The sequence below is a fragment of the Streptomyces sp. SID13666 genome (assembly GCF_010548325.1).
GTDB lineage: Bacteria > Actinomycetota > Actinomycetes > Streptomycetales > Streptomycetaceae > Actinacidiphila > Actinacidiphila fildesensis.
Map to the genome: position 1 here is coordinate 284,299 of NZ_JAAGLX010000002.1, position 55,474 is coordinate 339,772.

General features: G+C 71.3%; 56 protein-coding genes (2 of these 56 running past the window's edge). 21 read left to right on the forward strand and 35 right to left on the reverse strand.

What is annotated here, in order from left to right:
* The 5 genes from G3I60_RS06130 to G3I60_RS06150 form a co-directional block, all read right to left on the reverse strand.
* Positions 1 to 421, reverse strand: the 5' portion of a protein-coding gene (locus G3I60_RS06130; protein ID WP_164293910.1) for an ABATE domain-containing protein. It extends 233 nt beyond the left edge of the window; only the first 421 of its 654 coding nucleotides appear in the window; the start codon lies at positions 419 to 421; the stop codon falls past the left edge of the window.
* Positions 422 to 553: 132 nt separating this feature from the next.
* Positions 554 to 1,396: an amidohydrolase gene (locus G3I60_RS06135; RefSeq protein WP_164293911.1), complete on the reverse strand. Its 843-nt coding sequence runs from the start codon at positions 1,394 to 1,396 to the stop codon at positions 554 to 556.
* Between the two features lie 5 nt (positions 1,397 to 1,401).
* Positions 1,402 to 1,713, reverse strand: coding sequence for an L-rhamnose mutarotase (locus tag G3I60_RS06140; RefSeq protein WP_138355658.1), 312 nt, complete (start codon positions 1,711 to 1,713; stop codon positions 1,402 to 1,404).
* A 100-nt stretch (positions 1,714 to 1,813) separates the two neighbouring features.
* Complete coding sequence (locus G3I60_RS06145) at positions 1,814 to 3,151, reverse strand: enolase C-terminal domain-like protein (RefSeq protein WP_164293912.1); 1,338 nt, start codon at positions 3,149 to 3,151, stop codon at positions 1,814 to 1,816.
* A gap of 11 nt (positions 3,152 to 3,162) precedes the next feature.
* Entirely contained in the window at positions 3,163 to 4,014 is an 852-nt protein-coding gene (locus G3I60_RS06150; protein WP_164293913.1) for a fumarylacetoacetate hydrolase family protein, read from the reverse strand.
* A gap of 340 nt (positions 4,015 to 4,354) precedes the next feature.
* Here G3I60_RS06150 and G3I60_RS06155 point away from each other — a divergent pair, with 340 nt between their 5' ends.
* Entirely contained in the window at positions 4,355 to 4,762 is a 408-nt protein-coding gene (locus G3I60_RS06155) for a hypothetical protein (RefSeq protein ID WP_239069567.1), read from the forward strand.
* Positions 4,763 to 4,950: 188 nt separating this feature from the next.
* Here G3I60_RS06155 and G3I60_RS06160 read toward each other — a convergent pair whose 3' ends face one another.
* The gene (locus G3I60_RS06160) at positions 4,951 to 5,148 is read right to left on the reverse strand and encodes a hypothetical protein (RefSeq protein ID WP_138355655.1); all 198 of its coding nucleotides are present in this window, start codon (positions 5,146 to 5,148) and stop codon (positions 4,951 to 4,953) included.
* 114 nt (positions 5,149 to 5,262) lie between these two features.
* Positions 5,263 to 5,844: a hypothetical protein gene (locus tag G3I60_RS06165; protein WP_164293914.1), complete on the reverse strand. Its 582-nt coding sequence runs from the start codon at positions 5,842 to 5,844 to the stop codon at positions 5,263 to 5,265.
* Positions 5,845 to 6,071: 227 nt separating this feature from the next.
* Here G3I60_RS06165 and G3I60_RS46710 point away from each other — a divergent pair, with 227 nt between their 5' ends.
* Complete coding sequence (locus G3I60_RS46710) at positions 6,072 to 6,671, forward strand: N-acetyltransferase (RefSeq protein ID WP_138355653.1); 600 nt, start codon at positions 6,072 to 6,074, stop codon at positions 6,669 to 6,671.
* Between the two features lie 36 nt (positions 6,672 to 6,707).
* On the opposite strand, the gene G3I60_RS06175 is transcribed toward G3I60_RS46710, so the two are convergent.
* Positions 6,708 to 7,439: a YoaK family protein gene (locus G3I60_RS06175; RefSeq protein ID WP_164606763.1), complete on the reverse strand. Its 732-nt coding sequence runs from the start codon at positions 7,437 to 7,439 to the stop codon at positions 6,708 to 6,710.
* Between the two features lie 121 nt (positions 7,440 to 7,560).
* Between G3I60_RS06175 and G3I60_RS06180 the strand changes: the two genes are divergently transcribed.
* The 3 genes from G3I60_RS06180 (at position 7,561) to G3I60_RS06190 (ending at position 9,845) form a co-directional block, all read left to right on the forward strand.
* Positions 7,561 to 8,520, forward strand: coding sequence for a DUF1152 domain-containing protein (locus tag G3I60_RS06180; protein WP_164293916.1), 960 nt, complete (start codon positions 7,561 to 7,563; stop codon positions 8,518 to 8,520).
* A 181-nt stretch (positions 8,521 to 8,701) separates the two neighbouring features.
* Positions 8,702 to 9,244 (forward strand): DoxX family protein, encoded by a 543-nt coding sequence (locus tag G3I60_RS06185; RefSeq protein WP_164293917.1) that lies wholly within the window; start codon positions 8,702 to 8,704, stop codon positions 9,242 to 9,244.
* Positions 9,245 to 9,344: 100 nt separating this feature from the next.
* The gene (locus G3I60_RS06190) at positions 9,345 to 9,845 is read left to right on the forward strand and encodes a levansucrase (RefSeq protein WP_138355649.1); all 501 of its coding nucleotides are present in this window, start codon (positions 9,345 to 9,347) and stop codon (positions 9,843 to 9,845) included.
* Here the strand turns inward: G3I60_RS06190 and G3I60_RS06195 are convergent.
* The 10 genes from G3I60_RS06195 to G3I60_RS06240 form a co-directional block, all read right to left on the reverse strand.
* Positions 9,829 to 11,379: an HAD-IA family hydrolase gene (locus G3I60_RS06195; RefSeq protein ID WP_164293918.1), complete on the reverse strand. Its 1,551-nt coding sequence runs from the start codon at positions 11,377 to 11,379 to the stop codon at positions 9,829 to 9,831. The two genes, G3I60_RS06190 and G3I60_RS06195, sit on opposite strands and share 17 nt — an antisense overlap.
* 54 nt (positions 11,380 to 11,433) lie before the next feature.
* Complete coding sequence (locus G3I60_RS06200) at positions 11,434 to 12,420, reverse strand: hydroxyacid dehydrogenase (RefSeq protein ID WP_164293919.1); 987 nt, start codon at positions 12,418 to 12,420, stop codon at positions 11,434 to 11,436.
* Between the two features lie 23 nt (positions 12,421 to 12,443).
* The gene (locus G3I60_RS06205; RefSeq protein WP_239069595.1) at positions 12,444 to 13,214 is read right to left on the reverse strand and encodes a carbohydrate ABC transporter permease; all 771 of its coding nucleotides are present in this window, start codon (positions 13,212 to 13,214) and stop codon (positions 12,444 to 12,446) included.
* Between the two features lie 182 nt (positions 13,215 to 13,396).
* On the reverse strand, positions 13,397 to 14,323 hold the full coding sequence (locus G3I60_RS06210; protein ID WP_269288327.1) for a carbohydrate ABC transporter permease: 927 nt from the start codon (positions 14,321 to 14,323) through the stop codon (positions 13,397 to 13,399).
* Between the two features lie 120 nt (positions 14,324 to 14,443).
* Complete coding sequence (locus G3I60_RS06215) at positions 14,444 to 15,772, reverse strand: sugar ABC transporter substrate-binding protein (protein WP_164293921.1); 1,329 nt, start codon at positions 15,770 to 15,772, stop codon at positions 14,444 to 14,446.
* A gap of 129 nt (positions 15,773 to 15,901) precedes the next feature.
* On the reverse strand, positions 15,902 to 17,038 hold the full coding sequence (locus G3I60_RS06220; RefSeq protein WP_164606765.1) for a substrate-binding domain-containing protein: 1,137 nt from the start codon (positions 17,036 to 17,038) through the stop codon (positions 15,902 to 15,904).
* A gap of 159 nt (positions 17,039 to 17,197) precedes the next feature.
* A complete protein-coding gene (locus G3I60_RS06225) occupies positions 17,198 to 17,773 on the reverse strand; it encodes a DUF5825 family protein (protein WP_232485138.1) in 576 nt (191 codons plus the stop codon).
* A gap of 178 nt (positions 17,774 to 17,951) precedes the next feature.
* A complete protein-coding gene (locus G3I60_RS06230; protein ID WP_164293923.1) occupies positions 17,952 to 19,859 on the reverse strand; it encodes a RiPP maturation radical SAM C-methyltransferase in 1,908 nt (635 codons plus the stop codon).
* 239 nt (positions 19,860 to 20,098) lie between these two features.
* On the reverse strand, positions 20,099 to 22,012 hold the full coding sequence (locus tag G3I60_RS06235) for an alpha/beta fold hydrolase (protein WP_164293924.1): 1,914 nt from the start codon (positions 22,010 to 22,012) through the stop codon (positions 20,099 to 20,101).
* Positions 22,009 to 23,340 (reverse strand): MFS transporter, encoded by a 1,332-nt coding sequence (locus G3I60_RS06240; RefSeq protein WP_164606767.1) that lies wholly within the window; start codon positions 23,338 to 23,340, stop codon positions 22,009 to 22,011. Before G3I60_RS06240 ends, G3I60_RS06235 begins: the two co-directional genes overlap by 4 nt.
* A gap of 478 nt (positions 23,341 to 23,818) precedes the next feature.
* Between G3I60_RS06240 and G3I60_RS06245 the strand changes: the two genes are divergently transcribed.
* Both G3I60_RS06245 and glpK read left to right on the forward strand, forming a co-directional pair.
* Positions 23,819 to 24,661 carry an MIP/aquaporin family protein gene (locus tag G3I60_RS06245; RefSeq protein ID WP_164293926.1) on the forward strand — a complete coding sequence of 281 codons (843 nt, stop codon included), beginning with the start codon at positions 23,819 to 23,821 and terminating at the stop codon, positions 24,659 to 24,661.
* A gap of 105 nt (positions 24,662 to 24,766) precedes the next feature.
* A complete protein-coding gene (glpK, locus tag G3I60_RS06250) occupies positions 24,767 to 26,281 on the forward strand; it encodes a glycerol kinase GlpK (RefSeq protein WP_164293927.1) in 1,515 nt (504 codons plus the stop codon).
* A gap of 33 nt (positions 26,282 to 26,314) precedes the next feature.
* Here glpK and G3I60_RS06255 read toward each other — a convergent pair whose 3' ends face one another.
* The 4 genes from G3I60_RS06255 to G3I60_RS06270 all read right to left on the reverse strand — a co-directional run bounded on the left by G3I60_RS06255 (position 26,315) and on the right by G3I60_RS06270 (position 29,480).
* The gene (locus G3I60_RS06255) at positions 26,315 to 27,541 is read right to left on the reverse strand and encodes an aromatic acid exporter family protein (protein ID WP_164606770.1); all 1,227 of its coding nucleotides are present in this window, start codon (positions 27,539 to 27,541) and stop codon (positions 26,315 to 26,317) included.
* 208 nt (positions 27,542 to 27,749) lie between these two features.
* Positions 27,750 to 28,007 (reverse strand): hypothetical protein, encoded by a 258-nt coding sequence (locus G3I60_RS06260; protein ID WP_164293929.1) that lies wholly within the window; start codon positions 28,005 to 28,007, stop codon positions 27,750 to 27,752.
* A gap of 106 nt (positions 28,008 to 28,113) precedes the next feature.
* Positions 28,114 to 28,635 (reverse strand): GNAT family N-acetyltransferase, encoded by a 522-nt coding sequence (locus G3I60_RS06265; RefSeq protein WP_164293930.1) that lies wholly within the window; start codon positions 28,633 to 28,635, stop codon positions 28,114 to 28,116.
* A 44-nt stretch (positions 28,636 to 28,679) separates the two neighbouring features.
* Entirely contained in the window at positions 28,680 to 29,480 is an 801-nt protein-coding gene (locus G3I60_RS06270) for a putative protein N(5)-glutamine methyltransferase (RefSeq protein ID WP_244809633.1), read from the reverse strand.
* A 202-nt stretch (positions 29,481 to 29,682) separates the two neighbouring features.
* Between G3I60_RS06270 and G3I60_RS46285 the strand changes: the two genes are divergently transcribed.
* The gene (locus tag G3I60_RS46285) at positions 29,683 to 29,805 is read left to right on the forward strand and encodes a hypothetical protein (protein WP_275405913.1); all 123 of its coding nucleotides are present in this window, start codon (positions 29,683 to 29,685) and stop codon (positions 29,803 to 29,805) included.
* A 7-nt stretch (positions 29,806 to 29,812) separates the two neighbouring features.
* Here the strand turns inward: G3I60_RS46285 and G3I60_RS06275 are convergent, their stop codons facing one another.
* Positions 29,813 to 30,514 (reverse strand): phosphatase PAP2 family protein, encoded by a 702-nt coding sequence (locus G3I60_RS06275; RefSeq protein ID WP_164293931.1) that lies wholly within the window; start codon positions 30,512 to 30,514, stop codon positions 29,813 to 29,815.
* A 257-nt stretch (positions 30,515 to 30,771) separates the two neighbouring features.
* Between G3I60_RS06275 and G3I60_RS06280 the strand changes: the two genes are divergently transcribed.
* The 3 genes from G3I60_RS06280 to G3I60_RS06290 all read left to right on the forward strand — a co-directional run bounded on the left by G3I60_RS06280 (position 30,772) and on the right by G3I60_RS06290 (position 36,789).
* The gene (locus G3I60_RS06280; protein ID WP_164293932.1) at positions 30,772 to 31,089 is read left to right on the forward strand and encodes a hypothetical protein; all 318 of its coding nucleotides are present in this window, start codon (positions 30,772 to 30,774) and stop codon (positions 31,087 to 31,089) included.
* Between the two features lie 72 nt (positions 31,090 to 31,161).
* Positions 31,162 to 35,877, forward strand: a complete 4,716-nt coding sequence (locus tag G3I60_RS06285) for a HEAT repeat domain-containing protein (RefSeq protein ID WP_164293933.1) — start codon at positions 31,162 to 31,164, stop codon at positions 35,875 to 35,877.
* Between the two features lie 129 nt (positions 35,878 to 36,006).
* Positions 36,007 to 36,789: a glucosamine-6-phosphate deaminase gene (locus G3I60_RS06290; protein WP_138355631.1), complete on the forward strand. Its 783-nt coding sequence runs from the start codon at positions 36,007 to 36,009 to the stop codon at positions 36,787 to 36,789.
* A gap of 64 nt (positions 36,790 to 36,853) precedes the next feature.
* Here the strand turns inward: G3I60_RS06290 and G3I60_RS06295 are convergent, their stop codons facing one another.
* On the reverse strand, positions 36,854 to 37,264 hold the full coding sequence (locus G3I60_RS06295) for a VOC family protein (protein WP_138355630.1): 411 nt from the start codon (positions 37,262 to 37,264) through the stop codon (positions 36,854 to 36,856).
* 94 nt (positions 37,265 to 37,358) lie between these two features.
* Positions 37,359 to 37,751 (reverse strand): helix-turn-helix domain-containing protein, encoded by a 393-nt coding sequence (locus G3I60_RS06300; RefSeq protein WP_187145145.1) that lies wholly within the window; start codon positions 37,749 to 37,751, stop codon positions 37,359 to 37,361.
* A gap of 223 nt (positions 37,752 to 37,974) precedes the next feature.
* Here G3I60_RS06300 and G3I60_RS46290 point away from each other — a divergent pair, with 223 nt between their 5' ends.
* On the forward strand, positions 37,975 to 38,565 hold the full coding sequence (locus G3I60_RS46290; RefSeq protein ID WP_343241022.1) for a DNA-3-methyladenine glycosylase I: 591 nt from the start codon (positions 37,975 to 37,977) through the stop codon (positions 38,563 to 38,565).
* Here the strand turns inward: G3I60_RS46290 and G3I60_RS06310 are convergent.
* Positions 38,562 to 38,711 (reverse strand): hypothetical protein, encoded by a 150-nt coding sequence (locus tag G3I60_RS06310; RefSeq protein ID WP_164293935.1) that lies wholly within the window; start codon positions 38,709 to 38,711, stop codon positions 38,562 to 38,564. The genes G3I60_RS46290 and G3I60_RS06310 overlap by 4 nt on opposite strands.
* A 247-nt stretch (positions 38,712 to 38,958) precedes the next feature.
* On the opposite strand from G3I60_RS06310, the gene G3I60_RS06315 reads away from it, so the two are divergent.
* Positions 38,959 to 39,348 carry an STAS domain-containing protein gene (locus G3I60_RS06315; RefSeq protein ID WP_164293936.1) on the forward strand — a complete coding sequence of 130 codons (390 nt, stop codon included), beginning with the start codon at positions 38,959 to 38,961 and terminating at the stop codon, positions 39,346 to 39,348.
* Here G3I60_RS06315 and G3I60_RS06320 read toward each other — a convergent pair.
* Positions 39,323 to 40,552, reverse strand: coding sequence for a phosphatidylserine/phosphatidylglycerophosphate/cardiolipin synthase family protein (locus G3I60_RS06320; protein WP_138355628.1), 1,230 nt, complete (start codon positions 40,550 to 40,552; stop codon positions 39,323 to 39,325). The genes G3I60_RS06315 and G3I60_RS06320 overlap by 26 nt on opposite strands.
* A 208-nt stretch (positions 40,553 to 40,760) precedes the next feature.
* Between G3I60_RS06320 and G3I60_RS06325 the strand changes: the two genes are divergently transcribed.
* Positions 40,761 to 41,156, forward strand: coding sequence for a TOBE domain-containing protein (locus G3I60_RS06325; protein WP_164293937.1), 396 nt, complete (start codon positions 40,761 to 40,763; stop codon positions 41,154 to 41,156).
* Between the two features lie 94 nt (positions 41,157 to 41,250).
* Positions 41,251 to 41,934: a hypothetical protein gene (locus G3I60_RS06330; protein WP_164293938.1), complete on the forward strand. Its 684-nt coding sequence runs from the start codon at positions 41,251 to 41,253 to the stop codon at positions 41,932 to 41,934.
* A 33-nt stretch (positions 41,935 to 41,967) separates the two neighbouring features.
* Here G3I60_RS06330 and G3I60_RS06335 read toward each other — a convergent pair whose 3' ends face one another.
* Positions 41,968 to 42,222: a hypothetical protein gene (locus tag G3I60_RS06335; RefSeq protein ID WP_164606772.1), complete on the reverse strand. Its 255-nt coding sequence runs from the start codon at positions 42,220 to 42,222 to the stop codon at positions 41,968 to 41,970.
* 132 nt (positions 42,223 to 42,354) lie between these two features.
* On the reverse strand, positions 42,355 to 43,395 hold the full coding sequence (locus tag G3I60_RS06340; RefSeq protein WP_343241023.1) for a DJ-1/PfpI family protein: 1,041 nt from the start codon (positions 43,393 to 43,395) through the stop codon (positions 42,355 to 42,357).
* A gap of 141 nt (positions 43,396 to 43,536) precedes the next feature.
* On the opposite strand from G3I60_RS06340, the gene G3I60_RS06345 reads away from it, so the two are divergent.
* On the forward strand, positions 43,537 to 44,184 hold the full coding sequence (locus tag G3I60_RS06345) for an HD domain-containing protein (RefSeq protein ID WP_164293940.1): 648 nt from the start codon (positions 43,537 to 43,539) through the stop codon (positions 44,182 to 44,184).
* Between the two features lie 136 nt (positions 44,185 to 44,320).
* Here the strand turns inward: G3I60_RS06345 and G3I60_RS06350 are convergent, their stop codons facing one another.
* Positions 44,321 to 44,833: a hypothetical protein gene (locus G3I60_RS06350; RefSeq protein ID WP_164293941.1), complete on the reverse strand. Its 513-nt coding sequence runs from the start codon at positions 44,831 to 44,833 to the stop codon at positions 44,321 to 44,323.
* Positions 44,834 to 44,899: 66 nt separating this feature from the next.
* Here G3I60_RS06350 and G3I60_RS06355 point away from each other — a divergent pair, with 66 nt between their 5' ends.
* Positions 44,900 to 45,517, forward strand: coding sequence for a PadR family transcriptional regulator (locus tag G3I60_RS06355; RefSeq protein ID WP_164293942.1), 618 nt, complete (start codon positions 44,900 to 44,902; stop codon positions 45,515 to 45,517).
* A 17-nt stretch (positions 45,518 to 45,534) separates the two neighbouring features.
* On the opposite strand, the gene G3I60_RS06360 is transcribed toward G3I60_RS06355, so the two are convergent.
* Complete coding sequence (locus G3I60_RS06360; RefSeq protein ID WP_138355621.1) at positions 45,535 to 46,068, reverse strand: GNAT family N-acetyltransferase; 534 nt, start codon at positions 46,066 to 46,068, stop codon at positions 45,535 to 45,537.
* A gap of 172 nt (positions 46,069 to 46,240) precedes the next feature.
* Between G3I60_RS06360 and G3I60_RS06365 the strand changes: the two genes are divergently transcribed.
* Positions 46,241 to 46,591 (forward strand): hypothetical protein, encoded by a 351-nt coding sequence (locus G3I60_RS06365; protein ID WP_164293943.1) that lies wholly within the window; start codon positions 46,241 to 46,243, stop codon positions 46,589 to 46,591.
* 87 nt (positions 46,592 to 46,678) lie between these two features.
* Here the strand turns inward: G3I60_RS06365 and G3I60_RS06370 are convergent, their stop codons facing one another.
* A complete protein-coding gene (locus G3I60_RS06370; protein ID WP_164293944.1) occupies positions 46,679 to 47,665 on the reverse strand; it encodes an aldo/keto reductase in 987 nt (328 codons plus the stop codon).
* A 95-nt stretch (positions 47,666 to 47,760) separates the two neighbouring features.
* Entirely contained in the window at positions 47,761 to 48,330 is a 570-nt protein-coding gene (locus tag G3I60_RS06375) for a sugar O-acetyltransferase (protein WP_138355618.1), read from the reverse strand.
* A gap of 212 nt (positions 48,331 to 48,542) precedes the next feature.
* Here G3I60_RS06375 and G3I60_RS06380 point away from each other — a divergent pair, with 212 nt between their 5' ends.
* On the forward strand, positions 48,543 to 50,528 hold the full coding sequence (locus G3I60_RS06380; protein ID WP_164293945.1) for a protein kinase: 1,986 nt from the start codon (positions 48,543 to 48,545) through the stop codon (positions 50,526 to 50,528).
* 52 nt (positions 50,529 to 50,580) lie between these two features.
* Here G3I60_RS06380 and G3I60_RS06385 read toward each other — a convergent pair whose 3' ends face one another.
* Complete coding sequence (locus G3I60_RS06385) at positions 50,581 to 51,003, reverse strand: STAS domain-containing protein (protein ID WP_164293946.1); 423 nt, start codon at positions 51,001 to 51,003, stop codon at positions 50,581 to 50,583.
* Positions 51,004 to 51,521: 518 nt separating this feature from the next.
* Between G3I60_RS06385 and G3I60_RS06390 the strand changes: the two genes are divergently transcribed.
* Entirely contained in the window at positions 51,522 to 52,007 is a 486-nt protein-coding gene (locus tag G3I60_RS06390) for a hypothetical protein (protein ID WP_164293947.1), read from the forward strand.
* A 111-nt stretch (positions 52,008 to 52,118) separates the two neighbouring features.
* On the opposite strand, the gene valS is transcribed toward G3I60_RS06390, so the two are convergent.
* Complete coding sequence (valS, locus tag G3I60_RS06395) at positions 52,119 to 54,692, reverse strand: valine--tRNA ligase (RefSeq protein ID WP_164606774.1); 2,574 nt, start codon at positions 54,690 to 54,692, stop codon at positions 52,119 to 52,121.
* A gap of 209 nt (positions 54,693 to 54,901) precedes the next feature.
* Here valS and G3I60_RS06400 point away from each other — a divergent pair, with 209 nt between their 5' ends.
* A protein-coding gene (locus G3I60_RS06400; protein WP_138355614.1) for a chaplin crosses the window boundary here: on the forward strand, positions 54,902 to 55,474 show its 5' portion. Its footprint extends 105 nt past the window's final position; only the first 573 of its 678 coding nucleotides appear in the window; it begins with the start codon at positions 54,902 to 54,904; its stop codon lies beyond the right edge, outside the window.

A 55,474-nucleotide genomic window follows, 5' to 3' on the forward strand; every position in this document is an offset into this window, starting at 1 on the left:
TGGCTGTGGTGAGGGACGGCGTTCCCCCTTCGGGCCACACCAGCCGCGACCACTCGGGCGCGTAGGCGCAGGCCTGGTTGACCGCCTCCACCGCCGCCGCGAGATCGGGAGCCGCCGAGTCCGCCGCCGGGCGGGGGTCCTCGGTGACGACGGCCGCCAGCCGCCGCAGCGCGTCACGCAGTTGCTGATACCGGTCCACGAGCGGCGCCGGCAGCGACGGCCCGGAAGCCGCGGCCGGTTCGTCCAGGGCGAGCGCGGGCTCGAAGCGCGGGGCCACGGCTCGCAGCCATCGCGCCAGGTCGTCGGTGTCGGCCAGCGCGTCATGGAGACCGTCCCGGTCGGCCCAGACGGTGTTCATCAGCTCGACCGGCAGCGGCTCACCGAGCAGCGGCGCGCCGGGCTGCGGATCCGAGGTGTCCATGGTCCCGACTGTAAGCCTCTTCCTAATGGTTTTCCAAGCCGTCAGCCATTTGGAAGGGCGGGTGGCCGATTGCGGGTCCACTCCTGGTCCCGATTCTGGTCCCGCTCCTGGCCCACTCCTGGTTCGCTTCCGTCACAGGCCGTAGACGCGGGTGGCGGTGCCGGAGAAGACCGCCTCGCGCTCGGCCGGGCCGAGGGAGCCGGCCAGCTCCCGTGCGGTGGCGACGACCTGGGCGTACGAGCCGGCCAGCCGGCAGACCGGCCAGTCCGATCCGAACATCAGCCGGTCCGGGCCGAACGCGTCGAGCACCGTGTCCGCGTACGGTGCGAGACCGGAGGTCGTCCAGCTGTCCCAGTCGGCCTCGGTGATCATCCCGGAGAGTTTGCAGACGGTGTTGGGCAGCGTGGCCAGCTGCCGCACGGTATCGGCCCAGGGTCGGAGTTCGCCGCTCGCGATCGGCGGCTTGCCGAGATGGTCGAGGACGAAGGTGAGCTCGGGCCGCAGCTCGGCGGCCGTGTACGCGGCGGGCAGCTGGTGCGGAAGGATCACCAGCTCGTAGACGAGTTCCGCCGCGGCGACGGCCGCCAGCCCGCGCAGCACGTCCTGGCGCAGCAGCCACCGCGGATCCGGCTCGCTCTGCACCTGGTGCCGGATGCCGACGAGCCGGTCGCCTCCCGGCAGTTCCCGCAGGGCGGCGAGGGTGTCGGCGATACCCGGGTGGGTCAGGTCGGCCCAGCCCACCACACCGGCGACCAGGTTGTCGCCGTTCACGAGAGCCAGCAGTTCCGGCGTCTCCTCCGGGACGGTGACCGTCTGGACCACGACGGTCGCTTCGACTCCGGCGGCACGCGCCTCGGGCTCCAGGTCCGCCAGGGCGAAGTTCCGGCGCAGCGGGGCCAGCGCGTCACCCGTGATCCAGTCCTGGTCGCGGACCGCCAGGTCCCACAGATGGTGATGGGAATCGACGATGCGCATCCGGGTCACAGCTCCCACACCACGGGCAGCGACGCGTCGGAGCCGCCCGCCGAGTAGTCGTGCGCGATCTCCGTCAGCTCACCCATCCGGGCCTGCCAGGCAACGTTGACCGGGAGCTTGGCCAGTTCGGCGATCATCGCCGCGTAGTCCTCGACCTCCAGGACATGGAAGAGGTCGGTGCCACTGCGCCAGATCGTCCATGAGGTGGCACCGGCCGCGCGGATCGCGGTGACCAGTTCCTCCGGCACCTGCCGGTGCGCGGCCTCGTACTCCTCGATGCGGTCCTCGCGGACCTTCGTGTGCAGCGCGACTCTCATGGCGGGTCTCCCTCCGTGCCTGTTCGTGGTCAGGCCTGATCCTGCTGGGGCCCGTTCCGTGTCTCTTCCCGGCTGTGTCTGTTCCCGACGGAAAGGTCACTCATGCCGCGGTCTCCCGACCGACGAGATCGGCGGCCCAGAAGGATCCGTCCGGATAGGTGTACTCCTCGATCGACGTGGCAAGCATCTCGGCGGAGAATCCGGGTGCCAGCGGCGCGGCATAGTGCCCGCGCCGCATGACGACCGGGTTCTCGAAGTGCCCGTGCAGATGGTCGACGTACTCGATGACCCGGTCCTCGGTCGTACCGGACAGCGCGACGTAGTCGAACATCGAAAGGTGCTGCACCAACTCGCAGAGTCCGACCCCGCCGGCGTGTGGGCACACCGGGATCCCGAACTTCGCCGCGAGCAGCAGGATCGCGAGATTCTCGTTGACGCCGCCGACCCGGGCAGCGTCGATCTGCAGGATGTCGATCGCCTCCGCCTGCAGCAGCTGCTTGAAGACGATGCGGTTCTGGACGTGCTCCCCGGTGGCGACCTTGACCGGCGCCACCGCGCCGCGCACCGCCGCGTGGCCGAGGATGTCGTCGGGGCTGGTGGGCTCCTCGACCCAGTACGGGTCGAACTCGGTCAGCGCCTTCGTCCACTCGATGGCCTCGCCCACGTTCCACCGCTGGTTCGCGTCGATGGCGATCCGGAAGTCGGGACCGACGGCGGCACGGGCGGCCCGCAGCCGCCGGATGTCGTCACCGAGGTTGGCGCCGACCTTCAGCTTGATCTGGCTGAAACCGTCGGCGACGGCCTGCCGCGCGAGCCGCGTCAGCTTCTCGTCGGAGTAGCCGAGCCAGCCGGGCGAGGTGGTGTATCCGGGGTAGCCGCGTCGCAGCAGGTCCGCCTCACGCGCGGCCCGGTCCGGCGCGGCCCGGCGCAGCAGGCCGAGCGCCTCCTCACGGGTGAGGACATCGGCGATGTAGCGGAAATCGACCTGGGAGACGAGCCACTCTGGGTCGGCGTCGGACAGCAGCTTCCACAGCGGCTTGTCCGCGCGCTTCGCGGCGAGGTCCCACACCGCGTTGACGACGGCGCCGATCGCCATATGCATGACGCCCTTCTCCGGGCCGAGCCAGCGCAGTTGGCTGTCCCCGATCAGGTCGCGGTTCAATGATCCCGGGTCGGCGCACAGGGCGTCGAGGGGCCGGCCGACGATGTGCCCGCGCAACGCGTCGATCGCGGCGACCTGCACGTCGTTGCCCCGCCCGATGGTGAAGGTGAACCCGTGGCCCTCCAGCCCGTCACCGGCGTCGGTGCGCAGGATCAGGTACGCGGCGGAGTAGTCGGGATCCGGGTTCATCGCGTCCGAGCCGTCCAGCTCACGCGAGGTGGGGAACCGGATGTCGTACGTGTCGACCGCGGTGATCCGGGCGGTGGTCGGCGTCATGAACGGGCCTCTCACGCTTGGGCGAACGTCTGACGCTGCGCGCCGAGACCGTCGATGGCGAGTTCCACGGTGTCGCCGGGGCGCAGGTACGGGGTCCCCGGCAGGCCGAGGGCGACCCCCGCCGGAGTGCCGGTGTTGATGACGTCGCCGGGCTCCAGGACCATGTACTGACTCAGGTACCAGACGAGATACGCCACGTCGAAGATCATGTCGCCGGTCGCGCTGTTCTGCCGCTGCGTGCCGTTGACCGACAGCCGCAGGCCGAGCTTCTGCGGGTCGCCGGCCTCGTCCGGCGTCACCAGACAGGGACCCAGCGGATTGAACGTCTCGCAGGACTTGCCGAGGTCCCACTGCGGGGAGAACTCCAGCTGGAACTCGCGCTCCGAGACGTCGTTGCTGACCGCGTATCCGCCGACGGCGTCGAGAGCGTGCAGCGGCGATTCCAGATAGCGGGCCCGGCTGCCGATGACGACCGCGAGCTCGACCTCCCAGTCGGTCTTCGACGATCCGCGCGGGATCAGTACCTCGTCGTACGGCCCGACCACCGTGCCCGGATCCTTCATGAAGACCACGGGTCGCGGCGGGATGGCCGCGCCGGTCTCCTCGGCGTGACCGCGGTAGTTGAGGCCGACGCAGACCACCTTGCCGGGGCGCGCGACGGGGGCACCCACCCGCAGCCCCGTGACGTCCACGACGGGCAGGGTGCCCGCGGCGAGCGCGGTCCGGACCCGGTCAGGACCGCCGGAGGCGAGGAACGCCCCGTCGATGTCGGAGGTGAGCGCCGACAGGTCGAGCACCGCACCTTCGTCGGTGAGGACGCCCGGCCGCTCATGGCCGGAGGCGCCGAAGCGCAGCAGTTTCACGGAGCTTTTCTCTCTGATCGCCGGGGTGTGGAGCGCGGGCAGTGGAGAACCGGGGCCTGGAAGACATCCGATGTCTCGACTTTCGCTCGGACTCTACGTCGCCCTCGAACCCCAAGGCAAGTGGCCAATATCGCTTGTGCGATGCCATCTTGAACAAAAGGAAGCGCGGTTGTCTCCATTGAGGCAGGGGTGGGCTGGACTGAGACATCCCATGTCTCTAGAGTGGGGATTCCGGGCCGCGTGGGCGCTGGGAGCCCGGCCCGCGACGAGCGCCCCCGTGACCACCCCGCGCCGGCGGGTGGGCCGCTATCGGCGCGCTACTTCGGGGTAGCCCTTGGGTATGCCATCGGACGAGCCCGCACCGTTCCCGGACATCTGCGACCTCTGTGGCCAGCGCATCGGTGCGCAGGGCCGCCTCGATCTGGTGCCGGACTCCTCGGCGGTGCATGCCCGGGATCCGGGCAAGGACGGGAAGCGGCTGATCGTCGTCTGCTCGCCCGAGCACCTGACCGCACTGCGGGACGAGTACCGGAGGCGCCCGTTCGTGGCCGAGGAGTTGTGGGCGGGAAAGATCAGCCGCGCGCTGCAGGGCCGCCCCGAGGACCTCATCGGTCCTGACACCCTGTCGGCCGCCACGGGGCTGAGCGCGGAGGAGATCGACCGGGCGGTGATCTGGAAGATGGAACGGATCCGGCGCTGGTACGAGCAGCACGGCGACGGCGCGGAGGGTGATCCGGAACCCGGATGACCGGAACCAGGTGATCCGGGGCTCGGGCGGTCCGGGGCCCGGCGATCCGAGGCTCGGCGATCCGGAGCCCGGTGATCCGCGGAGCCCGCGCGAGAACAGTCCCTACCCGGACGACTCCAGGCCGCCACGCCGCCCGGCCCCTGACGGCCGGCCGATGCGTCAGGGGTTTCGGGGGCGGCGGCCCGGGATCAGGCGTCCGGCTGCGAGCCGTCGCCCAGTGGGCGCCTCACGGACGCCGGTTCCGCCGGAAGCTGCTCCTCCACCGCCGCTCTCGCCGCTTCCGCGGCCGCGCGTTCGGCGGGCGTCATCGCCCGTTGGGCCCGCCCCTCGTCCGGATCGGTGTCGGGGAGCGGTCCGGTGCCCAGCGGGCGGCGTTGAACTGTCATTGGTGCAGTCTCCTCCCCCTGAGCTCCGCACCGGACCCCGGCGCCCGGTCCCGGGCGGACGGACAACCGGCCACGGCTCGGGGAAACGCGTGGGGCTCCGGAGAAGGCCGGTCCTCAGTCCTCGGTCCGGGCGCGGCCGGAGGCGAAGGCGGCGTCGAGCCAGCGGCTCACGGCGAGCGCGGCGGCCGGGTCGGCCTGGACGATCCGGGACACCACGGACTCGTCCTCGCTGCCGGCTCCGTCCCGTACCCCGGTACGGGCCAGCGCGCGCAACAGGGTGTCCCTGGCGTCATCGGCGCCGGCTTCGCCGGTGTCCGTGCCGTCGGTGCCGTTGGTGTTGCCGTTGCCTTCGGTCCGCCGGGCCGCTGCCCGGTTGGCGTGCGCGGTCAGTTCGCCCTGCACGAACGGATCGGAGTCCGGGTCGTAGGGGCCGGCGTGCGTGGTGAGCAGATCGACGATGCGCTCCCACTCCTCGACCGCCGGGCTGATGGGACCGTCCTCGCCGTCCTCACCGTGCTCCCCGCCGTCCTCCTCGGACCGGGCCTTCTCCAGCGCTTCCTCGGCCTCGTGATGCACCATGCCCCGCGCGTCCCGGCGGACCGACGACCGGACGGCATGCGCCTCGTCGACAGAATCGGCGGTCTCCGAACCCGTGGTGCCGGGCGTGTGGGGGTGCGGGTGCTGATCGGCGGTCATCGGTCTGCCTCGCATTCATGGACTCAGGCGTACGTCGTCCCGCCCAGCGGCTGTGCGGCGGCCGCTACGGCGGCCCCGTTCCGAAACCGGAGTCTACGGAATCGGCACCGGCCCTCCCCCGCCGGCCCGGGGCGGACGGGGAAGTCGCCCTGGTCGATGACCGGTTGCCGACGGACGGCGGATAGGATCTGGGCCGGCCGCCAGAAGCCGACCATAGGAGTGCGCGCGTGACCGGGATATCCGTCCGACAGGCCGTCATCGCCGAGGAGGAGACCGTCGCCCGGCTCCTGGCGACCGTCTTCGACGAACTGCCGCTGCACAGTTGGCTGGTCCCCGTGCGCGAACGGCACCCGGCGATCTTCCCGCACTTCTTCCGGATACTCGTCGGACACGCGCTGCGCCACGGCACGGTCCATGTAACCGACGATCTGCGGGCCGCCGCGGTCTGGCTCCCGGAGCCCTCCCCCGCCATCGAGGGCTACGACGAGCTGCTGTCGGCCGCGTGCCAGGAGCACGTCGGGCGGTTCCACGAGCTCGATGAGGCCATGGAGCGCGCCCATCCCACCGATCTCGGCGACTACGAGCACCTGGCGTTCCTGGTCGTCCACCCGGACCTGCAGGGCAACGGCATCGGCTCGCTGCTGCTCCGGCTGCACCACGAGACGCTCGACCGGGCCGGCCGCCCGTCCTATCTGGAGGCGACCAGCCCCGCCAGCCGCAAGCTCTACCTGCGGCACGGCTACACCGATCTCGGCGAGCCACTGGCCCTGCCCTTCGACCCCGAGGCGATGTACCCGCTCTGGCGGCCGGTGCACGGCACGGAGTGACACCGCCTCCGCACGCGTAGCGGACGCGCAGTGGCGTCAGGCGGCGATCCAGGGCCGCGTGGAGCGGACCTGGAGAGCCGCCACCGCGACCATCGCCGCCAGTGTCAGAACGGCGATCAGCAGCGGCAGCGCCGGGTCGGAGTTGTGGATGAGCAGCCCGCCGGCCAGGGCTCCCAGGAACATCGCGATCGCCGACAGGGCACGGGTGCCGGTCTTGCCGGCGGTGCCTCCCGCGAGCCGCCCGTCGGCGGCGATACCGGTGATGGTCTGCGTCAGGACCGTGGTGGTGAGATCGGGGACGCCCAGCCGGCGGGCGGCGGCGTTCTGCCCGCCCATGGCCAGGCCGAGCAGAACGATGAGCAGATAGCGGGCGGCCGTGGACGGTGGATCGGCGGTCAGTTCGCTGCTGAGGTAGGCCGCCAGGACGAGGACGCCTTCGAGGGCGGTCGCCGCGAGCAGCAGTCGTGCGCGGTGGTCCGGAAAGCGGTTGGCGCTCCGCCCGCCGATCACCGCCCCCACGACGAAGGAGGCGAGCGACACCAGCGAGGCCATCAGGGAGAAACCCTCGGCACCGGCCAGTGAGAAGGCCATGAAGACGACGTTGCCCGTCATGTTGGCCACGAAGACATGTCCCAGCACCAGATAGCTGAAGGCGTCGACGAGCCCGGTGACGACGGTCAGCGCGAGGAGCAGCGGTGGCAGCGGCCCATGCCGGCGGTCGAGATCAGGGACCAGGGTCTTCCAGGCATCGCGCAGGACAGTGGCCACGGCGGCGGCTCCCTTCGGGTGATGCGGGGACGGCGTCCGGGCAGCGTCGGATCCGTCCTCCACGCCAAGGGATACACCACAGCACCTCCGGGTTCCGGCTACCCCGGTACGATCCCCTGCCATGTCCTCTTTTGCCGTACCGCCCCTTTTCGCACGCCTCGGACCGGCCCGCCGGGTGCTCATCGCCGGCGCGGGCGGTGGCTTCGATGTGTACGCTGGTCTGCCGCTGGCGCTGGCGCTCCGGGCCCAGGGCAAGGACGTCCACCTGGCGAACTTCTCGTTCAGCGATCTCCACGGGCTCGACTCCGAGGTGTGGCTCGCGCCGGACGTCGCCGAGATCGGGCCGGACACCGTGTCCGCCGCGGAGTACTTTCCCGAGCGGACGCTGGCGCGCTGGCTGCGGCGGCAGGGCATGCCGGAGATCGTGTACGCCTTCCCGTCGATCGGGGTGCAGCCGCTGCGGGCGGCTTACGAGGCGCTGGTCGGCCACCTCGCCGTGGATGCGATCGTGCTGGTCGACGGGGGCACGGACATCCTCATGCGCGGCGACGAGTCGGGGCTCGGCACGCCGGAGGAGGACATGGCGAGCCTCGCGGCCGTGCACGGACTCGAGGTACCGAACCGGCTCGTCGTGTGCCTGGGCTTCGGCATCGACGCGTACCACGGGGTGAACCACTCCCACGTGTTGGAGAACATCGCCGCTCTCGACCGCGACGGCGCGTATCTCGGGGCGCTGTCCGTCCCCCGGGACACCCCCGAGGGCGCCCTGTACCTGGACGCGGTGGCCCATGCCCAGGCGGAGACCGCCGTGCACCCGAGCATCGTCAACGGCTCGATCGCCGCGGCGGTACGAGGGGAGTTCGGCGATGTGCGGTTCACCGACCGCACCGGGCGTTCCGAACTCTTCATCAACCCCCTCATGACCCTGTACTTCTCGTTCGATCTGGACGGTGTCGCCCGCCGTTCCCGCTACCTCGACCGCATCGAGGACACCCAGCTCGTGCGTCAGATCAGCAGCCGAATAGCGGAGTTCCGCGACGACCTGCCCCGGCAGCGGCCGCCGCGTACGTTCCCGCACTGAGCCGTGCCCCCGCGCCCTTGGCGGTGGGGTGGCATGCCGTGGGCGTCAACACGCCGTTCCGCCATTCGGCTGTACCGCGGTCGGCGACACACGGGTGCCGCACGGGATTTAAGCCCGGCTTCAACCAATCTTCCTACTCTTCCCGCATCGGTACCTCCCTTTCTGCCGTAGGAGACCCCCCATGCGTTTCTCCACTTCACGGACGTCGGCCGCCCTCGCGCAGGAGCAGGTGCTGTCGCTGTTCCGGATCGTCGTCGGGTTGCTCTTCGCGTGCCATGGCGCCGCTTCGCTCTTCGGTGTCCTCGGTGGTGCGTTCGGCGGCGGGACCGTCGCTGCCGGTACGTGGCCCGGCTGGTACGCGGCGGTGATCCAGTTCGTCGGCGGCGGGCTGGTGATGCTCGGCCTCGGGACCCGGTACGCCGCGCTGATCTGCTCCGGCTCGATGGCCTACGCGTACTTCACCGAGCACCAGCAGCACGCCCTGTGGCCGATCCAGAACGGCGGCGAGCCGGCCGCGCTGTACGCCTGGACGTTTCTGCTGATCGTCGTCGCCGGCCCGGGCCGCTGGTCGCTCGACGCGCTGTTCGGGCGGATCGCCGCCAACAACACCGTGACGGCTGTCGCGCCCGCCGCGGCGGTCCTCGCCTCCGGCTCGCACGACGGCAACGACACCGGTTCCGTGACCCCCGCGCGGTCCGAGGTTCCCGCCTCGTCCTCCGTGTAACGGGCGGAGCCCGCCCGGTCGTACGGAGGGGCGGACCCGCTTCGGGTCCGTCCCTCCCGGGATCTTCACGGGGGCGGCGGTTCCGGGGACAATCGCGTCCATGAGCGAAGAGTCACCACGAAACTATCTGGCCGCGGTGGAAAGCCGGCTGACGGCCGACGGCTGCAACCCGCAGTGGCAGGACTGGTCCGGTGTCCGCGTGCTGGTCGGCCGGCGGTCCGACTTCCGGCTGCGCTGGATGGCCACCAATCTGCATGTGTTCACGATCGCCGCGGCCGTCCCCGAGATAACCGCGGCCACCATCGACACGTTCACCACGCAGACCCTGAGCTTCGCCAAGAAGAACAAGGGCGGCCTCCCCGTGGGGATGCAGACCGGGGTCGCCGTCTTCCCCGTCCTCGTCAGCGAGCGCGTCGATCCGGCCGCGATGGCGTGGGCGGAGGAGAAGCAGCGCAACCAGTTCGCCTGCTTCGCCCGGCCCGTCGTGGTCGACACCGCCCGGCACTACGTCGGACTCTTCCGCGGCAAGCCCGCTCTGGGCTGGATCTACTCGTCCCATCTCATCGAGAAGGGTGACCGCTACTTCAACCACCCTGCCTGAGGGGTCCTGACGCGTTCCCCGCGGCGACGAGCGTCCTCAGCCAGTCGAGGTCGATCCCTTCCAGGCTGCCGCGCACCGTCCGGCCGGGCGCCGCGGGGATGGGTGCGAGCGACGGCACCGCGAGCACGACGCAGCCCGCGGCCTCCGCCGAGGCCACCCCGACCGGGGTGTCCTCCACCGCGACGCAGGCGGCGGGCGGCACGCCGAGTGACCCGGCGGCGGCGAGATACGGATCGGGGGCCGGCTTCGTGGCGGGGGTCTCGCCCTCGGCGACGGTGACCTGGAAGCGGTACGCGCCCAGGGTTTTCAGTACGGCGTCCATGACACTTCGCGGCGACGCCGACACCAACCCGACCGGAACGCCCTCGCGTTCCAGCAGGTCGAGGAGTTCGACGGCACCGGGCCGTGCGACGGTCCGCTCCTGGACGGCGACGAGGAACCGGCGGTCGAGTTCGGCGGCGAGCCCGGCCGGCTCGCGGCCGGTGCCGGTGACGTCGTGCAGATGGGCGGCGGTGTCGTGGACGCTCCGGCCCAGGACGGCCGGCAGGTCCGCGTCACCGAGTTCGTGGCCGAGCTCCTGGGCGAGCGCCGCGACCGTCTGCCACCACAGGGATTCGGTGTCGACGAGGGTGCCGTCCATGTCGAACAGCACCGCGCGCGGCGCCGCGGTGAACGGACGTCCGTCGAGCGTCCAGTGCCGGTCGGCGGTCCGCCCCAGGGCCGCGTACACATGCGCCGCCACGTCCTCGTGGCGTACCCGGTCCGGGGTGCGGCCCGCAGTGACGTCCGGTCCTGAGCAGGCCACCCAGGCGGTGCGTTCCGCGCCCGACCGACCGCCGTGGCCGCCGGCCCGGACGTGGCCGTGGTCGGTCACCACGATCACCGTCCAGGTCTCGTCGTCGTAGCCGGCCCGGTGGCGAACGGCGGCCAGTATGCGGCCCAGCCGCTCGTCGGCCCGGACGACGGACCGCTCGTACTCCGCCCCGCAGCCCAGGAAGTGGGCGGTCTCGTCCGGGGCTCCGAGGTAGACGAACGAGGCCTCGGGGTCGTCGGTGCCGAGGACCCGCACGGCGTCCTCGGTGATCTGCTCGTCGCAGTCCTCCCACGCCTGGGGAGTGTCGGCGGCCGGGGCGCTGTAGCTCAGCCGGGACGGGTGCGCGAAGAGCGGCCCGCCGTTCGCGACGGTGACCAGCGGGTCCCAGCCGGCGGCGACATACGTGCGCCTGCCGTCCTGCCGGGCGAGGCGGGTGGCGAAGTCGGGAAAGACCCTGAGCCGGTTCCCGGAGAAGTCGTTGCTCCAGACCGCGTGCTTGTCGACGGTAACCCCGGTGGTGATCGTGGCCCAGCACGGCCCCGACATCGTGGGCGTGCCGTCGGCGACCTCGACGGCGGCCAGGAAGCCGGCGGCCGCGACCGCGTCGATGTGCGGGGTCGGGAGCGCGAGGAGGACGTCGTGACGGACACCGTCGATCCCGACGACCAGGACACGGCGCGCCTTCTCCGGCGTGGATGCGGGCTGGGACGGCTCGGACAACGGGGTTTCCTCTCGGGCGGAACGTACGTGGCCGGTGGTGGCGGACGAGACGGATCAGGCGGAGTGCACGAGTGCGGCGGCGTGCACCGGGTGCGCGAAGGGCAACCCCCGCGCGTACCGCTCCAGTTCATCGATGGCCGTGTCGGCGAGCCGCCGCAGTTCGCCGCCCAGCGAGCCGGCCATGTGCGGGGTCAGCAGGACGTTCGGCAGGTCGTAGAGCGGGGAGCCCGCCGGGAGGACGTCGGGGACGGTGATGTCCAGGACCGCGTGCAGGCGGCCGGAGACGAGTTCGGCCGTGAGCGCCTGGGTGTCGACGAGCGAACCGCGTGCGGTGTTGACGAGCGTGGCGCCGTCCCGCATCAGGGCGATCCTGGTGGCGTCGAACAGGTCCCGGGTCTCGGGCAGTTCGGGGGCGTGGATGGTGACCACGTCGCTGCGCCGCACCAGGTCGTCGAGCTCGACCGGGGTCGCGCCCAGAAGGGCCGCTTCCGACGGTTCGAGATACGGGTCGTGGACGAGGACGGTGAGATCGAACGGCCGCAGGAGTTCGATGACGCGGCGGCCGACGGCGGAAGCGCCGACCACGCCGATGGTGCGGCGGTAGTTGCCGACCGTCGGAAAATGTTCGAGCAACCGGACCCGGTCGCGGGTACGCCGGTAGGCCTCGGCGCCCGCCAGGACGCGCTTGTTGGCGAACAGGACGGCGGCGAGCGTGTACTCGGCGACCGGCAGCGCGTTGGCGGCCGCGGCCGTGGACACCGTGATGCCGCGCTCCCAGGCCGCCTCCGTCATATGGCCCTTGACGGAGCCGGCCGCGTGCACGACGGCGCGCAGCCGGGGCATCCCGGCGAGCGCCTGCCGCGTCAGGGGCGGGCAGCCCCAGCCGGTGAACAGCACTTCCGCTTCGCTCAGGGCCCTGGTCAGCGCGGTGTCACGGGGGCTGAAGTCGACGGCCAGCAGGCCGGTGTCGATCTGCACGGTGCGTTCCAGCCGGCGCAGCGCGGCCGGGTCGAGGACGGAGTCCCGGGTCTCGGCGCTCATGGCCAGGACGGTGCGGGGACGGTTCACTTGACGGCTCCGGCGGTGAGGCCGGAGCGCCAGAAGCGCTGCAGGCCGATGAAGACGGCGATCAGAGGCACTACGGCGACGAGGGCTCCGGTGATCGCCAGGCTGTAGTACTCGGGGTTGTTCACGACGACGGTGTTCCAGTTGTAGATGCCCAGGCCGACCGGGTAGAGGTGCTGGTCGTTGAGCATCATCAGCGGCAGGTAGAAGCTGTTCCAGCTGCCGGTGAACGAGAACAGGAAGATGGTCATGAAGCCCGGCGCCAGCATGGGCAGCGAGACGGTACGGAACGTCTTCAGCTCGCTCGCGCCGTCCATCCGGGCCGCTTCCAGCACCTCGTTCGGGATGTAGCCCTCGGAGAAGACCCGGGCCAGATAGACCCCGAACGGGTTGACCAGGGACGGGATCAGCACCGCCCAGTAGGTGTTGACCAGGCCGGCCTCGGAGGCGAGCAGGTACATGGGCAGCGAGATGACGGTGCCGGGTACGAGGATGCCCGCCAGGACGACACCGAAGAGCTTGTCCTTGCCCGCGAAGTGGTACTTGTCGAAGGCGTATCCGGCGGCCACGCAGATGAGGGTCGAGACGAGCGAGCCCACGAGCGAGTACAGCAGGCTGTTGAGCAGCCAGCGGCCGTAGATGCCGCCGTCGGCGGTGAACACGGCCCGGAGGTTGTCGAAGAGGTGGAACGCGCCGAGGGTGAAGCCGCCGGTGCCGAACAGATCGCCGTGGTTTTTGGTCGCCGCGATCAGCAGCCAGGCCAGCGGCATCAGGGTGTAGAGGGCGGCGACGGCGAGCAGGCCGTTGACTGCCGCCCGGGACAGCAGGGCGCCGGTGGGGCGCCGGCGCCGGGAGCGTCCGGTGGGGCGGTGGTCCGGCCCGGGTGCTTCGCGAACGGGGGTGGCCGGAAGCGTGCCGGGGACGGCCTGGCGGCCGTCGAGATCAAGGGTGTTCATGCCGTCTTCCCCCGGTTTCCGATCCTGGTGACGATGAAGGAGAGTGCGGCGGCGGCCAGGGCCAGCAGCAGCGAGGACGCGGCGGCCAGACCGTAGTCATGGCGTTCGAAGGCGGCTTTGAAGATGTACATCGTCGGTGACCAGGTCGAGCCGAGGGAGGAGGCCCGACTGGAGAGGATCTTGGGCTCGTTGAAGAGCTGGACCGCGCCGACGCAGGTGAACAGCAGTGTCAGCACCACGGACGAGCGGATCACCGGCACCTTGATCTGCCAGGCGATCCGCAGTTCGCCCGCCCCGTCGACCACCGCCGCCTCCAGCGTCTCGCGCGGGACGGCCTGCAGCGCGGCGTAGAAGATGACCATGTTGTAGCCGATCCACTGCCACACCGCGATATTGATCATCGAGGAGAGCGCGTGGTCGGCTGAGAAGAAGGCCCAGTTGCCGCCGAGGCTCTCGATCCAGCCGGTGACCGGGCTGAGGCCCGGCGTGTAGAGGTAGATCCAGATGATCGCCGCGATCATGCTGGGCACCGCGTGCGGCAGGAAGAGGGCGAGCTGCAGGAAGCGCTTCGCCCTGCTGAGGGCGGAGTCCAGGAGCAGCGCGAGGACGAGCGCGCCGCCGATCATCACCGGGATGTAGGCGACGCAGTACACGGCGATGTGCAGGAACGAGGTACGGAACGCCGGGTCGGACAGGGCTCTGGAGTAGTTGCCCAGGCCCGAGAAGACGCGTTCGGTGCCGCCGAAGCCGAGACCGGAGGAGCGTTCCTGGAACAGGCTCATCCACACCGCGTAGCCGATGGGCGCCACCATCACGAGGCCGAACAGGGCGAAGAACGGGACCAGGAGCACGGTCACGGCGCCGCGTTGGCCCGGTCGGGCGGCGGCGCGGCGGCGCGGGGTCCGGGCGAGTGGTACTGCCACGGGGGACTCCTTGGGAGCGGGGTCGTGGGGAGTGGGGCCCGCCGGGCACGTCAGCGCGTGCCCGGCGGGTGGCCGGAGACCGGACGACGGGGCCGGCGGGCGGTCCCGCCGGCCCGGCGGTCACTTGACCAGGTTCAGCCCGCGCTCCTTGATGCCCTTCTCGGCGGACGCCTGACCTGCCGTCAGTCCCTGAGTCAGGTTTCCCTTGGCCGCCGCGTCGGTGATGGCGGTGTTGGTCGCGATCTGCACGGGGCCGAACGTCCAGCCCGGGACGATGGTGTCGACCTGCGCACCGGCGATCTTGTAGACGTCGAAGCCCGCGTAGTAGGCCCCGCCCTTGAACGCCTTCGCGGCCACGTCACGCATCTCGACGTTGGCGGGCAGGGCGCTGCTCGGCGAGGTCAGCGAGCTGAGGCGGGCGGTGACGGCGGCGGCGTCCGTGGTGACCCACCGGGAGAACTCGGCCGCTTCCTTGACGTGCTTGCTGCCCTTCGGCACGGCGTACGTGGTGCCGCCGTAGCCGCCGCTGGCGGGCTTCCCGTCCCAGGTGGGCAGCGGGGCGATCCCCCACTTGCCGCTCAGCTTCGGCATCGCGACGGTCATGCCGCCCGCGCTCCAGGAGGCACCGAGGAAGCTGGCGACGGTGCCGGAGGTCCTGGCCTTGGTCTCGTCCTCGCTGCCGGCCGGGATGGAGTTGACGACGCCGCTGTCGACGAGTCCCTGCCAGTAGGAGGCGACCTTCTGGGACGCGGCGTCGTTGATGCCGACCTTCCAGGCGTCGCCCTCGGTGCTGAACCACTTGCCGCCGCCCTGCCAGGCGAGGGCCGCGAGCAGCACGGCGTCGTTGTCGGGCCAGGACGCGATGTGCACGTTCTTGTCGGCCTGCTGGAGCTTCTCGCCGGCGTTCTTGAACTCTGCCCAGGTCTTGGGGACGGCTATGCCGTACTTCTGGAACAGGTCCGTGCGGTAGTAGTACAGCTGGGGCGCGACGTCGTAGGGCACGGCCCAGGTCTTGCCGCCGAAGGTCACCAGGTCCTGGATGGAGGCCGGGAACTTCTGCTTGACGGTGTCGCCGGCCTGCTCGGTCAGGTCCTCGAGCAGTCCCTGGCTGGCGAACTCCGGAAGCTGGGTGTACTCGATCCCCGCCACGTCGGGGGCGTTGCCGGCCTTGACCGCGTTGGTGATCTTGGAGTATCCGTCCGGACCCCCGGCGATCTCCGAGTACCTGACCTGGATGTCCTTGTGGGTCTTGTTGAACGCGTCGACGGTCGCCTGGGCCCCCTTGGCCCACCCCCAGTACGTCAGGGTGACCGGCTTGGCGTCCGGCGCGGCGCCGCCGGCCGCGGCCTTGTCCCCACCGCAGGCGGTGGTGGCCAGCGCGAGGGAGGCCACAACGGCCGCGAGCGCGAGACGGGTCGTACGGGAGGTGGGCTGGGAGATGGGCTTCATTGCGCGTGCTCCTACGGTGACCCCGACAGATGAGGTGAATGCAGGCCATCATTTGCGCAACATCGATCGCCGTCAAGAGCGAATGAGTGATTCGATCGTCTAGATCGAATATCGATCAGATAACTGCGATCACTCGCTCAGCGTGCTACCGGCCGCCGCACCGCAGGACTGCCGTACCCGCAGCTCCGGCAGCAGCTCCACATGCCGGCGCGGCTGCGCCGGGGTCCCCTGGGAGTGCTCCGCGAGCCGGTCGAGCAGCAGGTCGGCGGCGAGCGCCCCGACCACGCGCTTCGGCGGGGCGACCGCCGTCAGCGGCAGATCCGCGAGACCCGCGACCTCGTCGTCGTACGCGATCAGGGCCAGGTCCTCGGGCACCCGCACACCGCGCGCCTGCAGCCGTGGGATGAGCACGATGGCGTCCGCGTCGCTGTGCACCAGCGCCGCCGTCACCCCGTGCTTGCCGACCGCGTCGCACAGGTACTCCAACGTCCGGTCGAACCGGTCGGACTCGTCGCGCGACGGCTCGAGTTCCAGCGGCGACCGGGGGGCCGGGTCGAGTCCCAGCGCCTCGACCGCGGCCGCGTGCCCGATGGCCAACTGCACGGCGGTCGGGCTCTCCTGGGCGGCCAGCGCGACCGTACGGTGCCCGAGCGAGGCCAGATGGCGCACGGCGAGCGCGGCGCCGTGCGCGTGGTCGGTACGCACCCGGTCCAGCGCCGCCGCCGGACTGCCGAGCGGCGCCCAGCGCTCCACCAGCACGGCGGGGACGCCCTGCTGCGCGATCCACTCCTCCTGGCCGGGCTCCGGCACGCCGTGCCCCCAGCTCGGGGTGAGCAGCAGCCCGTCGGCGCCTGTCGACAGCAGCCGCGCGGCCTGCGCGCGGTCCTCGTGCGGCAGGTACTGCGACAGGCCGATGACCAGGCGCGCGCCGCGGGCGGCGGCGGCCTCGCGGGCGCCGGCGACGACGGCCGCGAAGTAGTAGTCGGTGGTGGGCACGACCATGCCGATCACGGGCCCCTGGCCGCCGCCGGCCGGGGCGGCGGGAGCGCTCGGCGCGGCCCGGTCGGCGGCCTGCGGATCGTGCGGCCAGACGACCGATCCGTGCAGCCTGCGCACCCGCCCCTGCTCGGCCAGCGTCTCCACGTCCCGGCGTAGCGTGACGGAGGAGACGCCCAGCTCGGCGGCCAGGTCGGCGACCCGGATACTGCCCCGTTCGCGGACGAGCTTCAGCACCAGTTCATGACGCTGGTCGACGTGCATCCGCATTGGATTCCCCCTGGTCGCGGCAGCAATGGCCGGCCGTGTGCGATCCGCTCACGACACTGACCGCACTCTACGCCTCTATCATATCGATCGCTTTTCGATCGTTACGATCGATCGCCTGCGCAGGAGGCCGCCACGACACCAGCTGAAGGAGAGCGGAGCTCACACCACCATCGCTGTGTGGATCCAGCGCTGGATCCGGTACGGCAGCCACCACGCCAGCTCGCCGACCTCACCGATCAGCCGCTCCTCGCGGAAGTCGGCCAGCACGTCCGCGGGAAGCTCCGCGGCCGGTGCGCCGTGCTCCAGCAGGGTGATCGCCCGGTGGTAGTGCGGCTCCTCGGCGGTGAAGCGGTGCAGTTCGCCCCAGCGCCGGTCGCGGATCTGCACGAAGCCGGGACCGTTGCGCCAGATGCACTTGCACAGGTAGTGCCCGTCGCGCCATTGGCGCACCACCTCCTCGGGGTCCGGCGGACCCTCCACCTCCAGGGGCGGGTGCAGATGGTTCAGCGGCAGCCAGGCCTCCGGATCCGGTCCGGTGCGCAGCCGCCAGTCGACGTAGACGGCGCGGGCGGTCAGATCGCGGATGAGGCACAGAGTACGGACGGTGTCCGCGGCCGCGGTGGGGTCGGTCAGATCGACGACGCCCGGCAGTTCGACCCGGCGCGCGCCCTGGTCCCACAGCTGCCGGACCGCCGCCGATCCGCCGCCCTGGACCTCCAGCCGTCCCAGCAGCATGCCGGGAAGCTCGCAGGCGGCCGGATCGTGGTCGCGCCAGGCGGTGATCGTCAGCGTGGCCGGTGGCCGGGTGGTGTCGGTGGTGATGCTCAACGGAGTCTCCTTCGCGTGCGCGGACGCTGGTGCTGTTGTGTGCGGGGCCGGTGCCGATCCGGCCACGAGAAGGTGCCGGGGCCGGTCACACCAGGGCCGGGGGCTGTACCTGCCGGACCTGGTGGGCGTAGCGCATGAAGTCCAGCCGCAGCATGTCCTCGTTGACCGCCGGCGGCGCCACGTGGACGTACTGGCCACCGTCGGTGAACACCACTCCCAGCCGGCGCCATTCGAGCAGCAGCTCCGCGACCGACGCCTCGGTGACCGCCACCCCCGGGTTACGGGCGGCGATCTTGCGGGTGAGGGCGGCCGGCGCGTGCGGCTGCTCCAGCAGCCGGAACGCGGACACCTGGACGGGGTCGGCGAGTTCGAGGGTGGTCCAGTCGAAGGCCCGCCGGCGGTTGACCAGGATGACGCGGTCACCGAGGTCCGCGTGGGTGAGACGGCTGCTGCGGTAGTTCGTCTTCCAGGCGGCAAGGGCGTCGTTGAGCGGCTTGACCGTCTCGTCGCCCACGCCGCGCGGCGGCACGTCGAAGACGTACGCCAGATCGAGCATCTCCGATTCCGGCAGGTCGTACGTCAGCCGGTAGGGCTCCGCGGGACGCAGTTCGGAGAAGCCCAGTTCGGGCTTGTTGAAGTAGGGGCTGAACCGTTCGATGGCGATCCGCGCCGACAGGTCGACCGGCGGGTTGAGGTGCTCGAGTGCCGGAATCTGGGCGATGACGTCGTCGTAGTCGGCGGCGGTCTCGCCGGGGAAGCCGTGCAGGTAGTTCCAGGAGATGGACAGCCCCACCGCGGCGCCGTCGCGCAGCATCCGCACGTTCTGGGTGCCGCTGACCCCCTTGTCCATCAGGTCGAGCACCCGGCTGTTGAGGCTCTCGATGCCGGGCTGCACATAGATCAGTCCGGCGTCGGCGAGGATCTGCAGCTGGTTGACGCGCATGTTGGACTTGATCTCGATGTGCATGCGCAGGTCGTAGTCGCTCTCGATGATGCGCGGCAGGACGGTGCTGAGGTAGCCCATGTCGAGGATGTTGTCGACGACGTACATGTCCAGCACCTTGTGCTTCTCTGCGAGGCCGATGATCTCCTCGTAGAAGGTGTCCGGGCTCTTGCTGCGGAACTGCATCGACGAGCCGTTGAGGCCGCAGAACGTGCAGTGGTGCTTCTCGCCCCACCAGCAGCCGCGGGCGCCCTCGACCACCAGCTTGGGCTCCACCCAGGACCGGGCCTTCGACGCGGCCAGCCGCTCGAAGTAGCCGGTGTAGTCGGGCGGCAGGATGGCGGCCGGCGGCATCGGCACGGTGCTCATCGGGTTGGCCACGCTCCGCCCGTCCACCCGGTGGCACAGACCGGGGACCTTCGTCAGGTCGGTGTCCTCCTGGAGCGCGGTCAGGAGCGCGGGGAACGTCTGCTCGCCCTCGCCGCGGATCACGAAGTCGACGAACGGGAAGTTCCGGTGCACCGACTCGCCCTGCGCGCCGTCGCAGTTGGCGCCGCCCATGACGATGCGGATGTGCGGGGCCATGCGCTTGACGTACTTGGCCGCGGCCAGCGCCGCGGTGTTCTGCTGGAACGTCGAGGTGAAGCCGACGACGTCGGGCTCGGCCGCCACGATCCGGTCGGCCATCAGCTGGACGAACTCGGCCGCGTCCTCGTGCAGTTCGAGGGTCATGGCCATGCGCTCCTTGCGCAGCCGGCCCTTCATCGCCTCGGTGAACTCGGCGACCCGCCACTGCGGGTCCTCGTACAGGGCGGCGGAGAAGACCCAGTCGCCGCATCCCATGAAGTAGGAGGAGAGCGAGAAGTACTCGTAGTCCTCCAGCGTGAACTCCCGCCGTCGGGTGATCCAGTCCACGTATTCGAGGTTGGCGTGCAACACCTCCGCACTCGCTCCGGGGGTCTTCTCGTCGACGCTGCGCTTGAGGATGCCCAGCGCGAGCGACGGAAGGTCGATGGGGGACCAGGGCATGTTCACCAGGAGTACGCGCACGGCTTCTTCTCTTCCTCGTCGCACAGGGGTTCAGCACAGGGATTCGGTAACGGGGTGCATCGGGTGGTGCGGAGTGGGCCGGCCCGGCGGCTTGAGCCGGGCCGGCCTCCGGACTCAGCTGTTCTCCGGCTCGTCGGCGTTACGGAAGGGGATCCTGATGACCACCCCCACGCCCGGCTTCCGGTTCTCCGCCTCGTCCTCGAGCGGATCGTTGTGGATGACGTCCTTCTGCATGGTGGCTACCTCCTCTCTGCGTTCCGGCGGGTGGGACCGGCGGGTTCGGCCGCCGGTCCCCTGGCCCCCACCCCTGACGGGGCGGGGAGCTCTTCGTACGCGGCGCGCTGCGGCCGGCGAGGGCCGCGCAGATGCCGGTCCAGGAAGACCAGCGCCCGGTGCAGCACCTGTACGTGGTCGCCGCCGTCATGCCCGTCATGACCGCTGTCCAGCCACAGCGCGTCGTGCCGGACGCCGGAGGCGCGCAGCGCCGCCAGATACGTCTCGACCTGTTCCGGCGGGCACTTGGCGTCCTGGGTCGCGGCGACCACCAGCAGCGGTGCCCGGACCGAGGCGGCGTAACTCGACGGGGACGAACGCGCGTAGATCTCGGGCACCTGCAGCGGGGTGCCGCCGAACAGCTCGGTGTCCAGGGCGCGCAGCGCCGGGGTGCCGGCCGCGAACGCCGTCGCGCAGTCGGCCAGCGGTTTGACCGCGACGGCCGCCTGCCACAGGTCGGGACGGGTGCCCAGCGCCAGCAGCACCAGGTAGCCGCCCCATGAGGTGCCCCACAGGCCGATCGCGTCCGCGCGGGCGATGCCGCGGCGCACCAGATCGGCGCGGACCAGCGCGAGATCGGCGACCTGAGTCAGTCCCACGCCCTGTCCGTACGCGGCCCGCCAGCGCGGTCCGTAGCCGGTGGAGCCGCGGTAGTTGACGCGGGCGACGGCGAAGCCGGACTCCACGAGCGAGTGCACGGCCGGGTCGTAGGCGTCCCGGTCGTGCGCGGCGGGGCCGCCGTGCACCAGGAAGACCAGCGGGTACGGTCCCGCCGTGCCGCTGGGCACGGTGAGCAGGGTGTGCACGGGGCCGTCGGGACCCGGGGTCCACACGTCGTCGGCGCGGCCGGCGATCGGCGGCGGTACCGCCTCGAGACCGGGCAGCGGCGCACCGAGCAGGGAGCGGGTGCGCGGCGGGGTGAGGGCGTCGGTCCACAGGTAGTGCACATCGCCGCCGGGCTGCGGGGCCGCGTCGAGCACGGTGCCCACGGGGACGGCGACGGGCGCCAGTTCACGCCGGTCGAGGTCCGCGGTGACCAGCCTGCTGCGGCCGTGCCGGTCCTGGCGGACCAGTACGGTGCGGCCCTGCGGGCACCAGCGGGCGGTGATCTCGGTGTCGAAGGAGCACCAGCGGTGCAGTTCGAGTCCGGTGTCGGCGCGCCAGGTGGCGATCACGTAGCGGCCGTCGCGCTCGGCGACGAGCAGCAGTTCGGGGGTGCTGCGCCCGGGGCGCAGTTCGGGGGTGCTGCGCCCGGGGGCGAAGCCAAGTGCCCACAGCCGGCCGTCGGTGCCCGGCAGGCTCTCCACCACAGCGCCGTCCGGTGTCAGCAGGGTGACCGCGTCCTTGCCTGCCGCGCCGCGCGCGACGGCCAGCAGGTCGCCCGCCGGGGCGAGATCGACCAGCAGGCCGTGACCGTCGGTGCGCAGCACCTCGCGTCCGGCGCCGCCCCGGGGGCCGAGGTGGACGCGCAGTCCGTGCTCGTCCCCGAGCCCGAGCGCGACGGTCCCGCTGTCGCTGACGGCCAGCCCGCAGGGGCGGCCAGGTCCGGTGCCGGTCAACCCCGGGGTGTCGGGACCGCCGGAGAAGGGCTGGATCCGCCAGGTGCCGCGGCCGTTCCGGTCCTCGTCGAACCACCAGATGACGGCATCGGCGTCGATGGCGTACAGCAGGGTGCCGTACGGGCGGTCGGTGACCTGGCGGGCGGCGCCGGTGGCGGCGTCCCACGCGAAGACCTCGCAGCGGCCGTCGACGTCCCCGGTGAGCACCATCAGACCGGGCGACCGCCGGCAGCCGGCGGGCAGCACGGGCCGGTAGACCTGGTAGCCCAGTCCGGAGTCCCGGCCGACGGGGGTGGCGGGGACGGCGGGCAGATCGCTCATGAGGGCTCACCGGCTTCCAGCGGCTGGGGACGGGACAGCAGGGCGGGGTCGTGGTTCGGGTCGGTGGCCGGGTCGTTGTCGGAGCCGGGTTCACGGTCGGGGTCGTGGTCCGAGGGCAGGAACCGGCGGGCCGCGGTCGCGGTGGCGTAGGCGGCGAGCACAGCCAGCCCGGCCGCGCAGAGCAGTGCCGTACGGGTGGACCCGAGGTGGTCGGTGAGCAGTCCGGCGGCGGCCGGGGCCAGCACGGAGGCGACTCCGCAGGCGGTGTCCAGCGTGGTGCCGACCCGGGACTGGAGCTGGTCGGGGGTCACCAGGACGGCCCGTGAGTGCAGGACGACCGCGACCGCCGGGACGGTCAGCGACACGGAGCCCAACAGCAGGCCGTAGACCCAGGCGTGGGTGGCGAAGGCCAGGCCGGCGGCGACCGGCACCATGGTCCAGGAGGCGGCGATCACGATCCGCGCGGCGGGGATCCGCCGTGCGAGCCGGGGCGCGGCGGCGGCGCCGACCAGCCCGGCGGCCCCGGACAGCGCGAGGACGAGACCGGTGGACGCGGTGCCGGAGCCCTGGCCGCGGATGCTGAACACCGCGCCGTAATACAGCGCTGTCAAGAGCCCGTTGACGCCTGCCGTCCACAGCAGCACAAATCGAAGAAACGATTCGTTGCGCACGAAACGTAATCCGGCCAGGAATTCTGCGGTAAAGCGCGGAGGCGAATCCTCCGATTTCTGGTGCGGATTGAGATCGGCTCGGATGGCCCGTACGCAGAGAGCGGAGAACACATAGGAAAGAGCGTCCATGAGAAACGGCAGCCAGCGGGCCAGCGGGAACAGCAGGCCGCCCAGCGCGGGGCCGGCCACCAGCGCGCCCTGCTCCCCCGCCTCCAGCCGCGCGATGGCACGCGGATAGTGGACCGGCGCCACCACGGTGACCAGCGTCCCGCGGGCGGCCGCCTCGTAGCACGCCGTGGCCACCCGCTCGACGAGCGCGGCCGAGCACAGAAGGGGCAGCGAGGGCCGGCCCCAGGCCGCGGCAGCGGCTATCGCACCCATCGCACCTGCCGCCACCAGCGCGGATCCCACCATCATCCCCCGTCGCCAGCGCCGGTCGGCCAGCACGGACGCGGGCGGCCCGGCCAGCAGCCCACCGATCGCGGAGACCGAGGCCAGGACGCCGACGGTGCCGGGCGACGAGCCGAGACCGAGCAGCAGCAGCGGGAGTACCAGGCCCGAGGCCTGGGTGCCGAGCGCGTCTGAGGTGCCCGCCGACCAGTACAGCCAGAAGTCCCGGGACTGGCTGCCGGGCGACGGGCGACGTGCAGCGGTCATGGCGAGGCCGTCCTACGTCCCGGGCGGAATACCCGCAGAGATGGGGAAAAGGGGAGTGTTTCCTCTCGAATCCCCGGAAGCGTAGCGAGGCGGATTCCGGCTCCGCAATATGAACATACGATCCATTACTTCGAGTTGACGTGCCATTGAGAAAGAATTGGCCACGATTCGACCGGTATTCGAGCACGACTCAAGTCCTCTCGGGCATTTTTCTGCGGACTTCTCTTCCCCGGTGGAACGGCCGCGCCCCGCCGCCCCTCCATGACCTCGGCCTTTGGCCGCCGCGGGGCGGCGGGAAGCGCCGCGTCACCCGTTCGGCAGCACGAGGGGCTCCCCGCGGTGCCGCCGGGCCGCTGTACCTGTCGAATGGGTCAGACGTGAGTCGGAAGCGGGTCCACCGACACGTCGTGACGCCGGCACATCGCAGTACCGGCACCGCGACGGGGAGCGGGCCCACGCGTCGGGAAGGGCTGGACCGATGGCCGATACGACAGATGCTCCCAAAGTGGTGGGCCGGCTGGCCTCGCACCGGCTGCTGGGCGAACTGCTCGCCGAGTTCCTCGGCACCCTGGTGCTCATCCTGTTCGGCGTGGGAGTGGTCGCCCAGGTCGTCGCCGCCGACCTGGGCGACCACGACAGCATCGCGTGGGCGTGGGGGTTCGGCGTCACCTTCGGTGTGTACGTCGCGGCACGGCTGTCGGGCGCGCATCTCAACCCGGCCGTGACCCTCGCGCTGGCCATCTTCCGCGGCTTCCCATGGGCGCGGGTCGCCCCGTACGCGCTGGCACAGACGGCGGGAGCCTTCACCGCCGCGCTGCTGGTGCGCTGGAACTCCTCCGAAGTCCTCGCCAAGGCGGACCCGGGTCACACCATCAAGACCCAGGGGGTGTTCTCCACCCTGCCCGGCAACGGTGTCTTCCCGATCAGCGAATGGGGCGCGCTCCGCGACCAGATCATCGGCACGGCCATCCTGCTGCTCGTCATCATGGCGCTGACCGATGTACTCAACACCGCTCCCAAGGCGAACCTGGGCCCCCTGCTGATCGGGTTCCTCGTGGTGGCGATCGGCATGGCCATCGGCACCGACGCCGGGTACGCGATCAACCCGGCCCGTGACTTCGGTCCGCGGCTGGCGAGCTACATCACCGGCTACAACAGCGCGTGGCGCGACCAGTACGGCGATCTCTACTTCTGGGTGCCCATCGTCGGCCCGCTCATCGGCGGCCCGATCGGCGCCGCCGTCTACCACTACGTCGTCAGACCGTTCCTGCCGGAGCACGCCGAACAGCCGGCGGGCAGCATCCTGCCCGAGGACGAGTGACCGCGGCCGTCTCCGACAGATACCCGGATCCCGTCCCCGGCCCGGAGCCGTCCCACCGGCCGTCCCGGCCGGCCGTCAGCAGCGATCACGCGTGGAGGAACCGACATGGCGGACTACGTCGCCGCGATCGACCAGGGCACGACGAGCACCCGTTTCATGATCTTCGATCATGGCGGTAACGAGGTCGGCCGCCATCAGCTGGAACACGAGCAGATCCTGCCCAAGGCCGGCTGGGTGGAGCACAGCCCGGTGGAGATCTGGGAGCGCACCCGCTCGGTCGTCGCCACCGCCATGAACAAGCACCATCTGGCGGCGAGCGACCTGGCCGCCCTCGGCATCACCAACCAGCGCGAGACGACGTTGGTGTGGAACCGGCACACCGGGCGGCCGTACTACAACGCCATCGTCTGGCAGGACACCCGCACCGACCGGATCGCCAGCGCCCTGGAGCGCGAAGGCAAGGGCGAGGTGATCCGCGCCAAGGCCGGGCTGCCGCCTGCCACCTACTTCGCCGCCGGCAAGGTCCAGTGGATCCTGGAGAACGTGGACGGGGTACGCGCGGACGCCGAGCGCGGCGACGCGCTCTTCGGCACGATGGACACCTGGGTGCTGTGGAACCTCACCGGCGGCCCGAGGGGCGGCGTGCACATCACGGACGTCACCAACGCCTCCCGCACCATGCTGATGGACCTGCGGACGCTGGCCTGGGACGACGAACTCCTGTCGTTCTTCTCCATCCCCCGCGCCATGCTCCCGGAGATCAAACCGTCCAGCGAACCGGCCGGGTACGGTCAGTCGCCCGACGTCAGCCCGCTGGCCGGCGTACCGATCAGCGGAATCCTCGGTGACCAGCAGGCCGCCACCGTGGGCCAGGTCTGCTTCGCGGAGGGCGAGGCGAAGAACACCTACGGCACCGGCAACTTCCTGCTCCTCAACACCGGCAACCGTCCGGTGCGCTCCCAGCACGGGCTGCTGACCACCGTCGCCTACCAATTCGCCGGCCAGGACCCGGTCTACGCGCTGGAGGGTTCGATCGCGGTGACCGGATCCGCGGTGCAGTGGCTCCGGGACCAGTTGCACATCATCGGTGACGCGGCGGCCAGTGAGACGCTGGCCCGCCGTGTCGAGGACTCGGCGGGCGTCTACTTCGTGCCCGCGTTCTCCGGCCTGTTCGCGCCGTACTGGCGCTCCGACGCGCGCGGCGCCATCGTCGGTCTGGCCCGCTTCCACAACGACGCGCACATCGCGCGGGCCACCCTGGAGGCGATCTGCTACCAGAGCCGCGACGTCGTCGAGGCCATGGCCAAGGACTCCGGTGTCGACCTGGCCGTACTGAAGGTCGACGGCGGCGTCACCGCCAACAGCCTGTGCATGCAGACCCAGGCGGACGTACTGGGCGTGCCCGTGATCCGTCCGCAGGTCGCCGAGACCACGGCGCTGGGCGCGGCCTACGCGGCCGGCCTGGCCGTGGGCTTCTGGCGCGACACCGACGAGCTGCGGGCCAACTGGAACCAGGCCCACCGCTGGGATCCCGAATGGGACGAGGACCGCCGCGAGTCGGGCTACGCGGACTGGAAGCGCGCGGTGGAACGCACCCTGGACTGGGTCAAGGTCGACTGACCGCCCGACACCCCTGCGGGCTCCTGTCCGGCATCACGGATCGGCCCGGGAGAGGCGCGGACCCGAGCCCAGCAGGCGCCGCTTGAAGGCGTCCAGGCGCGGGAAGCGCTCGCGCTGCTCACGGGAGTAACGGTCGAGTTCCTCCACCAGCCGGACCGAGCGCTTCTCCACGTCCAGCTCGTCCAGGATCCGGTCGATCTCCGCCAGCAGCGCCCCGTGCAGCTGCCATTGGCGCGGGTGCTCGCGCACCTTGTCCAGCAGCAGGTGCGCCACCGTTTCGCGGTGCGCGCCGCTCTGCTCGAGCGCCCGGCTCAGCTCGTCCTCCGCCTCCTCCGCGTTCGCGCTGACCTGCGTGGTGATCAGCACGGCGAAGTTCTCGATGGCGATGGCCACATGGCGCAGCAGTTCGTTGAGCGCGACCGCCACGTCGGCGGGGAACAGCGCCTCTTCGGTGCGCTCCTTCGCCAGGTCCGTCAGCGTCCTGGTCAGGACCCGCAGCACCACGGCACAGATCTCCAGCGTGTCCAGGCCCGTCCGCAGGACGACCCGGGACAGCAGCCCCTCGCGGACCCGCGGGTTCCACCGCAGGCTCTCCTCCGCCTGCCGCAGGGAGGCGTCCACCTCGACGATGTCGTGGTCGAGACGGCGGGCCTCGTGCAGCCGGCCGGCGGCGCGCTCGACGGGGGTGTGCCCGGACAGCTCGGCGCCGATGTCGCGGAAGAGCCGGCCCATGCGGCGGGACAGCCCCTCGATGGACTCCCCCGCGGACTCCACCCAGACGGGTGGCGCGAACAGGAGGTTGAACAGCAGACCCACGCCGGCCCCGATCAGGGTCTCCAGGATGCGGTCCCACGCGGTGTTCGCCACCTGGCTGACACCCAGGACGAGCATGGCGCTGATCGCGACCTCGGGGACGAACTCATCCACCCGTACGAAGCGTCCGATGACCAGCGAGGTGAGGATCGTCAGGCCCAGAGTCCACCAGTTCAGCCCGACCAGGGAGCTGAAGGCGCTCGCGATGAGGACGCCGGCCACCACCGCGTTGACGCGGCGGATCCCCGTCGTCAGTGTGGCGTACAGGGTGACCTGGACGACGAGGAGCGCGGTCAGCGGCGCCGTCAGAGGGGCCGGTTGGGGGGTGAGCCACACCGCGGCCTGATAGGCGATGACCGCTGCCGCGGTGGAGCGCAGGGTCTGGGCGACGACCGGTTCGTTGGACCTCTGGACGAGTTTGACGACGGGATCAGGTACGACGGGCATCTCCCACCCCTTCCCGATCATGGAGGGCTCAGGCATCGGACCTGAGCCGGTGACCGGCACGGGGCTTCGGGCGGACCGGCGTGGGTGTGAAGTTACCCGCGCCGGTCCGGGCCGCGACGCATCCTCCTGGTGTCGCCGGCAGCGTCACCCGGTCGCCGACCGGGAGGAACAGGAGGACGGGGAGACGGCGCCCGAACTGCGGGTGCGCTCAGCTGACCAGTTCGTGGCCGGCCTTCACCGCGTCCTTGCCCGCCTTCACGGTGTCCTTGACCGCTCCCACCTTCCTGTCCAGCTTGTCTCCGACGACGCCCTGCGCCGCTTCCTTGGCCCGCTGGCCGGTGGTCGCGGCGGTCTGCGCCGTGCCACTCAGGGTTCCTCCGAAGTCAAGAGCCTGGGCACAGGGGGCGGCGGCGGCAAGAAGCGCGGAACTTGCGGCGGCGGCAGTGAGAAATCGACGAACGTTCATGATCGATGTAACGCGCGGGACGCCGAGAGGGCACGCAAACCATGAACAACCCACCCTCCGGGACGTAGCAGCGTGAGGGCGGTCAGCCGGTGCCACCAGGGCGCGGTCAGACGTTCTCCGAGGTCGTCCCGGGCATCCCCGTCCACTCGATCGTGTAGTACCGCAGCCGCTCGTCCTCCGCGACGAGCCGCATGCCCGCCGCGGCCATGACACGCTGCGACGCGATGTTCTCCCGCGCGGTGTCACCGTGCACGCGGGAGATGCCGCGGGCGCGCGCGAACACCAGCAGTGCGCGCAGCGCCTCGCCCGCGTAGCCGTGCCCCCGGGCGGCCGGGACCAGGCCGTAGCCGATGGTCACGCCGCCGTTCTCGTCCGCGGGGCCGTGGAAACCCAGCCCGCCCATCACCAGATCGTCCTCGCGGCGGCGGAGCTCGTACGCGCCGAACGGCTGGGGATCCCCGCTCTGCTCACAGGTGTTCAGGAAACGCCGGGCGCCGGCGACATCCCCCTGGTCCGGATACCCCGGCGCCCACCGGGCACCCTCCCCGGGCACTCCCGCCATCACCTGCCGCGCCTCGACGACGCTCATCGGATGCAGCACCAGCCGCGCCGTCACAAGATCTTCCATGGCATCGAGGAGTATCACGCGCGCTGCCGGGAGCACACCCGGATTTACCCCGGCGGCCTGGTGCCGATGACGACGGTGGCGTACAGCTCCTCCGAAGTTGCCACCCGTGGAATCAGTCCGTCGCGGGCGACGATGCCGACGGCCTCCGGTACCTGCCGCTCGCTGGTCTCGAAGAGCAGATGGCCGCCCGGGGCCAGCCAACGGGCCGCTTCCGCGGTCACCCGCCGCAGGACGTCCAGTCCGTCGGTACCGCCGTCGAGTGCCACCCGGGCCTCGTGGACCCGGGCCTCCGTGGGGAGCAGTTCGATCTCTTCGGTCGGTACGTACGGCACGTTCGCGAGCAGGATTCCGACCCGGCCCCGCAACGGACCGGGCAGCGGCGCGTAGAGGTCCCCTTCGTACACCTGGCCACCGACGGCGTCGACGTTGCGTCGGGCGCACCGCACCGCGGCCGGGTCGATGTCGGCGGCGTACAACTCCACCGGGCCGGGCCCGGAACCCGGGTCCCCGTTCCGGTCGGACACCAGCGCGGCGCCCAGGGCGCCCGAGCCGCAGCACAGGTCGACGACCACGGACCCCGGCCGGAGCAGGGCCGCCGCCTGATCGACGAGGAACTCGGTGCGGCGGCGGGGCACGAAGACCCCGGGGTCGACGACGAACCGGTGGCCGTGGAACTCCGCCCAGCCGAGGACGTGTTCGAGGGGCAGACCGACGACGCGCCGTTCCACCATGGCGGCGAGTTCGGCGGGGGTCCGTGCGGTGGAGACGAGCAACTCCGCCTCGTCCTCGGCGAACACACAGCCGGCGGCGCGAAGCCTGGTGACGATGGCGGGGAAGGGAAACACTGATGGTGAAGCCGGCACGATGAGCCTTTCGGAACGCCTCTGGGCGCTCCCGCGGGTCACCTATGCCTGACGGTGAGCCGCACGGCCGCGAAGGGGGAGCACCCGACCTGATACAGCGGTGATGGGTCCCACCTCCTCAGTTGATCATTGGTAACGACGGCAACACTGTACCTGACCCGGGCCGGGCGGCAGCGGCACCCCGGTGAACGCGACGGCCCGCCCGGGCGCCATGTACGAGGACGCGGTGGCACGGGCCAAGGCCGCCTTCGATCTCGTCGAGAACGGCCTGCGGGGCTACGCCGTCCGCTCACCGGCGGCAGGGTGACGTCTCGTCAGTTCGGGGGCCTGCCGCCATCCAGGCCACGGCGCGCGAAGTACCGCGCGTAAAGGGTCGCGCCGAGACCGATCCACGCCGCGGCCAGTAGCCATCCGGCAAGTACGTCGCTCGGCCAGTGCATGCCGAGGTAGACCCGGGTGCTGCCGACGGCCGCGGCCCAGCACAGCAGAACGGCGCAGCACACTCGCGCGACCGCCGGGCGGCCGCGGACGGCCGCGGCCCAGGCCAGCAGACCGGCGGCCATCGCCGAGGTGGTGGCGTGCCCGGACGGGAAAGCGAAGCCGGACGCGTGGCCGGCCCAGTCGCCGACGGCCGGCCGGGCCCGGCCGATCGCTTCCATCAGGCCGTACCGGACGGCCTGCCCGACGCCGAGGAAGACCGCGGCCCCGAGCACCGCGTACATCCGCTGCCGGCTGTCACGCCCCACGATCAGCCCGGCGGCCACCGCCATCGCGTACGGCCAGAACCCCGTACCGCTCGCGGTGATCCGGCGCGCCACGGTCAACGCGAGGTGCGGCCGGTGGACCATCGACCAGGTGTGCGCGGCCCCGTCCCCGGGGAACGGCGCTCCGTGGCGGATGACGACGAACACCGCCAGCAGGACGAAGGCTCCTGCGCAGACCGCGGCGGCGGCCAGGGAGAGCGGGAAGCGGGCGCGCGGCCGCGTATCGCCGGGGTCGACCCGGTTCGCGATCATGCCGGCCTGCCTCCTCACCCACCGAGCGCCCGGCACGGCCCGTTACCGGCGGCCCGCGGCGGAGCTGTCTGTCTACAGCACTGTAGACGATTGGAACGGCCTGACCGTTCCCGGGGAACGATCGACGCGGACTCCCGTCCATGGCCCGCCGCCTGCGGGAATGTCGCCCAGGGGCCGCCGCGCACGCTGTGCCCCGTCCGGGCGCTTCACCGGCACCGGCCTGGTGGGAAATGCCCGGCAGTGGGTAGTCGACGCTCATGAGTAATTTCGTCGTCTCCTTGCCGGGCACCCTGAAGGCGCCGCTCACCCCTGAGACCAAGGGGAAGATCCTGGCCGCTCTCCAGGGCACCGATCCCCATGAAGTCGCGGAGGGCGAGTCCGCGGACCTCGACGCGCTGAGCCTGAACCCGGACACCTCCACGTTCACCCTCCGTCTGGAAGTGGAGGCGGAGAACAGCGGTACAGCACGTGCGGAGGCCCTCGCCCTCGCCGAGAGCGCGCTGCGCGGCGCCGGTCTGGACGAGCAGTCCGCGCCCTTGGGGAATCCCGTGATCACCGCGATCGATGTGAACTGAGGCCGGGTCCTCCGGATACCGCTACCGGAAACCGGCTGGTGGAGCCGGAATCGCCGCGGCTAGCATCCGGTGATGACGAACCCGGCAGACCAAGATTTCCACGATGCGCTCCGCCGGGCCGACATCGGCCGGTTGGCGGACCGGTTGGACGTGCGGGACTGTTCGCCGGACGTCTTCGGACGTCTCGTCCGGCACGAGAATCCCCGGGTCCGGTACCTGGGGCTGACCCTGCTGACCGAGCGGCTCGCCTCGGACCCCCGACCCGACGACGTCGAGTCGGCCGCGTTCGCCGCGCAGCTGCCGGGATCGGCGGCCGGACCGCCGGAGGCGGCGCTCGTACTGGCAGGACTCTACGAACGGCTGGGGCCGCACCTCGACGGGCGGCCCTGGCCGTTGTGGCGTGCGGCGCCGCTGCCGGTGCGGGTGCGGATCGCCTGGCTGCGCGCGGAGCTCCTCAACGATCCGGCGGCGCTCCGCGAGGAACCGCCGGGAGAGCTGCTGTACCAGGCCGTACGGGGAGCATCCGTCGCCGACGCGCACCGACCCGGGCAGCTCGTGGACGAGCTGGCGCGCACCGACGACCCGGTGCTGACGGCCGCGGCGCTGCGACTGGCCCGGCAGGGCCTGCACGCCGGGCTGCTGGCTCCGGCGCTGGTCCGCGAACAGCTGATGCGGCTGCTCGGTGCCGGAACCACGGACGTCACCGACGTCACGGCCGACGTGCTCAAGGAGCTCGCCGAGCCATGGGCGGCGCTGGATCCGTTGCCGGCCGGGCTGCTGGCCCCCTTTCTCGGCCCGGCTTCGGCGAACGCCGGGCCGGCCGCAGCCGAGGCCGCGCTCACGGCCGCGGCCCGGCACGGGCACCGCCACCACCTCCTGCGGGTCGTCGACGATCCCGACCTGTCGCCGGCTCTCCGGCGGCGCGCGATGGAACTCCTCGGCGACCTGGCCGACCGTGCTGACATCGCCCGCCTGACCGCGAGCGCCGCGCAGGACCCGCTGCTGTTCGCCGCACCGGCGGTGACGTGTCTTCGGGGTCTCCACCGGCGCGGGCACTTCCCCACCGAGACGGACGTGCCGGCCATCGTCGGCCTGGCGCTGGCCGATCACTCGATTCCGGCCGGTGAGCTCGCGACGATCCTGTTCACCTGCCGTCGGACCACGGCCCATGTCCTGCTGGAGCGGGAGACAGCCGCCGCCGACCCCGACCGGCCACGGAGGATGGACCTGCTCGTCGCTCTGTCCGAGCAGGGGTCCGGGAGCGAGGAGCCGCGGATCGGGGAAGCGATCACGCGTCTGCTTCCGTCCGCTCCCGAGCCAGGACCGCTGCTCGACGCGATCCGCAGGCTGCGGTACACCGACGCCGAGGACACGGTGATCGCGCACCTGACCTCGGTGCCCGCGGCTGCTCTCGACGCCCTGGAAGCCATCGGCGGGCACCGGACGGTGGCGGCGCTGCGGGAAGGGCTCGGTCTCGCCGCAGCGGAGAACCCGGGGGTCATCGCACCTCACCTGCGCGCCGTACGCGAGCGCGCCCTGGAACTGCTCTGGCTGCTGACGACCGATCCGGAGCAGCGGCGCGCTCTCCTCGGCCGTCTCGACGCCGCCGATCTCCCCCGGCGCATCGCGGCCGACCTCGGCGGCCCGGACGAACAGGAGTTGGCGCTCCTGAGCTCCCATCTGGACCCGGACGAGCCGGTCGCCTCCCTGTGCAGACTGGCCGCCCACGCGGCCGTCGGCACCCTGCCGGTCGTCGCGGACCTCCTGCTGCGCGTCGTGGCCGATCTCGCGGCCGAGGAGGCGAGCGGCGCGGCGCGGCCCGTCCGCGACCGGCCGCCGGCCGGCGAGCCTGCGGTTCCCGACGAAGTCCTCAATGCCGTGTGTGCTCTGGGGGTTCGTCTCCACGAACGCGGGAGGATCCGGCCTGCCTGTCTGCTCGACGCCACGACCGCGCGGGCGGCCGGTCATGCGCTGGTCGCGAGCATGGCGCTCGATCTGCTGGACCGGCCGGGCGTGTCGGACGGCGAGCGGACGATCCTGCTCGAACTGCTGCTGCGGGTGCCCTACGCGCGCACCCGCCGACGGGTGCACCGCCTGCTGCGGAATCGCGACCCGCAGGTGCGCAAGCACGTGATCGCGCTGCTCGCCCGTGACACCACCGGCGACGACGCCCAGGCGCTGTCGGCGTCGTTGATCGCGCTGACCGCCACCCGCGACGTCCAGGACATCCAGACCGTACGGCAGGCGCTGCTCGCCCTGGGCCATGCGCGGGCCCGCTGGGCCGCCGGTGCGGTCGCCGCGTGTCTCGACCATCCGAACATGAACATCAAGAAGACCGCCGCCGGGGTCCTGGCCCTGGCGGGCACGCCGGCGACGGTGCCGAAACTGCTGTTCCGGCTCGGCCACCACGACAATCCGGGGCTACGTGACGCACTGGTCGCAGCGTTGCGCGCCATCCTCGGCGCCGCGTACGCGGCGACCGTCCTCGCCGCCGCCGAGCACCCTCCGGAGGACGATTCCGGGCACGACTCCGGGCCCCGATCCGGTCACCACGGGGAAGACCGCACCCGGGGAATGCTGCTGGCGGGCCTCGACGGCGAGTTGTCCGCACGCGCGGTCCGCGCGCTGGAGCACCAGGCCTCCCCTGTCGCACCAGCTCTGCTCGCCCTGGTGGCAGCCGGCCGGGTCCACCTCACGGCCGGAACCGTCGAGGATCTGGCAACGGCCATGACCCGGCACGGAATCGACGTACTTCCCGGCAGCCGGCCGGCGGAGGACGGTCAACCGGACCGCGACGTACGGTCGTTGACGACCCGGGGCTGGGACCCCTCGGTCGCCCTCCGTATCGCCGAGCGGCCGGATCCGCCGACCGCCGGGCAGTTGACGGCGCTGCGCCCGTTGTTGGCTGGCTGGCTCCGGCTGGCCGCCGCGGAACCCCGCGTCCGAGGCCCTGTCCTGCGGTTCACCCTGCGCCTGTGCCCGGCGCCGTGGACGGACGACGAGCTGACGGTCCTGTCCCGCTCCACCGGAGTCGTGCTCGACGAACTCGCCGGCGGACCCGGCGCCCTCGCGGCCGCCGATCGCGACGCCCTCCTCGCCGTTCTCGAAGCCCTCGCACCGAAGCTGTCCGCCGTCGGGAGGTCGGTTCTCGCCGACGCGGTGCGCGCGCTGCCGCCCGCTCCGGCAGGCGACCGCTGCACGCTGACGCTGCTGCGCCGGTGCGGAGCGGTACTGCTGCGCACCGACCTCGACCAAGCGGTCGCCGCGGCCCGGCTCGGTGCCGACGCCTGGCAGGCCGAGTCCGCTGTCCTGCGGGAGGCATTCACCGTCCTTCCGGACCCTCACTCCCCCGCCCGGGCCGGCACCCGGGAGGCCGCCGAGGCATCCGCCGAGGTCGCCGCATGGCAGGGCGCACTGGACTCCGCGGTACGCGCCCCGAGCACCCTGGCACTGGAGGAGCTGCGCCACCGCCACGACGACGTCCCTGGCTCCCGGCAGCGGCTGGCCGCGCTGGTCGACGCGTACGCCTTCGCCCGCCCCCACGCGCGCGATGTGCTCCTCGACTGGATGACGGATCTCCAGCCGCTCGACGCACCGGCCTGGACCCTCGCCGAGACCGCCCGCGAGGCAGTCCCCGCACCGCGCACCGTACGGGTCGACGACCTGGACCAGCCCCGTTCGACCGCCCTTCGGGAGCGCCTGCTGACCTTGCTGGACTCCGCCGACCGGGACCGCCGGGACACCGCCGCGGGGGCGCTCCTGGAGTGGCCCGAGCCGGAGACCCGGCTTCTCGTACTGCGGGCGTTCCTACGTGGCCGTGTCACGGTGCGGGTAGGCGGTGAGGTGGCGCGTCTGCTGACCGGCATCGGCCTGGTCGAACTGCGCGGCCCGGAGATCCTGCCCGACCGGGTGGCCCGCGTGGCCGGGCAGCTCCACCAGGGGGATCTGCTTCCGCTGGTCCCGCTGCTGCTGGAGTACTGGGAGCACGGCTCGCCCGCGTTCCGTCCGACCGCCCGTGACCTGCTCCGCCGGGTGCCCGCCGATGCGCTGGCCGAGCACCTGGCCGGCCGTCTGGACGCCGGCGCCTGGGGATTCCTCGATCTGCTCACCGGCCGTGCGCCGCTGCGCACCCCCGCGCTGGAACGGATCTGCCGGCGGCTGCGCGCCGAGGGCCACGACGCTCTCGCTGACGGGCTCCTTCTCGTCGAGGGCCCCCTGCGCGGCCCGGACGCCGGGCCGCAGGACGCCGCCGCTCTGGCGGCGCTCCGCGCCCGCGCCCAGGGCACGCCGGGAGGAGCCGTGCCCGGTCCGTCCCGGGACGAGCTGATGAACCTGGCCCGTTCCGGTACCCCCGACCAGATCCGCCGGGCGCTCACCCGGCTGGCCGGGGCACACCCCGATGATGCCGAACTGACGGAACTGATCGGCGAGTTGCTGCGCCATCCCCGGCCCAGGGTCCGCCTGCACGCCCACCGGACCTCACGGACGGTGCTCGACCGGCGGACGTATCTGCGGCACACCTCGGTGCTGCTGGACGACCCCGAGCCGAATGTCGTCCGCTCGGCGGTCCTGGCCCTGAGCCACGGGCGCTGGGAGCCCGCGATCCCCGCCATCACCGGACTGCTGGAGCACGCCCATCCCGTTGTCCGGAAGACAGCGGCCGAGGGGCTGATCGTCATGGGCGCACCGGCGGTCCCCGCTCTGCGGTACGCGGCCGACCACGCCCGACCGGACCGGCGGACGCGCTATGCCGACGTGCTGGAACGGATCCTGGCGGCCGGCGGATAACGCGTGACCTGGTCGTGAACCTTTGCCGTACCGCGGGTTCCGAGTGCTGGACCGCCGCCCCGTCCGCCGCCCTCCTCCGGTAAATTGGTCTACACCACGATATGTATGCCTCAGAACGGTGGAATCAGCATGGAAGTAGTGATCGTTCCGGACGCCGAAGCGGGCGGCGAACTCATCGCCTCCGCGATCGCCGGCCTGCTCGCCCGCAAGCCCGACGCCCTGCTCGGCGTTGCCACCGGATCGACGCCGCTGCCGATCTACCAAGCGCTGGCCGCCCGGGTCCGCGCCGCCACCCTCGACGCCTCGCGGGCACGCATCTGCCAGCTCGACGAGTACGTGGGCCTCCCCAAGGGGCACCCCGAGTCCTACCGCTCGGTGGTGCTTCGCGAGGTCGTCGAGCCGCTCGGACTGACCGAGGCGTCCTTCATCGGCCCCGACGGCACCGCCGAGGACGTCGCCGCCGCCAGCTCCGACTACGACCGCGCGCTGGCCGCCGCGGGCGGTGTCGACCTGCAGCTGCTCGGCATCGGCACGGACGGGCACATCGGGTTCAACGAGCCCTGCTCCTCGCTCGCTTCCCGCACCCGCATCAAGACGCTCACCCAGCAGACCCGCGTGGACAACGCCCGGTTCTTCGACTCGCTGGACGAGGTTCCGCACCACGTCATCACCCAGGGCATCGGCACCATCCTGGAAGCGCGCCACCTGGTGCTGCTGGCGACCGGCGAGGCCAAGGCCGAGGCCGTGGCGCTCTCCGTGGAGGGCCCGCTGTCCGCGATGGTGCCGGCCTCGGCGCTGCAGCTGCACCCGCATGCCACCGTCGTCATCGACGAAGCGGCCGCGTCCGGCCTCAAGCTCGCGGACTACTTCCGCGCCACGTACGCGGCGAAGCCCACCTGGCAGTTCCTCTAGTCCGTGCGATTCCAGCGGCTGCTGTCCGGCAGCAGCCGCTGGAGCGGTCGTGACCGGAGGGGCCTCAGGCCTTCGGCTGGGTGAAGCGGATGCTGTTGCCGAAGGGGTCGCGCAGGCCGCAGTCGATTCCGTACGGGCGGTCGGTGGGTTCCTCGGTGAACTCGACGCCCCGGCTCAGCAGCGTCTCGTACGTCTTGCGGCAGTCGTCCGTGCTGAAGATGAGGTGGCCGCCCATGGCGCCCTTGGTCACCAGCTCGCGGACCTGCTGTGCCGTCTCCTCGGACATCGCCGGAGTGCCCGGCCTCTCCAGCAGGATCTGCCGCTCGGGGTGACCCGGGATGCTGACGGTCAGCCAGCGCATGAAGCCCATGTCGATGTCGGCGCCGACCTCCAGGCCGAGCTTACCGACGTAGAAGTCGAGGGCTTCGTCCTGGTCGAGGACGTAGATCTGTGAGTGCGTGATTGCGGTGAACATGTGCATCACGCTACCGAGCGGGCCGGGCGAAAACTTATCCAAAACTGCTCGGTCTCCGGAGGGGCCCGACAGCGCCGACGGGCAGTGACTGCGGTCAGGCGCTCGGCCGCGTCCACGCCATCGTGAAGCACGTCGGTACGTTCGCGGCCGCCGCCTCCTTGCGGTACGTCCTCGGTGACCGGCCGACGATGTCGCGGAACGTGCGGCTGAAGGTCCCCGGGCTGCCGAAGCCGACCTCGAAGCAGATGTCCGTCACGCTGTGGTCGGTCTCCCGCAGCAGGAACATCGCGCGCTCGACCCGGCGGCGCTGCAGATAGCGGTGCGGCGTCTCCCCGAACGTGGCCCGGAAGGTGCGGGCGAAGTGGGCCTGCGACACATGGGCGATCCGGGCCAGGGCCGCGACGTCCAGCGGCTGCGCGTAGGCACGGTCCATCGCGTCCCGGGCCCGCAGCATGCGGCGGTTGGTCTCTTCTGCTGCGCTGCTCACGGCGCCATCACACCACGGTTCCGCGCCGTCCGGAGAAGATCCGGCGGCCCGTGCGCGCCCCCCGCCGTGCGGTGTCGCGCACCCGCGACTGTCAGTGCCCCGCAGTAGCATCCGGTGTATCCGGACCGGCGGCCGCCCCGGGCCGGCAGTTCCGGGACGGCGGCCGAGTCCGTATACCTTGCCCGACATTCACTGCCCGACCCAGCAGCCCCGAGGACAGCCCGTGAGCGCAGCGACCGCCGGTACCGTCACCCGTTGTGCCTGGGCCGAGGGCTCCGAGCTCATGGCCGACTATCACGACACCGAATGGGGCGTCCCGTCCCATGACGACGCCTATCTGTTCGAGCTGCTGCTCCTGGAAGGCGCCCAGGCGGGTCTGTCCTGGTCCACGGTGCTGAACAAGCGCGAGAACTACCGCAAGGCCCTCGACGGTTTCGACTACCGGAAGATCGTCCGGTACGAGCAGGCCAAGCTGGACGACCTGATGACCGATGCGGGCATCGTCCGCAACCGTCTCAAGGTCGCCTCCACGGTGAAGAACGCCCGCGCCTTCATCGCGACACGCGAGGAGTTCGGCTCCTTCGACACCTACCTGTGGCAGTGGGTCGACGGCACGCCCGTGGTCAACCGTCCCCGGCCCACGGATCCGCTGCCGGCGCGCACCGATCTCTCCGACCGGCTGAGCAAGGACCTGAAGCGGCGTGGTTTCACCTTCGTCGGCACCACCATCACCTATGCCTATCTCCAGGCGGTCGGCGTCGTGAACGACCACGCCACGACGTGCACGGCCCAGGGCCGGCCCACGTCTCGCTAGGCGCGGATCTCCCCTTCGTCGTCGAGCGGGCAGGCCGTGGGCCTGCCGTCGTCGTCACCGTGGTAGATACGCCCATCGTCCTGATCGGTTTCGGTCCCGCTCGGGAGGCCGATGTTGTCGCCGCAGTGACACACAATGGTGATCATCGCTTCTCCTCGGATGTGCTCTGGACACTGTTCTGGGACGTGCTCCGGGAAAGGCTCCCGAAAGGTCTCCGGAAGGCCGGGGGACCACTCACCACTCCATCCCAGTCCCCGGCCCCGGTCCTGTTCTGCTGGTCCGGCCGGGTTCCATCGGTGCACGAGGGCACAAGTGTGCGAAGCGCCTGACCGGAGGCGGACCGCCTGGCAGAATGACGGCACGGGGCAGTCGATCTTCGAGTGGGAGTGCTCCATGACGCGCTTGCAGGCGCGACGGATACACCGTCATGACGGCGTGGCCGTCCTGGCGGTCGTCGGTGAACTGGACCTGGACAGCGAGCAGGTGCTGGCCGATGCCACCGCATCGGTGCTGGACACCGGCCAGGTGCGGCTGATCCTGGACTGCGGCCAACTCAGCTTCTGCGATTCACGCGGACTGGGGCTGCTGCTCAGCCTGCGGCAGACCCTGGACGACCGCGGCGGCTCCCTGGTCCTGGCCGCGCCGAGCGATCAGCTGCTGCGCACCCTCGAACTCACCGGCGCCGACCAGGTCCTCACGCTGACCGACGGCGTCGAGGAGGCCGCCGGACTCCTGCTGCCTCCCGGCGCCACCGGCATCACAGGAAACGCCGGATCGGGATGACCGCGACTTCCTGAAGCCGCTGCATGGAGGAACGCCGGTTCCACGAGCCGGACTCGATCAGTTCGCTGACCGCCCGGTCCTCCTCGAAGTGCCCGTCGAGGGTGGCGGTGAAGGTCTCGTCGAGAACGGCCAGCATGACCTCTTCGTCATGGTCCAGCGAGCGCCGGTTGAAGTTCGTCGACCCGATGAGCGAGGCGACATGGTCGATGGTGATCACCTTGGCGTGCATCATCGTCGGCTGGTACTGCCAGATCTTCACTCCGGCCGCGACCAGTTCCTCGTAGAAGTTCTGCCCCGCCAGCTGGCACACCCGCTTGTCGGTGTGAGGTCCTGGCAGCAGGATCTCCACCTCCACCCCACGCCGGGCCGCCTCGCACAGCAGATGGATGAAGAAGGCGTCGGGTGCGAAGTACGCGGTGGCCAGGCGCAGACGTTCCTGGGCCGACTCGATGACCACCCGGATCAGGGTCTGCATGTCCTGCCAGCCGAAGCTGGCGGAGCCGCGCACCACCTGGACGATCGCGTCGCCCTGCGGAGCGTGTTCGATGAAGCGGTCACGGTCGTCGAAGAGGTCGGCGTGGCACTCGGCCCAGTTCTGGGCGAACGCCGCCGCGATACCGTCCACCGCCGGGCCGCGCACCTGCACATGGGTGTCGCGCCACTCCTTCTCGTCGCGGGCGTCGCCGCACCACTCCTCGGCGATGCCCACGCCGCCGGTGTACCCGGTCGACTCGTCGACGACCAGGACCTTGCGGTGGCAGCGGTGGTTCTGCTTGAGCGGTGAGAGCCACAGCGGCTTGCGGAACCAGGCGACCTGCACCCCGGCCTGCTCCATCTCGTCCAGCAGTTCCTGCTCGATGAGCCGGCTGCCGAATCCGTCCAGCAGCAGCCGGACCCGCACGCCCTCGCGGGCCCGGCCGGCGAGCGCGGCCGCGAACTCCCGGGCGATCGCACCGCGCCAGTAGACGAAGGTCATCATGTCGACCGTGTACCGCGCCGCCCGGATGCTGCCCAGCATCGCCGCGAAGATCTCGTCACCGTTGCGCAGCGGCACCAGGGCGTTGTTCTCGGTCGCCGCGATACCGATGAGCCGCTCCAGCCGGCGCCGTATCCGCTGCTTCCGTTCCGGGTACGACAGCTCGCCCGGCACCGTTGGCGCACCGGCCCCGGGCAGCGTCTGCTCGTGGTCCTCGACGGTCGTCATGCGGATTCTCCTGCGTAGAGAGCTGCTGAGGTGTTTGCTGCCCCGCCGTACGGCACCGATGTCCGGATCTCGGAGCGAGGTGAGCCGTTTGGACTGGGCCAACGTACACACCTGCCGGTGCTGCCGCCGAAGTTGGCCGTGCCGTGGCGCGTCCGGGATCCGGCGGATCGGAAGCCGCCGGCGCGCGGCGCACGGGTATCGTGCGGACGTGTCGTCCTACAGCATTGGCCAGGCAGCGAGAGTGCTGGGTGTGAGTCCCGAGACGGTCCGGCGATGGGCCGACGGTGGCCAGATCCGGATGGACCGGCACGGCCCGGGGAACCGGGTGATCGACGGGGTGAGTCTGGCCGCGTTCGCCAAGGAGCGGGCCGCCGGGGTACCGACGGGGCCCGACGCGGTCGCGACGTCCCTGCGGAACGCGTTCAGCGGGATCGTGACGGGCGTGACGCTCGACGATGTGGCCGCTCAGGTGGAGATCCAGGCCGGGCCGCACCGGATCGTGTCGGTGGTGACGCGGGAGGCCGTGGAGGAGCTGGGGCTGGCGGTCGGGGTGACCGTCACCGCCCGGGTGAAGTCGACCGACGTGCACATCGACAAGCCCTAGTCGTATCCGGAAGCGGTCAGCGGCACGGCAGCGCGGCGCGCAGATCGGGACCGCAGCGCGGCGCGCAACGCTTCCGGCCGGGTACGGTCCTGCCATGTCTGCATCATCGGAAGCCTCACCGTCGCCCTCCTCCGCCGCACCGTCATCCGCGCCTTCCGCCGTGACTGCGGACGATCTCGACCGGTCGGTCCAGCTCGCCGTCGCCGCCCTGCGGAACGCGCCCGCGACGGCTTGGGACGGTAAGGCCGGTTCGCTGGAGTGGGATTGCTGGGAGACCGTCGAGCACCTGAGCGACGATCTGTTCGCCTACGCGGCTCAACTGGGCCCCAGGACACCGCCTTTGGAGGGTGAGGTGCCGTTCGTCTGGGAGAGCCGGCGACCCGGTGGCCCGGCGAACGCCGTCCACGCGGACCGTACGGCGGGACCTGACGGACTGCTGCAGGTGCTGGAGGCGTGCGGTGCCCTGCTGGTCGCCATGGTGCGCACGACGCCATCGCGGACTCGCGCCTTCCACGGCTTCGGCGTGTCGGATCCGGAAGGGTTCGCCGCGATGGGGATCGTGGAGACCCTGGTGCACACCCACGATCTGGCAGAGGGACTCGGCCTCGCCTGGACCCCGCCCTCCGACATCTGCTCGCGCGTGCTCGACCGGCTCTTCCCGGACGCGCCGCGGACCACTCACCCCTGGCCCACCCTGCTGTGGGCGACCGGGCGAGCCGAACTGCCCGGCCACCCCCGCGTGACCACATGGCGCTGGTTCGGCGAGCCCCGGCCGTAACTCGCCCGCTTCCCCGGCCCGCCACCGCTCACCTCACCCGATCCGCACCTCGTACGGAGCGCCGGTGCTGATGGCTTCGGCCTGTTCCAGCAGGTCGGCCGGGGAGAAGCCGAGCCTCGCGTTCTCGGCCGCCCGGCGCAGCAGGGGAAGTATCTCGGCGACGGGCCGGCTGCGGTGGGATCGGCTGAGGGAGGCGAAGTCGCGCTGGTAGGACGTGCCGTAGACGTCTCCCCATTGGGTCAGTGACCGGCCCAGGCCCTGCCGGTCGACCGTGATCCTGTTTACCATCGTGGTCCTCCTCAGCCATACGCCGTCCGCCGGTTCACGGACCGGTTTTCGACGCTACCGGGGAGGTCTGACACTGCCCGTGGGGCCGGCCCCGGACGGGACCGGCCCCACAGGCGTTCACGAGGCGTTACGTCACGTTGCCGGAGCTGGCGGAACCTCGGTGCGCGTGCTGCGGAAGCGCGCGGCGTAGGCGGAGGGCGTGGTTCCCAGGTGGCGGGCGAAGGTCCTGCGGAGGGTCTCGTCGCTGCCCAGTCCGCTGTGGCGGGCCGCGGAAGTCACGCTCTCGCCGCGTTCCAGCAGCATCCGGGCGGCTTCCAGCCGCATGGTCTCCACGTACGCGGCCGGGGTGCTGCCGGTGTGATCGCGGAACAGCCGGGACAGATGACGCGGGCTCACACCGGCCTGCCCGGCCAGGGCCTGCGGGCTGTGGTCGGACGCCGGGTCGGCCGCGATGGCGTCCAACAGCGGACGCACGACGGGGTGGAGCGTCGCGGTGATGCGGGAGGCGGCGGAGAACTGGGACTGCCCTCCCGGCCGTTGCAGGAAAACCACCAGGTCACGCGCGACCCGGCGGGCCTCTTCCGGGCCGTGGTCCTGTTCGACCATCGCCAGGCAGACGTCGATGCCGGCCGTCACCCCGGCCGAGGTGAGGACGGTCCCGTCCTGGACGTGGATGGCATCGGGCGTGACCCGGATGTCCGGGTACCGGCGGGCGAGTTCCGCCGCGTGCTCCCAGTGCGTCGTCGCCCTGCGGCCGTGCAGCAGGCCGGCCGCCGCGAGCGCGAACGCCCCGGTGCAGACCGCCGCCACGCGCTGCGCCCGCGCCGCCAGCCGAGCCACCTGCTCGACCAGGGCGGGTTCCCTCCGGAGGGTGTCGAGGTCGGCGGGGCCGGGGACGATGAGCGTGACCTCCTGGCCCGCCCGCTCCCCGGGGCCAACCGCTTCCGCCGGGGCGTCCCCGTCCGTCCACCGAGTGCGTTCGGCCTGCTCCGCGGAGAGGTCGGCCGCGATCCGCAGGCCGGTGGAGGTGATGACGTCCCGTCCCCCGGGGGTGCACACCCGCACGGCGTAGGCGCCCGTGTCCCGCCCGGCGGTGGCGAAGACCTCCAGCGGAGCGGCGACGTCCATCAGCCGCACCCCGTCGAAGGCAAAGACGATCACTTGGCGCTGCACCCGTCCACGGTAGCCGCATGTCCGCATCTGTGGGGTTCCTGTCTTCAGCGACATGGCGCGGCGTCCGGCACCGCGGGCAGGCTGGAACAGTCACCAGGGCCGGTCGGGCCCGTTCCCCGAGCAGAGGAGAGGAGCCGTTCCATGACGGTCCAGGAGTCCAGCGCCGCCGGAGTGTCCGTACCGGACACCAAGCTCGCAGCCGAGGCCACCGAGCTGGTGCGCGACACGGTCGGCGAGCTGATCTACCACCACTCCCGCCGCGTCTACTGGTTCGGCAGCCTGCAGGGAGCCAACCGCGGTCTGCGGTTCGACGCGGAACTGCTCTACGTCGCAGCGATGTTCCACGACTTGGGCCTCGGCGAAACCTTCCGTGGCAGCGGGCGCCGCTTCGAGGTGGACAGCGCCGACGAGGCACGCCGCTTCCTGCTCGGCCACGGTCTCCCCGAGGACGGCATCCGGCGGGTCTGGACGGCCATCGCCCTGCACACCACCCCCGGCATCCCCGGCTTCATGGAGTCTGAGGTCGCGCTGCTCACCGCCGGCGTCGAGTACGACGTCCTGGGCATCGGATACCGGGACATCCGTGACAGCGACCGCGCCGAGATCACCGCGCTGCACCCCCGCCCGGACTTCAAGCGGCGGATCCTGGAGGCGTTCACCGCGGGCATCGCCCCGAAGCCGGAGACGACGTTCGGGAACGTGAAGGCCGATGTCCTCCAGCACTTCGTCCCGGGGTTCGAGCGCGGCGACTTCGTGGAGACCATCCAGAACTCGCCCTGGCCCGAGTAGACCGGCTCCCCGGCTGCCCGACTGCCCGGAAGCGGCCTGCAAAGCAATGAGGGCGGCGCGGATCCGTGGAGGATCCGCGCCGCCCTCACCATGTTCGTGGAACGGAATTCTTGACTACTGACGTGGCGGCACCGGGTCACCGATCGGTGGTGCCGGAGACGGAGCGGGTCGGGTCGTCGACGGTGGGCAGGACGCCTTCGCGGCGGGCGCGCTTGGCGTCTTCGAGGAAGGTGCGGGAGAAGATCGCGGACAGGTGCGCCATGCCGTTGCGGTGAACGCGGATCTCACCGCCGTGCACCTTGCCACTGATGTGGATCCGGCGGCCGCTGGGGGTCGCCGAGGCGCTCTCGAGGTCCTTGACGCGGCCGCGGCCGACCCAGGACAGGCTCCCGAAGTGGTCGAGGGTCGCGTCGGAGGGCACGAGCAGCTTGAGCATGCCGTGGTCGATGTCGACGTGGACGTGGATGTCGCCGTCGGCGATCTCGGGAGAGCGCAGGTCCAGGACGACCGCGCCGCGCCGGGTGCGGATCTGGAAGCGGTTGGCCTCGGTCCAGTTGCCGAGGTGCTTGGTCATCGTGTGGTCCGCGTCGATGCAGACCGGGCCGTTGTCGGGAGTGAAGTCTTCGCGGAGGTTCTCTGTGTTCGCCATGGCTTCATAGTGGCACACCTTCTAGTGTTCCGGCAACTAGTAGGAGGGCGGTGTACATTTATCTCTGTGACCACTAAGTTCCGGCGCTCCCCGTTGGCCCTGGCGATCCTCAGCCTTCTGGAGAACGGCCCGATGCATCCGTACGGCATCCAGCGCCTCATCAAGCAGTGGGGCAAGGACCAGGTCGTCAACGTCGGCCAGCGCGCGACCCTCTACAAGATGATCAGCCGGCTCCAGGAGGCAGGGCTGATCCAAGTCCAGGACACCGACCGCGATCACCGGTATCCCGAGCGCACGACCTACCAGGTCACCGACAGCGGCCGGGACGCCGCACGCCAGTGGCTCGCGGAGATCCTCTCCACGCCACGCAACGAGTTCCCGGAGTTCCCCGCCGCGCTCTCCTTCTTCCTGATGCTCACCCCGGAGACCGCTCAGGAGCTGCTCACCGAGCGCCGGGACCTGCTGCTCCGGGAGATCGCCGAACTGGACGCGGCACTGGCCACCGAGGCCGAGGGCTTCCAACTTCCCCGCGTGACCATGCTGGAGACCGAATACGTCCGCACGATCACCGGCGCCGAACTGGCATGGGTCACCGGCGTCCTCGACTCCCTGCGCGACGGCTCCCTCACCTGGGACTACGAGGAGCTCCGGAAGCTCGCCACGGCCTCGATCCCTGGCGTCTGATCCGGGGCCCGTTCGCGTCAGGCGTGGTACTCGGTGAGGTCGATGCTGTGCACGCGAAGCGGCGTCCCGTACTCCGGGTGCACGGTCTCACGCTCCACGACCATGCCGAGCTTCCGCATGACGTTCTCGGAGGCGTCGTTGCCCACCGCGGCGATGCTGATGACGCGGTCCAGGCCGCGATCCTGGAGCGCGAACTCCAGCGTGGCGTGGGCGGCCTCCGACGCGTAGCCCTGGCCCCAGAACTGCCGGCCGAGCCGCCAGCCGATCTCCACGGCGGGCAGCACCTCCGGCAGGAAGCTGGGCACGGACAGTCCGGTGAATCCGGCCAGTTCACCGGAGGCGAGCAGCTCGACGGCGAAGAGCCCGAAGCCTTCCTCGTCCCACTCCTCCTCCCAGCGCTCGATGGCCTCCGCGGTGCTCTCCAGATCACGGACCGAGCCGTCCGCGATGTAGCGCATCACCTGCGGGTCGGCGTTGATCTCCGCCATGGGCGCGAGGTCGTCGTCATGCCAGCGACGGAGGATGAGGCGGGGGGTACGGATTTCGGTCATACCCGCATCCTGCCGAACGCGGCGGCCCCAGCGGTAATCGGCACTCCCGGCGCACGGGCCCCGGCCCCGGCCCCGGAGAACTCCCTGGCCGCCCGACGCACGGCGCCGCTATCCTGCACTCTCCTGACCAGCGGAATCACCGACTTCCGCCCCTCCGCAGAAGGCACTCACCATGACCGGCCGACCGACGACAACCCTCTGGCGCCCGACCGGTCCGAAGGAGCTGGAGCTGGTCCGGGAGCTGGAGTGGCGTGCCTGGCCGCCGCGCCTGCCGGAGCAGCCGATCTTCTACCCCGTGCTCAACGAGGACTACGCGGTCAGGATCGCCCGGGACTGGAACGTCAAGCACGACGGCGCGGGCTTCGTCACCCGCTTCGAGGTCGACTCCGACTTCGTGGCCCGGTACCCCGTCCAGCAGGCCGGCGGCCGGACGATCCTCGAACTGTGGGTCCCGGCCGAGGAGCTCGACGAGTTCAACGCCCACATCGCCGGCACGATCGACGTGGTCCACGAGTTCCGCTGAGCCGCAACGCCGGGGCCGTCGGGCCTGCATCGGGGCGGGGTCGGAGATCACACCGGCGGTACGAGGGTGCCCGCCGCAGGCGACGGGTTACCGCGCCGCGTCCAGCCGCTCGCGCTGCTCCGCAGTCAGCTCCAGGTCGACCGCGGCCAGACTCTCGTCCAGCTGCGCCACCGAGGAGGCGCCGACCAGCGGGATCGCCGGGATCTCGGATCCGATCAGCCAGGACAGCACCACCTGGTTGGCGGTCGCCCCGGTCTCCTTGGCCACCTGCCGCAGTGCGGCGAGCCGGACCGGCGTGCCCGAGTGGTCGAACTCGGGGCCCAGCGGCTTGTCCTCACGGACGTAGGCACCGCCCAGCAGTGGCGAGTAGGCGACGAGCGCGAGTTCGGGGTCGGAGCGCAGATAGCTGAGATGGTCGCCGCTGAGCACGCCCTCCTGGCCGTCCGGGGAGCGCCGGCTCGGGAAGTCGGTGCGCTGCCGCAGATAGCTGTGGTGGAACTGCAGGACCTCGTACCCCGGCAGGCCGGCCGCCGCGGCCAGGCTGCGGGCCTGCTCCACCCGCCACGCGTAGTGGTTGCTCGCCCCGAGCAGACCGACGGCGCCCTCGGCGACCAGTCCGGCGAAGCTCTCGACGATCTCCTGCGTCGGTACGCTCGTGATCTGGGTGTGCGCGTACAGCAGGTCCAGCTTCTCCATACCGAGCCGCTCCCGGCTGCGCTCCGCGGACTCCCGGATCGTCTTGGCCGACAGGCCTTCGACGTCGAGGGCCATGGTGGCGCTGGGGGCGAGCGGCCGCCCCCCGAGCTTGGTGGCGATGGTCAGCTCGTCACCGGCACCGCGGCTGCGGCGCCAACGGCCGAGCAGTTCCTCGCTCTCGCCGCCCTGGGTGCCGTTGACCCAGTAGGCGTAGTTGTTGGACGTGTCGATGAAGGTGCCGCCGGCTTCGACGAACCGGTCGAGGATCGCGAACGATGTCGCCTCATCGGTGATCGTGCCGAACAGCATGGCGCCGAGACTCAGCACGCTCACCTCGCGGCGGGTCGCCGGGTCCTTGCCGATCGTGCGGTACCGCATGTGCGTTCCCCTCGTCGAACCCATCGGTGCCGGGCTTTGAGCAGGAGTCTGCATCCTGGAGAGCGCTCTAAGTCAACCCCCTCCGAACAGGGCGGTCAGGTGTCCAGCGAGCGGATGACCCGGGCCGGATTGCCGACCGCCAGGACACCGGCCGGCAGGTCCTTGGTGACCACCGCACCGGCGCCGACCACGGTGTTCTCGCCGATGGTCACTCCGGGGCAGACGATCACCCCGCCGCCGAGCCAGACGTTGTCGCCGATCGTGATCGGCACCGCCTTCTCCCAGCCGGCCCGCCGCCGCTCGGTGTCCAGCTCATGGGCCGGCGTCAGCAGTTGGACGTTAGGACCGATCTGCACGTCGGCTCCGATGGTGATGGGCGCCGCGTCGAGGAAGACCGCACCGAAGTTCACGAACGTCCGGGCGCCGACAGTGATCTGACGCCCGTAGTCGCACTGGAACGGCGCACGGATCACCACCCCTTCGCCCACCGCGCCGAGCAGGTGCTCCAGGAGCTTGCGACGCTCGGCCGGTGCGGGCCGCGCACCCGGGTCGACCGAGTTGTAGGCCGCGCACAGCTCGGCACGCCGCTCGGAATCCGCACCCAGGTCGGGGTCGTCCGGGAGGTACCAGTCGCCGGCCAGCATGCGTTCCTTGTTCTCGCCCACAGGGGTCCTCTCTCCCAGATCAGCCACGATAGCCAACAGCGCGGGCGGGCAGGCGGGGCTCGACAGCCCCGCCGGATCTGGCGGCACGCCGACTTGCGCGACACACCCCACCGCGGGCCGCGCGGCTCTACTCTGATCGTGGGCCGGATGCGACGCCGGTGGGGGAGCTTGCGGCGCCCGGCCGGCACGGGTTCCGGAGGGGGTGCGGCACGGTGGAACAACTGGGGCCCGGGGATCCGCGGCAGGTGGCGCAGTACCGGATCAGCGCACGGCTCGGCGCGGGCGGCATGGGGCAGGTCTATCTGGCGCGCTCACCGGGCGGCCGGTCCGTCGCCGTGAAGGTGGTCCGGGCCGATCTGGCCCAGGACCCGCAGTTCCGCATCAGGTTCGCCCGTGAGGTCGAGGCCGCGAAACGGGTCAGCGGGGTCTTCACGGCACCGGTCATCGACGCCGATCCGAACGCGGACCCGCCGTGGCTGGCCACCGGCTACGTCCCCGGACCGTCCCTCACCAGCGCCGTGACGGAGTTCGGCCCGCTGCCCGAGGACTCGGTGCGCATGCTCGTCGCCGGGCTCGCCGAGGCACTGGTCGCCATCCACCGGGCGGGGCTGGTCCACCGGGACCTCAAGCCGTCGAATGTGCTGCTCGCCCTGGACGGTCCCAAGGTCATCGACTTCGGCATCGCCAAGGCGCTGGAGTCCGTGGGGCTGACGATGGCCGGATCGGCGATCGGCTCACCGGGATTCATGGCGCCCGAGCAGGTCACCGGTGGCGAGGTCACCTTCGCCACCGACATCTTCGCGCTGGGCGCGGTGCTGGTCTTCGCCGCGACCGGCCGGTCCCCCTTCGGCACCGGCCCCACCCCCGCGCTGCTCTACCGGGTGGTCAACGACGAGGTCGAGGTGGACGACCTGCCGGGCGGACTGCGCCCGCTGGCTCGGAGCTGTCTGGCCAAGAACCCGTGGGAACGGCCCAGCGCGGCGCAGATCCTGGACGGGCTGGACTCCCCCGATCAGGCGCCGACCGCTGCGTTCGCGTCGGGCGGGCGCTGGCTGCCCGCGCCGCTGACCCGGGCGATCCTGCGCCAGTCGGGGATGCTCGACGAGGAACGGACCGTGCTGGACCCGCCGCCGGCCCCCACCGCTCCGCTCACCGCACCGGCGCCGTCCGGCTACGGCTATCCCGGTCCGGCGGAGGGATCGGGTCGTGCGGAGGGAGCCGGCCCGCCCGCGGGGTTCGGCCCGCCGCCGTTCGTCCCGGCCTCCGGCGGGACCGGGTACAACGGACCCGGCAGCCACAGCGCGTACTCCACCGTCCCGGCCCCGCAGGCCCCGCAGCATCCCGGAGTCCAGCGGCCGCCGAAGCGCCGCCGCGCGATCCTCGCGGTGGCCGTCGCGGTGCTGCTGATCGGCGGCGGTGTGGCCATCGCGCTGAACCAGTTGGGGAACAAGGACGACACGGGTGGGGACAGCAAGGCTTCGGGCGCGCCGAGCACGGCCTCACCCGCCCCGGACGGCCCGGCCACCGCGCTGCCCTGCGGCGGCATCAACGACCCCTTCACCTCGAACGTGAGCGCCGCCGGCTGGCATCCGATCAACAAGATGGAAGACACCATCGCGCTCCCCGGCGGCAAGCTCGACATCACCGCCGCCGACGGCGCCGATCTGCGCGCCGACATCCCCTCGATCGGTGCCAGGGCGCCCATGTTCTACCGGGAGGTGAACGGGAACTTCACCGCCGAGACCGAAGTGAACGCGTCCCCGCATTACACCTACCAGGGAGCCGGCCTCTTCCTCAGCGCGGCCGACTTCGGGTACATCCGGCTGGAGCGCGGCTACGGCGACACCGGCGGCATCACCTTCGAGTACTTCAGGGACGACGGGAAGTACGTCACCGTGGACTACGCCTTCACCACCGCGGCGGCCAAGGGCAGGACGCTCGTCAGGACGGACGCCACCAGCGTCCAACTGCGGCTGCGGCGTACCGGCGATACGGTGACAGCGTCCTGGCGGGCGAGCGGTGCGGCGGACTGGCAGCAGCTGGGGCAGGCGCCGACTCCGGGCACGTCGGGAGGCAAGGGGACACCGGAACTCCGGGTGGGCCTCTCCGTCGTCAACCGCGCCCAGTCGCCCCAGGGTGATCCGCAGAAGCGGCCCTTCACGGCGTCCTTCGACCACGCCAACATCACCTGCGGCTGAGCCCGTCCGACTCCGGGCCGCCGTACCGCCGGCGTCACTGCGGGCGCCTGCGTCAGTCCGGGCGCTTGCGCGGTGCGCGGGCGCAGGCGGCCTCCACCGTCGCGACGGGGCGCAGGTCCATCGTGAGGCCGGCCAGCCGCAGGATCCGCAGATGCCAGGGGTGGGTGCAGACCAGCCCCATCCAGCCGTCGTGCTCCAGAAGCCGGCGGTGGGTGCGGACCAGCAGCGTCAGGACGGCGCAGTCGAAGAACTGGGCAGGCCGCAGGTCCACGACCACCAGGGCGCCCGGCGACTCCGTCACGGCGGACACGCCCGCGCCGACCTCCTCGATCGTGGACAGGTCGATCTCCCCGCGTAACTCCACCACGGTGAACTCGCCCCGCTCGTAGGTGTGGACGAGCCGGCGCCGCGACAGCGCGGAGTCCGACCGGAGGGAGGTCTGGCCCGCGGTGGCGGGCTGGGTGTCCTCATCCATGCGCGGTCCCCTGTCCAACAGCTTCCGGATCGACGGAAGCACTCAGCCATACGGACTACCACCGGGGTCCCGGGCGACATCCCTGAACTCTAGGGACCGTGGGAAAAGCAGAAACGTGCAGGCAGCTGGCGGTTCAGTCCTGTGGGTGAATTTCGCCGAACGCCCTGCCGGTCGGCACATTTTGTGCAGGTGCGGCCTGTGTCGCGGCGACCGATCCCGCCCCGGTCCCACCCCGGTCCGAACCCGCCCGGTCGCCCCTCCGGTCGCCGAGTGGCGCCCCGGCCGTGGCGCTCCCACTCGTTCGGCGGTGCGCCGGGCAGCGGCCGTCCCTCCCGCCCATGATGCTGTGACCTGCCGGATCGCTGCCCAGCACGACGTCGGGTGCCGCCGTCCGAGGGACGCTCGGGCCCCGGCGAGGATGCGCGGGCCGACACATATCCCCTTTGGATGGATCTCAGGCATGGAGTCGACTGCGTGCACATCGTGCGCTCCCCGTGTCGGTGAACGGAGTTCGCACCATGCGTCGCATAGCCACGGTCCTGGCTGCCACCGCCCTCGCCTCCGTCGCGATCGGAGCCGGTGCCAGTGCCGCGTACGCCGCGGACCAGCCCTCGCTGAGCGTCACCCCGAGCCCGGCCATGCCCGGCTCCACCGTCGTCATCTCCGTCAGCGGCGGCTGCACCGCCTCCTCGGCCTCGGCCACGTCGGAGGCCTTCACCGGCAAGGTCGAGCTCTCCACCGGCTCGGCGCGCATCTACACCGGCACCACGACGATCAGGTCCGCCATCAAGGCCGGCACGTACTCGATCGACGTCGCGTGTCCCGGTGGCGCCACCAGCACCTACCGGTTCGAGGTCGGCACGGCGAGCAAGGGTGCCAGGACCGGTCTGGGCGGTTCGGTCGGCGGGATGAACACCGGCCGGATCGCGGGCGGCATCGCCCTCCTCGGCGTCGCGGCCGGCGGCGTCGTGATGCTGCGCCGCCGCCGGGCCGACCACAACTGACCGCTCCCCCCGGCGTGTGATCGCGCCCCGCAGCCGCGGCTGCCCCGGTTCATGGGCCCGGGGCAGCCGCTTCGGTCCGTCCGGTCGGTCACGGACTGGCCGTCCGGCCGGTCACAGACTGACGCGCACCGCCAAGGGTCCGGCGTCCTCCCGCTGTTCCACGGCGCCGATCCGGCCGGCGGCACGCACATCGGCGTCGACGAGGGCGTAGCGGTCGAGCACCTCACGCGGACCGGAGACCACGGCCTCCTTCACCTCGGCGCGCATGGACACCTTCGCCTCCGACTTGGCCTTGCGGACCGCCGCGATGACCTCGGCCGCCGTCGCCAGCAGCTCTCCGTCCCCGTCGGCGGCCAGGGCGCGGATCTCCGCCGCCGCGGGCCAGGCCGCACGGTGGACCGAGCCCTCGGCGTGCCAGGACCACACTTCCTCCGTGACGAACGGCAGCACGGGGGCGAAGAGCCGCAGCAGCGTGTCGAGGGCAGTGGTCAGGGCCGCGCGGGCCGAGTGCGTCCCGTCGATGTCCCATGATCCGTTGGCACTGCCCTCGGCGCCGTAGGCACGGTCCTTGACCAGTTCGACGTAGTCGTCGCAGAAGCGCCAGAAGAAGTGCTCCGTTCGCTCCAGGGCGCGCGCGTAGTTGAAGTCCTCGAACGCGGCGGTGACCTCCTCGACCGCCGCGGCGAGTTCGGCGAGCATCGCGCGGTCCAGGGGTTCGGTGACGGGGGTCCCGTCGGGCACCTCGCCGAAGCCGCGGACGAACTTGCTGGCGTTGAGGATCTTCACCGCGAGCCGGCGGCCGATCTTCATCTGGCCGGTGTCGAAGGCCGTGTCGGTGCCGGGACGGCCGCTGGCGGCCCAGTAGCGGACGGCGTCGGAACCGTGCTGGACGAGGAGGTCGGCGGGGGTGACCACGTTGCCCTTGGACTTCGACATCTTCTTGCGGTCCGGATCGAGGATCCACCCGGAGATCGTGGCGTGCTTCCAGGGCAGTACGCCGTGCTCGGCGTGCGAGCGGACGACGGTGGAGAACAGCCAGGTACGGATGATCTCGTGGGCCTGCGGGCGGAGGTCCATGGGGAAGACCCGCTCGAACAGATCCGGGTCCTTCAGCCACCGGCCGGCGATCTGCGGGGTGAGCGACGAGGTGGCCCAGGTGTCCATGATGTCGGGGTCGCCGGTGAAGCCGCCGGGCGCGCCGCGCTGTTGCTCGGTGTATCCCGCGGGCGCCTCGGCGCTGGGGTCGACCGGCAGCGCCGCCGGGTCCGGGGCGATCGGCCGGTCGTACTCCGGGTTGCCCTCCTGGTCCAGCGGATACCAGACCGGGATCGGCACGCCGAAGAACCGCTGGCGGCTGACGAGCCAGTCACCGTTGAGTCCGCTCACCCAGTTCTCGTAGCGCACCCGCATGTGTTCGGGGTGCCAGCGCAGTTCGGTGCCACGCCGGAGCAGTTCCTCACGCAGCGGGACGTCGCGCCCGCCGTTGCGCAGGTACCACTGGCGGGTGGTGACGATCTCGAGTGGCTTGTCGCCCTTCTCGAAGAACTTCACCGTGTGGGTGACCGGCCGCGGGTCGCCCTCCATCTCGCCGCCGGCCCGCAGCATCTCCACGACGCGCTCGCGGGCGGTGTGCGCGGTGGCTCCGGCCAGCCGGCCGTAGGCGGCGCGCGCCGCTTCGGAGTCGACGCCCGGGGGCGGATCCGCGGTGAAGCGGCCGTCCCAGCCGATCACCGGGCGGGTGTCGAGCCGGAGTTCGCGCCACCAGGTGACGTCGGTGGTGTCGCCGAAGGTGCACACCATGGCGATGCCCGAGCCCTTCTCCGGGTCGGCCAGCTGGTGCGCCAGCACGGGCACGGCGACATCGAAGAGCGGGGTGCGGACCGTCGTGCCGAACAGGTCCTGGTAGCGGGCGTCGTCGGGGTGGGCGACGAGCGCGACGCAGGCGGGGAGCAGTTCGGGGCGGGTGGTGTCGATCAGGACGCGGCGGCCGTCGGCGCCGTGGAACACCAGCCGGTGGTAAGCGGCCGGCCGCTCGCGGTCCTCCAGTTCGGCCTGGGCGACGGCGGTGCGGAAGGTGACGTCCCACAGCGTCGGTGCCTCGGCCATGTACGCCTCGCCGCGGGCGAGGCAGTTGAGGAAAGCGAGCTGCGAGGTGGCACGGGCCTCGTCGTTGATCGTCTGGTACGTCCGCGTCCAGTCCACCGACAGGCCGAGCCGGCGCCACAGGTCCTCGAACGCCTTCTCGTCCTCGACGGTCAGCCGCTCGCACAGTTCGATGAAGTTGCGCCGGGAGACGGGGAGCTGCTGCTTCCCCGGGTTCTCGGGCGGGGTGAACTCCGGGTCGTAGGGCAGCGCCGGGTCGCACCGGACACCGAAGTAGTTCTGCACGCGCCGCTCGGTCGGCAGGCCGTTGTCGTCCCACCCCATCGGGTAGAAGACCTCCTTGCCGCACATGCGCTGGTACCGCGCGATCGCGTCGGTGTGCGTGTACGAGAAGACATGGCCGACGTGCAGCGAACCGCTGACGGTGGGCGGCGGGGTGTCGATGGAGAACACCTGCTCGCGCGTCCTGGAGCGGTCAAATACGTATACGCCTGACGTGTCCCACCGTTGAGACCACTTCTCTTCCAGCCCGTCGAGGACGGGCCTCTCGGGAACGCCGCTCGGGCGGTGGGTGAACGTCATGCTCCGACATGCTAAAGGACGTGCGGTTCGCCGCTCCGGGCCGGGTGGTCCGCCGCGCGCGAGGAGGGAACCCCAGGCCACTTGGGCCGGGCCGTACACGACCACTCGAAGGGAGTGAAATACATATGAGCCATAACCCGAATGCCTCCGGTGCGTTGTGACGGGTGCGGACGTTCGGTCCGCGTGGAATTCCGGAAGGCAGGAAACCTATGAAACAGGTCGCCAGAAAGGGACTGCTCACCGCCATGGTCGCCGGCGGAGCACTGGCCAGTGCCGGATACGCGCACGCCGACGCGGGCGCCGGTGGTGACTCGGTGGGATCTCCCGGGGTGCTGTCGGGCAACTCGGTGCAGATCCCGGTGCACGTTCCGGTCAACCTGTGCGGGAACACGGTCAGTGTGGTCGGCCTGCTCAACCCGTCGTCCGGCAACGGATGTGCCGACGTCTCGCACGGTGGCGGTCCTGCCGCGGGTCCGGCCGCCGGCCAGGGCACCGGAGGCGCCCGGTCCACGACCACCGGCGACTCGGCCGCGCACGGCGCGACGAAGGGCTCGCCGGGGCTCCTGTCGGGCAACGGCCTGCAGCTGCCGATCGATCTGCCGGTGAACATCACGGGGAACGCGGTCAGCGTCGTGGGTATCGGGAACCCGTCGAGCGGAAACGTCTCTTCAAACCGGCCCGACACGCCTCCCGTCCGCACCCTCCCCGCGCCTCCGCGGCTGACCGTGCCGGTACCGGCGGGTCATCAGGCCCCGCTCGTCCAGGCCGAGGCCGGCGAGTCG

Bases quoted from the DNA above. Each gene is read 5' to 3' on its own strand.
- G3I60_RS06135 (WP_164293911.1), bottom strand. From the start codon at position 1,396: ATGCGCATCGTCGATTCCCATCACCATCTGTGGGACCTGGCGGTCCGC.
- G3I60_RS06140 (WP_138355658.1), bottom strand. From the start codon at position 1,713: ATGAGAGTCGCGCTGCACACGAAGGTCCGCGAGGACCGCATCGAGGAG.
- G3I60_RS06145 (WP_164293912.1), bottom strand. From the start codon at position 3,151: ATGACGCCGACCACCGCCCGGATCACCGCGGTCGACACGTACGACATC.
- G3I60_RS06155 (WP_239069567.1), top strand. From the start codon at position 4,355: ATGCCATCGGACGAGCCCGCACCGTTCCCGGACATCTGCGACCTCTGT.
- G3I60_RS06160 (WP_138355655.1), bottom strand. From the start codon at position 5,148: ATGACAGTTCAACGCCGCCCGCTGGGCACCGGACCGCTCCCCGACACC.
- G3I60_RS06165 (WP_164293914.1), bottom strand. From the start codon at position 5,844: ATGACCGCCGATCAGCACCCGCACCCCCACACGCCCGGCACCACGGGT.
- G3I60_RS06180 (WP_164293916.1), top strand. From the start codon at position 7,561: ATGTCCTCTTTTGCCGTACCGCCCCTTTTCGCACGCCTCGGACCGGCC.
- G3I60_RS06185 (WP_164293917.1), top strand. From the start codon at position 8,702: ATGCGTTTCTCCACTTCACGGACGTCGGCCGCCCTCGCGCAGGAGCAG.
- G3I60_RS06190 (WP_138355649.1), top strand. From the start codon at position 9,345: ATGAGCGAAGAGTCACCACGAAACTATCTGGCCGCGGTGGAAAGCCGG.
- G3I60_RS06200 (WP_164293919.1), bottom strand. From the start codon at position 12,420: ATGAGCGCCGAGACCCGGGACTCCGTCCTCGACCCGGCCGCGCTGCGC.
- G3I60_RS06205 (WP_239069595.1), bottom strand. From the start codon at position 13,214: ATGCCGCTGGCCTGGCTGCTGATCGCGGCGACCAAAAACCACGGCGAT.
- G3I60_RS06215 (WP_164293921.1), bottom strand. From the start codon at position 15,772: ATGAAGCCCATCTCCCAGCCCACCTCCCGTACGACCCGTCTCGCGCTC.
- G3I60_RS06220 (WP_164606765.1), bottom strand. From the start codon at position 17,038: ATGCGGATGCACGTCGACCAGCGTCATGAACTGGTGCTGAAGCTCGTC.
- G3I60_RS06225 (WP_232485138.1), bottom strand. From the start codon at position 17,773: ATGCTGCTGGGACGGCTGGAGGTCCAGGGCGGCGGATCGGCGGCGGTC.
- G3I60_RS06235 (WP_164293924.1), bottom strand. From the start codon at position 22,012: ATGAGCGATCTGCCCGCCGTCCCCGCCACCCCCGTCGGCCGGGACTCC.
- G3I60_RS06240 (WP_164606767.1), bottom strand. From the start codon at position 23,340: ATGACCGCTGCACGTCGCCCGTCGCCCGGCAGCCAGTCCCGGGACTTC.
- G3I60_RS06245 (WP_164293926.1), top strand. From the start codon at position 23,819: ATGGCCGATACGACAGATGCTCCCAAAGTGGTGGGCCGGCTGGCCTCG.
- glpK (WP_164293927.1), top strand. From the start codon at position 24,767: ATGGCGGACTACGTCGCCGCGATCGACCAGGGCACGACGAGCACCCGT.
- G3I60_RS06255 (WP_164606770.1), bottom strand. From the start codon at position 27,541: ATGCCCGTCGTACCTGATCCCGTCGTCAAACTCGTCCAGAGGTCCAAC.
- G3I60_RS06260 (WP_164293929.1), bottom strand. From the start codon at position 28,007: ATGAACGTTCGTCGATTTCTCACTGCCGCCGCCGCAAGTTCCGCGCTT.
- G3I60_RS06265 (WP_164293930.1), bottom strand. From the start codon at position 28,635: ATGGAAGATCTTGTGACGGCGCGGCTGGTGCTGCATCCGATGAGCGTC.
- G3I60_RS06275 (WP_164293931.1), bottom strand. From the start codon at position 30,514: ATGATCGCGAACCGGGTCGACCCCGGCGATACGCGGCCGCGCGCCCGC.
- G3I60_RS06280 (WP_164293932.1), top strand. From the start codon at position 30,772: ATGAGTAATTTCGTCGTCTCCTTGCCGGGCACCCTGAAGGCGCCGCTC.
- G3I60_RS06285 (WP_164293933.1), top strand. From the start codon at position 31,162: ATGACGAACCCGGCAGACCAAGATTTCCACGATGCGCTCCGCCGGGCC.
- G3I60_RS06290 (WP_138355631.1), top strand. From the start codon at position 36,007: ATGGAAGTAGTGATCGTTCCGGACGCCGAAGCGGGCGGCGAACTCATC.
- G3I60_RS06295 (WP_138355630.1), bottom strand. From the start codon at position 37,264: ATGTTCACCGCAATCACGCACTCACAGATCTACGTCCTCGACCAGGAC.
- G3I60_RS06310 (WP_164293935.1), bottom strand. From the start codon at position 38,711: ATGATCACCATTGTGTGTCACTGCGGCGACAACATCGGCCTCCCGAGC.
- G3I60_RS06315 (WP_164293936.1), top strand. From the start codon at position 38,959: ATGACGCGCTTGCAGGCGCGACGGATACACCGTCATGACGGCGTGGCC.
- G3I60_RS06320 (WP_138355628.1), bottom strand. From the start codon at position 40,552: ATGACGACCGTCGAGGACCACGAGCAGACGCTGCCCGGGGCCGGTGCG.
- G3I60_RS06330 (WP_164293938.1), top strand. From the start codon at position 41,251: ATGTCTGCATCATCGGAAGCCTCACCGTCGCCCTCCTCCGCCGCACCG.
- G3I60_RS06335 (WP_164606772.1), bottom strand. From the start codon at position 42,222: ATGGTAAACAGGATCACGGTCGACCGGCAGGGCCTGGGCCGGTCACTG.
- G3I60_RS06345 (WP_164293940.1), top strand. From the start codon at position 43,537: ATGACGGTCCAGGAGTCCAGCGCCGCCGGAGTGTCCGTACCGGACACC.
- G3I60_RS06350 (WP_164293941.1), bottom strand. From the start codon at position 44,833: ATGGCGAACACAGAGAACCTCCGCGAAGACTTCACTCCCGACAACGGC.
- G3I60_RS06360 (WP_138355621.1), bottom strand. From the start codon at position 46,068: ATGACCGAAATCCGTACCCCCCGCCTCATCCTCCGTCGCTGGCATGAC.
- G3I60_RS06365 (WP_164293943.1), top strand. From the start codon at position 46,241: ATGACCGGCCGACCGACGACAACCCTCTGGCGCCCGACCGGTCCGAAG.
- G3I60_RS06370 (WP_164293944.1), bottom strand. From the start codon at position 47,665: ATGCGGTACCGCACGATCGGCAAGGACCCGGCGACCCGCCGCGAGGTG.
- G3I60_RS06385 (WP_164293946.1), bottom strand. From the start codon at position 51,003: ATGGATGAGGACACCCAGCCCGCCACCGCGGGCCAGACCTCCCTCCGG.
- G3I60_RS06390 (WP_164293947.1), top strand. From the start codon at position 51,522: ATGCGTCGCATAGCCACGGTCCTGGCTGCCACCGCCCTCGCCTCCGTC.
- valS (WP_164606774.1), bottom strand. From the start codon at position 54,692: ATGACGTTCACCCACCGCCCGAGCGGCGTTCCCGAGAGGCCCGTCCTC.